Here is a 57,114-nt window from a genome sequence, read left to right as displayed (position 1 = left end):
CACAGGCCGCCGACATGGAACCGACATGCAAAGGCCGCCCGGAATGGGGCGGCCTTTTTCGATGGGCTGGGTGGTGCGCGTTTACAGGCCGGCGGCCTTGAACGTGTCACATTGGCCGACCTCGCCCGATTTGAAGCCGCGCATGAACCATTCCTGACGCTGGGCCGCGCTGCCATGGGTAAAGCTGTCGACGTTGACGCTGCGCCCGGCTGCCTTTTGCAGCGTGTCGTCGCCGACCGCGGCGGCGGCGTTCACCGCGTCGCGCACATCCTGTTCGGTCAGCGACTGGAAATTCTGCTGCTCGTGATTGCCCCAGACCCCGGCATAGCAATCCGCCTGAAGCTCGATCAGGACCGAAATGGCGTTCGAATCCTGTTCGGAGGCGCGTTGACGAACGGCGTTCCACTTGTTCAGCGTGCCCATCAGGTCCTGAACGTGGTGGCCGACCTCGTGGGCGACGACATAGGCGGCGGCGAAATCGCCACCGGCGCCCATCTTGTCGCGCATGGTCTTGAAGAAATCGGTGTCCAGATAAAGTTTCTTGTCCACCGGGCAATAGAACGGCCCCATCATCGCCGAGGCGCCGCCGCAACCGGACTGGGTCATGCCCGAATACAGGACCAGCACCGGCGGCGTATAGGTCTCGTTCAATTGGGTCTTGAAAATCTGGTCCCAGACCTGCTCGGTCGAGCCCAGCACGACCGACATGAATTCGCCCTCTTGCTTCTGTTCGGGCGTCAACTCGACCGGGCCTTCGGTTTGCTGGCTTTGCTGTTCCATGCCCGCGACGATGGGGGAAATGTCGATCCCGAAAAAATAGCCGACCGCCAGAATGGCCAGAGTACCGACCAACCCGATGCCGCCAACCGCGCCGCCGCTCATCCCGCGCCGGTCATCAATATTGCCGCTGCCGCGGCGCCCACGCCATTCCATGCCGGTAACGTCCTCCTGACCGAACTGTCTTTTGTCGTGATCTGGACGAACCACAACGCAGTCGAACGCAAACCCGGCCTTGACGGTTCCGGCGCGTCTTGCCAAATCATGGCGCGAAAACAGAGGGCTGACAATGCTGAGACGGCTATACGACTGGACGATGCGCCTTTCTCAGCACCCGAAGGCTGATCTGGCGCTGGCGGGGGTGGCTTTCGTCGAAAGCTCGTTCTTCCCGATTCCCCCCGATGTCCTGATGATCCCGATGGTTCTGGCGCAGCGATCACGGGCTTTTGTCATCGCGTTGATCGCCACGGTCGGCTCGGTCCTCGGTGCGCTGCTGGGCTATTGGATCGGGGCGGCGCTGATGGATTCGGTCGGGCAATGGCTGCTGACGGTTTACGGCAAGGAAGCCGCGTTCCAGCAGCTTAGCGTGCGGTTCGCCGAATATGGCGGCTGGGCCGTGCTTTTTGCCGCATTGACGCCGTTTCCGTTCAAGGTGATCACGATCTTTTCCGGCGCGGTCGGCCTGCCGCTGCCTGTGTTCATCCTGACCTCCATCGTCGGACGGGCGGGGCGCTTTTTCATCGTGGCGGGGCTTTTGTGGCGTTTCGGCCCGCCGATCCGCGACTTTATCGAGCGGCGGCTGGGGCTTGTCTTCACCGTCTTCATGATCGGCCTCATCGGAGGCTTCGTTTTGCTGAGGTACCTATGATTGCTGAAAGTTTCTCGTCCCGCCGGCTGATGGTGGGCGCCGGGGCGGGTTCGGCGGCGATGCTTCTGTTCGCCATCGCGTCGCAGATCATGGGCTATGCGCCGTGCGAATTGTGCATCCTGCAACGCTGGCCGCATCTGGTGGCGGTGATCATCGGGGCGCTGGCGCTGTTCGTCAGGCCGCGCCGCATCTGGGCGGCGGTCGGCGCGCTGGCCATCGCGCTGGGGACCGCCATCGCCTTCTATCACGCCGGCGTCGAACAGCAGTGGTGGGCCGGTCCGACGCAATGCTCGGGGATGGTCGATTTCACCACGATGTCCACCGGCGACCTTCTGGCCCAGATCGAGGCGGCGCCGCTGGTGCGTTGCGACCAGATCTCGTGGTCGCTTTTCGGGCTGTCGATGGCCGCATGGAACGGGATTCTTTCGGTCGGCCTGCTGGGAATGTGGATATTGGCCCTGCTGCGCGCGCCTCGGTGATTGCGTACAAGGGCCGGGACGGATATACCCTTTGCCAACAAGATATTGAGGCGAAGCATTGTCCGATACCCCCTCTGACCTGCCCCCGGAAACGCCGGAAGACGATGAAAACGGCGGTCTCCGCCACCCGGTCATGATCCACGACGGACCCCAGATCGACATCGCGGACGAGATGAAGACGGCATATCTGGATTATGCCATGTCGGTCATCGTCAGCCGCGCGATCCCGGACCTGCGCGACGGGCTGAAACCGGTGCACCGCCGCATCCTCTACGCGATGGAGGAAAGCGGCAACACCTTCGACAAGCCCTATCGCAAATCGGCGCGTCCGGTCGGCGACGTGATGGGGAAATACCACCCCCATGGCGATGCCGCGATCTATGACGCGCTGGTGCGTCTGGCGCAGGATTTCTCGATGTCGCTGCCGCTTCTGGACGGGCAGGGCAACTTCGGCAGCATGGACGGCGACAGCGCCGCCGCCATGCGCTACACCGAGGTGCGGATGGCCAAGGTGGCCAATTACCTGCTGATGGACATCGACAAGGACACCGTCGAGTTTCAGGACAATTATGACGGCAAGGACCGCGAGCCGACGGTGCTGCCGGCGCGCTTTCCGAACATGCTGGTCAACGGCGCGGGCGGCATCGCCGTCGGGATGGCGACGAACATCCCGCCCCATAACCTCGGCGAGGTGATCGACGGGACGCTGGCGCTGATCGAAAACCCCGATCTGCCGACCGAACGGCTGATGGAGATCATCCCCGGCCCGGATTTCCCGACCGGCGCGATCATCCTTGGCCGCTCGGGCATCCGCAAAGCCTATCTGGAGGGGCGCGGCTCGATCACGCTGCGCGCCCGCACCCGGATCGAGGAAATCCGCCGCGACCGCTATGCCATCGTCATCGACGAAGTGCCGTATCAGGTCAACAAGTCGAACCTGATCGAGAAGATCGCCGAGCTTGCCCGCGACAAGCGGATCGAGGGCATCGCCCATGTGCAGGACGAATCCGACCGCTCGGGCGTGCGCGTGGTGATCGAGCTGAAGCGCGACGCGACCCCGGACGTGGTGCTGAACCAGCTTTTCCGGTTCACGCCGATGCAGACCACCTTCGGCGCCAACATGCTGGCGTTGAACGGCGGCCGGCCCGAACAGCTTACCCTGCGCGACTTCCTGACCTATTTCATCACCTTCCGCGAAGAGGTCGTGGCCCGGCGCACCGCCTTTGAACTGCGCAAGGCGCGCGAGCGCAGCCATATCCTTTGCGGTCTGGCGGTCGCGGTCAGCAACGTCGATGAGGTCGTGGCGACGATCCGCGGCTCGGCCGATCCGGCGGAAGCGCGCGAGCGGTTGATGACCCGGCGCTGGCCCGCCCGCGAGATCGAGGAATATCTGCGGCTGATCGACGATCCGCTGCATCCGATGAACGACGATGGCACCTATAACCTGTCGGAAACCCAGGCCCGCGCCATTCTTGACCTGCGTCTGCAGCGCCTGACGGCGATGGGGGTGCGCGAAGTCACCGATGAATTGCAGCAGCTTGCCGATGCGATCCGCGACTATCTGGCCATTCTTGCCTCGCGTGAGCGGATCATGGCGATCATCTCGGACGAGCTGCGCGAGGTGAAGGAGCTGTTCGCGGTGCCGCGCCGGACCGAGATCACCGATTGGGCCGGTGATCTGGAGGACGAGGACCTGATCGAGCGCGAGGATATGGTCGTCACCATCACCTCGGGCGGCTATATTAAGCGGACCGCGCTTGCCGAGTTCCGCGCCCAGCGGCGCGGCGGCAAGGGTCTGGCCGGGATGGCGACCAAGGAAGACGACGTGGTGACCACGCTCTTCGTCGCCAATACCCATACCGAGCTTTTGTTCTTCACCACCGACGGCATGGTCTATCGGCTCAAGACCTGGCGGCTGCCGCTGGCCGGGCGGAATGCGCGCGGCAAGGCGATCGTCAACATCCTGCCGATCCCGCCCGGGGTCTCGATCGCGGCGCTGATGCCGGTCGACGCGCCGGAAGCCGATTGGGACGATTATCAGGTCGTGTTCGCGACCTCGGACGGCGATGTGCGCCGCAACGCGCTGTCGGATTTCGCGCAGGTCAAGCGGAACGGCAAGATCGCGATGAAGCTGCCCGAGGGGGTCGAACTGGTGAACGTGCGCATGGCGACGGCCGATGACGACGTCATGCTGGTCACCGCGCAGGGCCGCGCGATCCGCTTCCGCGCCACCGACGTGCGGGTGTTCAAGGGCCGCGATTCCACCGGCGTGCGCGGCATCCGTCTGGCCAAGGGCGACCGTGTCGTCAGCATGTCGGTGATCCGCCATTTCGAGGCCGACCCCGCCGAACGCGCCGCCTATCTGAAGATGCGCCGCGCGGTCGCCGGGGCGCTGGACGACGGCGCCGAGGCCGACGAGGACGAGGAGGCCGTCGAGGCCGGCCAGATCACTCAGGAACGCTATGCCGAGATGTCGGCGGCCGAGGATCTGATCCTGACCATCGCGTCGCGCGGCGCCGGCAAGATCAGCTCCAGCCACGATTATCCGGTGCGCGGGCGCGGCGGTCAGGGCGTGACGGCGATGGACAAGGCGATGCGCGGCGGCCCGCTGGTCGCGAGCTTCCCGGTCGAAAGCGACGACCAGATCATGCTGGCGACCTCGACCGGACAGTCGATCCGGGTGCCGGTCGACGGCATCAGCTTCCGGTCGCGCTCGGCCGGCGGGGTCAGGGTGTTCAATACCGGACCCGGCGAAGAGGTGGTTTCGGTCGCGCGTGTCGCCGAACAGGGCGACGAGAACGGATCCGACGAGCAGGGCTGAGATACGGCCGATCGCACCGGCGCCCATTGACGGCGCGCCGGTGCTTGGGGACATTCAGGCAAGGCGGGTGTCCAGCAAAGTGGGCGTCCAGACAGGGCTGCCCGGGGTACCGTCGCACCGCCACGAGGCGCGAAAACGGCGCGGAAACGACACGGGGAACGGCGCGGGCGGCAGGGGCGCGAGGACAGGCGGGGACGCGGGAATGGACAGCGGCGATTCAGCCTTGCGACAGCGCCTTCAGACCGGGTTTCTGGGTATAATCGCCTTTGCGCTGATCCTGTTTCTGCTGGTGCAGGCAAGTTTCATCCTGATCGCGCTGGTCATCGCCATCATCATCTTCTCGCTGACCTCGGATGCCATCGCCGCGGTAGGGCGGCTGCATATCGGGCGGCTGCGGGTGCCGAACTGGCTGGCCACGCTGGCGGCGCTGGCCATGATCGCGCTGGGGTTGCTGTGGCTCTCGGCGGCGATCGTCGCGCAGGTGAACGAGCTGTTGTCCACGGCGATCAGCTATGCGACCGAGGCCGAGGGCGCGGTGGCCGGCATCTCGTCCCGCCTCGGCCCCGATTTTCAGGAGGCGATCACCACCGCGGTGCGCGGTTTCAACATCACATACTGGCTGCGTTCCATCGCCGGGCAGGCGTCGAGCATGGTCTCCATGTCGATGCTAATCATCCTGTTCGTCGGCTTCATGTTCGCCGAACGCGCATGGTTTCCGGTCAAGGTGCTGCATCTGGCCGGCGGCAAGGCGGGGGCAGAGCGTTTCCGCGACACGGTTCGCGTCATCATGCACCGGGTGAACCGCTATCTGGTGGTAAAGGCGGTGGTCAGCGCCATGACCGCCATGGCGGTCTGGTGGATCTTCACCATCGCGGGGTTGGAGCTTGCCGGGCCGATCGCGATGATCACCTTCGGGCTGAATTTCCTGCCCTCCATCGGCTCGATCATCGCCACGATTCTGGCCGTTCTGGTCACCTGGGTGCAGTCCGGCAACGATCAGCTTACCATCGGCGTCGGCATCGCCTGCACCACGGTCCAGTTCATCATCGGCAATGTGCTGGACCCTTATCTGCTGGGCCGGACGCTGCGGCTTTCGCCCTTCGGCATCATCCTGTCGCTGGCTTTCTGGGGCGCGATCTGGGGCTTTCCGGGCATGTTTCTGGCGGTGCCGATCTCGGTCGCGCTGATGATCGTCTGCTCGCGGATCGAATGGCTGCGCCCGGTCGCGATCCTGCTGTCACGGGAAGGTCTGCCGGACAGCGAAACCGAACCTGCCGGATGAGCCTGCCCGCTGAGGCTGGCCGCCGCATCCGGGGCTGAGGGGGCAGGCGAGGGTTTCCGGGCACCGCGCCGCACGGCAGACCCGGGGCATCCGTCCTCCGGGCTATCGGGCGCGATCAGCGATCGTTGTCACCATCGTCGGCTTCGAACCCGCTGCTGAGCGGAGGGGGGCGCTTTGTCATCACCGGCCCCGCTCGGCTGTTGCTCGGTGACGGGCGCGGGTAAGATGGCCTCGGCCTCGTCGGGGCGCGCTTTCGGGCGCCGCGCGGGCGGGCGAGGTTTTCCCGGCACCGCGCTGCACGGCAGCCCGGAGCCGTCCACCCCCGGGCTATCGGGCGCGATCAGCGATCGTTGTCACCATCGTCGGCTTCGAACCCGCTGCTGAGCGGAGGGGGCGCTTTGTCATCACCGGCCGCGCGCGGCTGTTGCTCGGTTGCGGGCGCGGCTGAGGTGGCCTCGGCCTCGTCGGGACGCGCTTTCGGGCGCCGCGCGGGCGGCTTTGGCTGACCGATTTCGCGGGCGTTGCGGATATAGATGTCGCGCTGCGTGAACGGAATGTCGATCCCGGCCGCCTCGAACCGCTTCAGGATCTCGTGGTTCATCCTGCTGTGGATCGAGATGCCCTGATTGATGTCGGACAGGATCATGCGGATCTCGAAATTCAGCGAATCCGGCCCGAAGGCGCGGAACAGCACGCTGGGGGGCGGGTTTATCAGGGCGGTGGGCTCGGCCTCGGCGATGTCGCGCAGGATCGCTTCCACCTCCTTCGTGTCGCTGCCATAGGCCACGCCCACCGGCACGATCAGCCGGCCCTGCTTGTTCTGGCGGGTGTAGTTCACCACCTGGCCGGAAACCAGATCGGCGTTCGGCACGATCACCTCGGTCCGGTCGAAGGTCTCGATCCGGGTCGAGCGGACCGAGATACGGCGCACGATCCCCTGCCGGGCCCCGACCTCGATCCAGTCACCGACGGTGATCGGCCGTTCGACCAGAAGGATGATCCCGGACACAAAGTTCGACACGATGTTCTGAAGGCCGAAACCGATACCGACCGACAGCGCACCGGCAACGATCGCCAGTGACGACAGGTCGATCCCGGCCGAGGTGATGCCCATCAGCGTGGCCAGAAAGATCCCCAGATAACCCAGACCCGAGACGATGGCGGTCTGGCCGCCCTCGTCGATCTTGGTCTTGGGCAGGATCGAGGTCCGGAACGCGCCCTGAAGGACCCGGGTCAGCAGATAGCCGACGGTAAAGACGAAGATGAAGGTCAGAAGTGCGGTCGGAGACAACCGGAAGTCGCCCAGGGCAATCCCGCGCCGGGCCGAGGTCCACAGCTCGTTCAGGTCCTCGACCCGTGCCCCCCAGATCAGCGCGAACAGCGGCAGGGCGGCAAGGACCAGCACGAAGCCGATCAGCACCGGAACCAGCGCATCGCGCGCGCCGGTGCTGTCGCGTCGGATCAGACCCCAAAGATCGCCGACGAAATCCTGCAGCACCATCAGGATAAAGACGAGCCCGATCGAGACGATCGACGGCCACAGCAGCGCATTGGCCGCGTTGATATAGCCGATGGCCGCCGCGATCGGCGCAACGATCGAAACCACCACCCCGGCGGCGCCGACATAGGTGACGATGCGCAGCCGGTAAACCTGATCCTGATTTTTGACATCGCGTGAGGCGCGGCGCAGGATCTGGCACAGCCGGAACAGCACCAGCGCGCCCAGAACGATCAGCGGGAAATGCAGCACCGCCGCCGCCGCCTCGGAAAACTCCATCGGCACGGCATCGGCGCTTGTCTCGGGGCGGACGAAGCCGCCAAGCGGAAGGATCGCGGTCGAGACGATGCCGTGAATCGCGGCCAGCGCCGCAAGCACCGTGGTGTGCAGCCGCGCCTCGGTCCGCCGGGCCGGCGGCAGATCAAGCGTCAGATCGCCCAGCTTGTCCGATGGGAACATCCGCACCGCCAGCCAGCGGCCGATGAAAAAGCCAAGACCGGCACCGGGCAGCAGTTGCAGGATCGGTTGCCACCATGTGCCGAGGATGCCCGAAATCTCCAGCGCGACGGCCAGCAGGATGACGCCGAGCGTCGGGATGATGATCTGGGTCAGCGATACCAGAAATTCCAGCGCCGACCGCGCGTATTCCGAGGCCCGCGATGACAGCCGTTGCGGCAGGCGGTCGACCCAGCGCCGCCCGTAGCCGAGCAGCAGCATCCCAATCAGGACAAGAACCGCGATGACCAGAAAATTCCGCCGCAACTCGGCGCGGGTGCCGGCGTTGTCTATCCGTTTCTGGACTTCGCCGCCCAGACCCGCGAGCAGCTTTTTCCCGTCCGTATAGGCGTCGTTCCAGTTGGCCGGGTTCAGCGGGGTGGGCGAAATCCGCAGCAGCTCGCTCGCCTGCCTTTCGCGCAGGGTCTTGTCGATTAGCGAAACGATCGCATCGGCGCGGCTATAGGCCTCGACCGCGTTCAGGGCAGGGGCCTGAAGCTCTGCCAATTGTTCGGTCAGTGCGGTGCGGCGGGCGGCGACGTCTTCGGCCTCGGTCGCACCCTCTGCCGGCGCCGGACCCAGCGCCGCGATCTGATCCCGCAGCGTGGCGATGCGGGTGCTGTTGGTGCCCTGCGCCTTCTGGAACTTAGTGCGCCAATCGACCACGCTGGCCCGCAGCGCCTCCAACCGGGCATTCGACGCGCCGGCGGACTGTATGATCCCTTCGGCCTGCGTGGCAAGCTGTTCCCATGCGGCGTAATTCGGCGCCGCCGGTTCCTGCGCCTGGGCAAAGCTGGCCGTGATCAGGAAAAGGACCGCCGTAAGCGTGGCGAGAAATTGGCGCAGCACAGGCTTTATCCTTGGAAGACTTCGGGCATCGGCGCGGGCTTGCGGGCAAGCCATTCCGGGACCGGCAGGCCCTTGGCGCGCAGGAAATCGGGATTATACAGCTTGGTCTGATAGCGCGTGCCATAGTCGCACAGCACCGTCACGATGGTGTGGCCTGGGCCCATGTCGCGCGCCATGCGCACCGCGCCGGCGATGTTGATGCCGGACGAGCCGCCAAGGCAAAGCCCCTCATGCTCCAGCACGTCAAAGCAGTATCCCAATGCCTCGGCATCGGGGATGCGCCACGCCATGTCGGGGGTTATGCCGTCGAGGTTGGCGGTGATGCGGCCCTGACCGATGCCTTCGGTGATCGAACTGCCGGGGCTTTCGAACCTGCCGGTCGTGTAATAGGAAAACAGCGCCGCGCCCTCGGGGTCGGCAAGGCCGATCTTGACACCCTTGGGTTGCAGCGCCATGGCCACGCCCGCCAGCGTCCCCCCCGAACCGACCGAGCAGACGAACCCGTCGACCTTGCCGCCGGTCTGTTCCCAGATCTCGGGGCCGGTGCCCTCGAAATGCGCCTGCCGGTTGGCCACGTTGTCGAACTGGTTGGCCCAGATCGCGCCGTTCGGCTCGGTCGCCGCCAGCGCCTCGGCCAGACGGCCGGAATAGCGGACATAATTGTTCGGGTTGCTGTAGGGGGCGGCCGGCACCTCGACCAGATGCGCGCCGGCCAGCCGCAGCATGTCCTTTTTCTCCTGGCTCTGGGTCTCGGGGATGACGATCACCGATTTATAGCCAAGCGAGTTGCCGACCAGCGCCAGCCCGATGCCGGTATTGCCGGCGGTGCCTTCGACGATGGTCCCACCCGGGCGCAGCAGACCGCGCGCTTCGGCATCGCGGATGATATACAGCGCGGCGCGGTCCTTGATCGACTGCCCGGGGTTCATGAACTCGGCCTTGCCCCAGATTTCGCAGCCCGTCGCGTCCGAGGCGCGGCGCAGACGGATCATCGGCGTGTTGCCGATGGCAGAGGCGAGATCGGGGCAGTTGCGCATCGTCTTTTTCCTTTGTTCTGGGCCGCCCTTGGCCTTCGGCCAGGGATCCCGTCCATAGGCAAACGCTTACGCGGGCGGGCAGGCGGCTTCAACCCTTTGGCCGGGCGGCGCCGGGCGGTGCGCCCCTGCTTCAACCGGCAAGTGCCGCCCGCACGCGGGTTTGTGAACACTCCAGCCACAGCGCCAGCATGACCAGCGGGCCGTTGCGGATCACGCCGTCCAGCGCCATCCGGGTCAGTTCGGCCCGGGGCAGGATGTGGGTGCGGATATCCTCGGCCTCGGATTCCAGCCCACCCAATCCGGCCGCGTCGTCGGGCAGATCGGCCGCGCCGATGAAGGTGTAAAGATATTCGCCGACCGCGCCCGGGCTGGGGTAACAATTCGGCCCGGCGACCAGACGGCCAAGGGTCAGCCCGGCCTCTTCCAAGGCCTCGCGCCGCGCGGTGTCCTCGGGGTTGTCGACGCCGTCGATGCGCCCGGCGATGGTCTCGACCAGCCAGGGCTGATGGTCCCCCCGCGCGGCCGGGGCGGCGCGGAACTGGTCGATCACCATGACCCGGTCACGGGCGACGTCCCAAGGCAGCACCACGACCGCATCGCCGCTGAGGAACACGCTTCGGTCGATCGGCGGGGTGGGGGCGCCGTCATGGCGCAGATGGGTCAGGCGATGCTCTTCGACGGTGAAAAAACCGGCATAGGGCTGGCGGCGCCGGATCAGCGTGACATTTCCCGGATCCGGCGGCGGCAAAAGACCGCCGTCGGGCGGCAGCGGATCGGTTTGCGCACGCATCCGCGCCGCCGCCGCCGCGATCAGCGCCTCCAGCCGCTGACCCGCCACCGCCGGGTTGACCCGGATCTCTGCCGCGAGCGCCGCGGCAAGATCCGGGTTTTCCGCCCCGATCAGCCGGCTGCCGTCGGGCAGGGTGGTTTCACCCAAGGCAGCGGCCAGCGCCGGTCCCGGGGCGCCGGTGAACGCCCATGCATCGGGGCCGGCGGCCTGTTCGTTCACGCCCAATGCGGCGCGCACATCCGCCGCGGCCAAGGCGCCGCTGATCCGCCAGTTCGGCATGTCGTCCCCTCAGATATCGGTGCCGGCGATCCGCCCGGCCGCGGCCATGCCCATATCGCGCGAGGTCGTGACGAACAGCACGTCGAAGGCCTGAAACATCAGCCCGGTCAGGGTCTTTGCGTCGGATGTCTGCGAAAACGCGATATATCGGTCAAGCTCGGCGTCGCTGATTGGGCCGTAAGCCAGCATCAGATAGCTTTGCGCCCAGGTCTGGGTTTCGGCGCGGATATCGGGTTCCTGCTGCCAGACATCGGCCAGCAATTGCTCCTCGCTGACCGGCTCGGGATAACCGCCGGCGGCCGAGAAACCGCGCGTGAAGGCCATGGCCGCGTTGAGCCCGCCGGCGACATTCGGCTCGACCAGATCGGCCGCGGTGATCAGGCGCAGGATCTGTTGGCAGCGCGGATCGCCACGGTCGGCGGCGCGGTCCCATGCCGCCTGTGCGGCGGTTTCGGCATCGGGGGACAAAAGCGCCTGCCGCGCCGAGGTTTCAACCGACAGCAGCCGCTGGCCCAGCGGCGCCCGGAAAAAGCGCATCGCCCGCCCCAGCGCGGCGCGGTCAGCCGTCGTCATCCGCGCCAGCCCCTCTTCCAGCCCGCTGCGGAAAATCGCGCTCAGCCGCTCGGTCTGGGCGATTTGCTGCACCCGACCGTGCCAGCCGTTGTCGGATGGCGCGCCGAACAGCGACTGGGCAAGCTCATCCCCCTGGGCGACCGTCTCTTGCGAGATGATGGGCATGACCTTGTCGATCTGAAGCGTGTCGAAGATCTCGCCGGCCTGCGACTTGATCTGGCCCGCCGCCTGACCCGCGGCATGGCCGGGCAACTGCCCCGGCATCTCGGCCAAGGCGGGAACGCCGGTAAACACCAGGGCCGCGGCCGTGGCGCAGGCCGCAGCGGTCCGCCGGGCTCTGCCGCTGTTACGTCGCACCGGATCCAGCATCGCCATTTGGTCTTCCTTTCCCGCCCGCCGGATGACCCGAGAGCTGTGACATTATGGCACGCGGCAAGCCTTGCACCCGACTGGCCCCGATTTTTCACCGAAAGCCCCTTGCGCTTCAACCCCCACCACTCTAAATCCCCGCCTCACCACCCAAAAGCGCGGAGAGGTGCCGGAGTGGTCGAACGGGGCGGTCTCGAAAACCGTTGAGCCTGCAAGGGTTCCGTGGGTTCGAATCCCACCCTCTCCGCCACTTCAGTATAAAACCGGGAACGCCGATTCCTGACGTGTTCCCGCCGATAGCCGCCCTTTCCAAGCCGGATTCGGGTGCATGTTTCGCTCGCCAGTTCCCGCACGGCTGCCCCGGTGAGGCGCTGGTGTGTGGAGTTTGCGAGCATGGCTTCGATCCGCGTCGCATCGGCCCGCGCCCGATCCTGAAGCGCCGTGAGGCCGGCGATGTGCACGCCAAGCGAGGACTCGGCCGGATCGAGTGAACCGGCTTCAATAGCGTCGTAGAGGCGCTTGAAGATTGACAGGACGGAAAGCGCGGCGATAGCTCTTTCGACAACGGTACCAATGCGCGGAGGGATAGGTTTGAGCATCAGGGTCAGATCACCAAAGCATATGGACGAAGCACTATTGCGAGAGATTTCCGAAAAATACCTTCTACCGTTCTTCTCCGGCGCGACGATCAACTCTACCACACAGTCTTCTTCTAGTTCCGACAAATTGGTCGCCTTTCTGGACCCGCAGGTGATTGGCTACAAGGTTCATCGTGCCGACGCCTACAGACTGCAATTCCGCCGAGATCAGCCTTTTGCAAAGACACGCGATCCCGCACGCGAAACCAGGGTGATCGAAGCTTTCGTCGAGATCCTTGGAGGGATGTCTCAAGCGTTGAAAGGCGATCTTAAAGACGATTTGCTTTCTACTTTCCAGCGTCGTGTCGTCGCGCACGCGCTAGCGGAACGAGGGGAAGCAAAGAATTTACTTGCAGTCATCGACCAGATGGCTTTGTGGGGGACGCGCCTTTACGAGGGAGCACCAATAGCCAGTGCCATTGGTCTTGACCCAGAGAACCACGGCTCATCGACAATCTCACTCGCCTCAGTGACGAGGAACGACTTCGGTGCCGTGCTTTCGAACGGGTTCGATACGCTCTTGGTCTTCGACGGTGAACTGCGGTTTGCTCGGCATGAAGTTTTGGAGCCAAGCGTATCGGGAAACGGAACCTGCCCGTGGCGACACGCAGCTATCGCAGAATGGACCCGGAAGAGAGATGGACGCGTTGCCGTGGTGCTTAATCGCTTGGGAGAGATACTTGCCTTCCGGGACGGCCAGCTTCTCTTTGCGAGGCGAGGTGGCGTCTGGCACTTCCTTACACATGATCCCGTCATTCGTCAAATGGGCGTGCCGAAGAACGAAACTATCCGGCGCGCAATTTATGAAACCGCCCTTGATGCTTCGTTCGCCAGAACGGGAGCATGCCTGGGGGTCATAGGCGCCGGTGCGGGACGGTCGTGGGAAGGAATGGTCTCGGAACATGATCGACTAACGCTTAGTCTGTCTGACAAAGCCAGAACGATATCGAAAATTATCCGAGGGCGAGAATTCCACAATCTTGAAAGGACGCTCCGACAGGAACTTGTAGCGATCGACGGCGCGACAGTCATAAACCATCAAGGCGAGGTGCTTGCGGTGGGGGCCATCCTCAAGATCGACGGAGGAAGCACCGGCGGAGGTCGTACGGCGGCAGCCAAAACGATCGCCAGATTAGGGTTAGGAATTAAGGTTTCGCAGGACGGTGGGATAACCGCGTACCGACCAATGCGAGGGAAAACAAAGAACTTGGGCACTGCATTCAGCGTGATGTAGGCTTGGATGATGGCAGTCACTGCCTCGGGCCTCAATCTTGGCGGGCTATAGCGTAGATGAAGTTCTCTGTGTCGTCGGCTTCGGTCCGCCAGATCTCCATATAACATATCGCTTTTGCTGTGGAATTTATTCTGAAACTGGCTTTCTCTACTTCCTTGACTACAACGATGAACACGGTCAGGGCAGGATAGTGGAAATCTGGCGCGGTCAGGCAAGGCGCCGGCGGCGGATCATGGGCGAGTTGCTGACTCGCGGCATGGCTGCAGCGCACGGGCTCGGCCATTTTTTCATCATGATACGCCTGCGCGCCGGGCCGAACCGGGAAAGCTTGAAAACCGACACCTTCCTCGATCGGTATAAAAACGCCATCCCGCCACAACGCCCTAGGCACGGTCCAGCGGGACTTTAGCCCTGCGAACTGCCCTCGCATCGTCAGACTGGACGCGAGTGTCTCGTCGACGTCAGTTCAGGCTGGCGATGTGCCGGCGATACCCCGGGAAGGCGTCCAGCCGCGCGGCGTAGGTATCAAGGTTCGGCAGCGCCGGACGATCGCCGGCCAACAACGACCAGCGATGGACCGAGGGCGCGGCCGTGATATCGGCCAGCGACAGGGCCGACCCGGCGATGAAGGCCCCCGTCCGCCCGATTTGGCCGTCAAGCAGCGCAAAGGCCGCGATCACGGCGGGCAGATCCGCATCCTCGACCTTTCCGGCCGCGCGCGCCTTGCGCAACCGGGTCAGCGGCGGTGCCAGCGAGATCGAGGCCCAGTCCATCCAGCCGTCGACCCGCGCCCGCAGCGCCAGATCGTCGGGCCACAGTCCGGCGGCCCGGAACCGCGAGGCCAGATAGCGCAGTACCGTGTTCGATTCCCACACGACCGCATCACCGTCCTGCAGGACCGGCACCTTGCCGTGCGGGTTCATCGCCAGGAACTTGGGCGTGTCGGTGGGCGCAAAGCCTCGCCCGGTCGGCACAAGCTCGTAATCCTGGCCGATTTCGTCCAGCAGCCAGAACACCTTGGCCGCGTTCGACGAATTGCGGCGCCCAAAGACCCGGATCATGCCGTATCCCCCTTGCCCGAGATCATCGCCATGATGCCGTCGAACCGGTCGTCATCGCCCAGCGACAGAATCGCGTCATAGGCGGCGCCAGCGCCGGCCTCGCCCAGAAGCGGGGTGGCGCAGTCGGTGAATTTGTCGCGCAGCTCTGTGTCCGACATCGGATTCGTCGGTCCGCGCCCGAAGCGGGTCGAGGCGCTGCCCTCAAACACGCGGCCGTCCTTCATCACCACCCGCACCCGGCCCAGATAGGCGTCGCGTTCCTGATGCCCGGAGGCGGCGACGCGCGGCAGCAGATCGGCCAGCTCGGGCGTCAGGAAGCTCGCGTCATCGAAATCGGCCAGCCGGATGCGCCCCGTCGTCAGCGCCTTGGCGGTCAGGAACTGCACGCTGAACTTGGCGTCGAGCCCGGTCCGCGGGTCGGGGCGGTTGGTATGGGCCAGACGGCGGTCGTGGGTGCTGGTCTCGATCCGTTCGATGGCATCGGCCGGCAGCAGCCCCTCGCGCGCGACGATGTCAAGCCCGGCGTCAATCGCCGAATGGGCCGAGCCGCAACAGGGATGCTGCTTGATCGCGATGCCGGGGTCCAGAACCTCCATCGGCCCGTCCCAATCCCGCAGGATCGCCTCGGCGTCATAGGTGCCGGCGCCGTTGAACAGGTTGAAGAAGCCGTAGTTATGCTCGAACGCCTCGGGGTTGGCGGTCATGCCGCGCCGCGTGACCAGCGCCGCCATGACAGCGTTATGGGCCGCCTGGCCGACGTGCAGGGGTTTGACCGGGGTGCCGAAATTCGACTTCAGCCCCGAGGCCATCGAGACCGCCACGGCCAGCGCGGTGGCCATCCGTTCCTCGTCAAAGTCGAACATCCGCGCGGCGGCGGCGGTGGCGCCGAATACGCCAAGGGTCGCGGTCGGGTGCCAGCCCTTTTCGTAATGATGGGGCAACAGCCCGCGCGCCAGACGGGTCTCGACCTCGACCCCGGTCATCCAGGCCTCGATCGCCTTGCCGGCTGTCGCGCCTGTCCATTCGGCCAGCGCCAGAACCACGGGCACGACCGGCGCCGAGGGATGCCCGCCCATGGTGGTCGAGCAGTCGTCAAAGTCAAGCGCATGGGCGGCGGTGCCGTTCACCAGCGGTGCATGCAAGACCGAAGCGCGGCGGCCGCGACCCCACAGCGTCGCCTGACCGGGTGCGGAGGCGGTGTCCAGCACCGCCTCGAGCCCATCGAGATAGGGGGCATCGGCGCCGGCCAGCGCCACGCCGATGGTGTCCGCGAAAGCGCGGCGGGCGATATGGGCGGCCTCGGCGGGTGCGGTTTCGGATCGTATCGACAACGCCCGGCGGGCGAGTTCGCGTGCAAAACTCATGTCGTTCATTCCTTCCGGATTCAGCGCGTGGCGGCTTCGACGGCGTCGGTCAGATCACTGGCGCGGGGCAGCCGGTCCAGCCGCATCAGCAGATCGAATACCTCGGCCGCGCCTGCGTCGGTCAGGCTGCGGCTGGCGCAGTCGGTAAATTTTGCCTCCAGCATCTCTTGCGGCAACGGGGCTTCGGGACCACGACCCAGCGGCGCGGCGATCGACTGGCTCAACGTGGTTCCGTCCCGAAGCGTCACCACCACCTCGGCGCCGTAATCATTGCTGTCGTCGTCATGCGGTTCCATGCGGATCAGGCCCATGACGCGGGTGACCTCGGGGTCGCCCAGAGCCGCATCCTCGAAATGCTCCAGCAGCACCGCGCCGTTGACCAGCCCGCGCGATACCGCATAGGGCAGCGAGAACTTGGCGTTCAGCGCGCTGGTCGCCGGATTTCGCACATGCGGCAGCAGGCGGCGGGGATGCATGCGGACCAGCACATCGGTGACCGCCGCGCTGTCCGGAACCTGTCCGTCATGAAGCGCGATCGCCGCGTCGATGGCGCCGTGGACGCTGTAGACGCAGGGGTATTTCTTGATCGAGATGCCCGGCGCCAGCAGATCCAGCGGTTCGGCCCAGTTGGTCAGCATACGGTCGGCATCATAGTTGCCCGCGCCGTTGAAGACCTCAAGGAAGCCTTGCGGATGTTCCAGCGCGACCGGCGAGCCGTTCACGCCCTTCGACGCCATCAGCGCCGCGAAAAGCCCGTTCCGCGCCGCGATTCCGGCATGCAGCGGCTTGGTCGACGTGCCGAAATTGGCCTTGATCCCCGACGCCAGCGAGGCCGCGATGGAAATCGCGCTGGCGATCTGCGCCTCGCTTGACCTCAGCATGACCGACGCCGCGACGGTTGCGCCGAAGATCCCCAGAGTTGCCGTGGGGTGCCAGCCCTTTTCGTAGTGCTGGAAGTTGACGCCGCGCGCAAAGCGCGTCGCGGCCTCGACCCCGATGATATAGGCGTCTGTCAGCTCCTTGCCCGACGCGCCCTGTGCCTCGGCAAGCGCCAGAAGGCCGGGGATGATGATGACGGTAGGATGGCCGGACAGCGATTTCGAGGTATCGTCGTAATCGAGCGCGTGACCGGCGGTGCCGTTGACGAAGGCCGCGTCCAGCATGCCCAGCCGTTCCTTGCGGCCGAGCAGAAGGCAGGGACCGGGACCGTAGATGTCGGGCATCAGCGCCGCTTCGGTGGTCTCGCTCCGCGCCCCAAGCAGGGTGCAGCCGATCATGTCGGCGATGGCGTTGCGCGCCCATTTCACCGCCTCGGGATCGAAGCCGGCCGGGTCCAAAGCGACGACGCGCTTGGCAAGTTCGCGTGAGAGGGACATCATTTCACCTTTTCTTCGTGGCCGCTGCGCAGTCCGGCATCGTGATTTTCAGGGGGCAGGTTGACCGCCTCTGGCTGCATCAACGCGCTTAGCCGCCGGATTGAACCTTGTCCGGACAGGTCCATCAGCGCGGCGAAAAGCCGCTCGGCGGTCTTCGTGCCCAGGATGCCCAGGGTGCAGTCGTCGAACTTTGCCCGGAACTGGGCCGGCGTCATCGGGTTGGCCGGACCGCGCCCCATGGCGACGCTGGCGCTGGCCGACAGGCGCCGGCCGTCGGTCAGGGCGACCTCGACGCGCCCCAGCGACACGTCATTCTCGTCATGCGCCGCCAGCCGGACCTTGGCTGACAGCGCCCGGGTCGCGGGATCGAAGACGCTGTTGCCCTCGAAATCGGCGAAGCCGACGGTGCCAGTCAGCAAGGCCCGCGCGGTCAGGTACTGGGTCGAGAATTTCGCATCGAGCCCGTCCTTCGGTTCAGGCCGGTCGATGTTCTTCAGGCGCTTGCGGTGCAGCGTGACGTCGACCGCCTCGATGGCCGCGTCCTCGATCTCTGGCCGCAGTTCGGCCGCGGCGTCGATGGCGCAATGGATGAAGGCGCAGCAGGGGTATTGCTTGATCGCGATGCCGGGCGAGAGAAGGGCGAAATCCTCTGTCCATCCCGCCAGTGCCTTATCGGTGTTTTCGGGAACGATCCCGTTGAACGCGGCCATGAAGCCGAACTTGTGTTCCAGCACGGCCGGGTTGGCGCTGAAGCCGGCATTGGCCAGCAGCGCCGCCTGCAGGCCGTTGCGGTTAGCTTGCCCGGCGTGCAGCGGCTTTGTCATCGTGCCGGAATTCGCGCGCAGTCCCGACGCGCAGGAAGCGGCGATGCCGATGGCCACGGCCATGCGCTCGGGCGTGAGACCCAGAAGGCGTCCGCAGGCGACGGCCGAGCCGATCACGCCGAAGGTCACCGTCGGATGCCAGCCACGGTCGGCATGGGCCGGGTTCGAGACGCGGGCGAGGCGAATTTCGGTCTCGATCCCAGCGACATAGGCCGTCAGCAGATCGGCCCCGTTCGCGTCCAGCCGGTCGCCGAGCGCCAGAAGGGCCGGCACGATCGAAACCGAGGGATGGCCGTCCATTTCCAGATTGCAGTCGTCGAAATCGAGCGCATGCGCCGAAATGCCGTTGATCTGCGCGGCATCGAGTTCGTGCAGCCGTCCGGCGCGGCCGAGCAGCGCCGAGGGGCCCGGGCTTGCCGTCAGGACCGAGGCCGCTAGCCGAACGACCTCTTCGGTCGCGCCAGCGATGCCACAGGCGACGGTATCGGCAAAGGCCCGGGTCGCCCAGTCGCGGGCCGGATCGCTGAGATCGGCAAAGGTCAGCCCTGCGGCACGGGCCGCAAGTTGATGCGTCAGGGACGTCACGGAAATCTCCTGTCTGTGGATACGGTCCGCGGATGGCGCGGGCCGGGCTTTGGTCAATGCTTCAGGATCTGGTCCAGGAAGGCGCGGGTGCGCGGCTCGCGCGGGGCACCGAAGAAATCCTCGGGCGTGCCGCTTTCGACGATGCTGCCGTCGGCCATGAAGATCACCTTGTCGGCCACGGTGCGGGCAAAGCCCATCTCGTGGGTGACGACGATCATCGTCATGCCGCTTTCCGCAAGCTCGATCATCGTGTCCAGAACCTCCTTGATCATCTCGGGGTCAAGGGCGCTGGTCGGTTCGTCGAACAGCATGATCTCGGGCTCCATGCACAGCGACCGGGCGATCGCAACCCGCTGCTGCTGGCCGCCCGACAGTTGCAGCGGGTATTTGCGCGCCTGATCGGGAATGCGCACCTTGCGCAGGAAATGCATCGCCAGATCCTCGGCGTCAGCCTTTTTCATCTGCCGGGTCAGCATCGGGCCGAGCGTGAGGTTCTCCAGCACCGTCAGGTGCGGAAACAGGTTGAAGCTTTGGAAAACCATGCCGATATTGCGGCGGATCTTGTCGATGTTCTTCACGTTGTCGGTCAGTTCCAGACCCTTGACGAAGATCTGGCCTTCCTGATGCACCTCAAGCCGGTTGATGCAGCGGATCAGCGTGGACTTGCCCGACCCCGAGGGACCGCAGACCACGACGCGCTCTCCCTTCTTCACGTCAAGGCTGACGTCCTGCAAAACCTTGAACTGGCCGAACCATTTCGAGACGTTGCGCATCGAGATGATGTTGTCCCCCGGCGAGGAGGTCGTGGTGGCCGAGGCCGCGGCAGCGGGCGCGGTGGCGGGCGGGGCCAGGGTGGAGGCGGTGGTGTCGGTCATGTGTTTCCTTCCCATATGCCGCTTCAGATGCGTCCTTCGGCGATCCAGTGTTCGACCTGCCGCGCATAACGGGACAGCGCGTAGCCGAAGAACAGGTAGATGGCGGCGACGAACAGATAGGCCTCGACATAGAACTGACGCCAAAGCGGATCCTGCATGACGGCGGTGGTGGCCGTCAGAATGTCGAAAAGCCCGATGATAATGACGAATGACGTGTTCTTCATCGCCGCGATGATGTGGTTGGTGATCGCCGGCAGGCTGATCCGCAGCGCCTGCGGCAGGATGATCCGCCGCGTCATCTGCCAATAGCTCAGGCTTAGCGATTGCGCGGCCTCGTACTGGCCGCGCGGGATGGCCTGAAGGCCGCCGCGGATCACCTCGGCCTGATAGCAGGCAAAGAAGATCGCGATGCCGATGGTGATGCGCAGAAGCTTGTTCACCTCGACATTCGCGGGCAGGAACAGCGGAAACACGTTCACCGCGACGAACAGGATGGTGATCAGCGGCACGCCCCGCAGCGCCTCGATGAAGACTACCGACACACCCCGCGCGACGGGCAGCGGCGCGCGCCGGCCAAGCGCCAGAAGGACCGCGATGGGCATGCCGATCAGCACCGTGCCGGTGAACAGCAGCATGGTCAGCGGCAGCCCGCCCCATTCCGAAGTCGGCACATAGGGCAGCCCGAATACGCCGCCGAACATCAGCACGCCGATCGACAGGACCGCAAAGATCCACAGCGGCACCAGCACGCGCAGGTTCCAGAACCGCGGCCAGAGTGAGATCACCACAGTGGCCAGATAGATCACCATCATGATGACCAGCCGCCATTGCTGGTCGTAGGGATAGAGACCGAACAGCATCGGCCGGTGTTTCTCGGCGATCACCGCCCAGCAGGCGCCGGTCGCGGCGCGGCAGTCTTCGGGGTCCGAGGTGTACCAGACCGCGTTGATGATGCCCCAGTCCAGCACGAACCAGGCGAAGCGCAACACCACGGCGGCGATCACCAGGGTCAGGATGGTCTGCCAGACGGAACTGAACAGGTTGCGGCGCAGCCATGCGCCGAAGTTCATCCGGGCGGCAGGATCGTAGGCCCCGGGCGCAGGGGCGGTGGTTTGGGAAAGCTCGACCATGGACTAGCGCTCCTTGATCGCGACGAGGCGGTTGTAGGCGTTCATCAGCGTCGAGGTGATCAGGCTGATGATCAGATAGACCACCATCATGATGGCGATGGCTTCGACGGCCTGTCCGGTCTGGTTCATGACGGTGTTGCCGATGTTGACCAGATCGGGATAGCCGACCACGACGGCGATAGAGCTGTTCTTGATCAGGCTGACATACTGGCTGGTCAGCGGCGGCACGATCACCCGCAATGCCTGCGGCAGCACCACATGGCGCAGGATGAACCGCGGCCGCAGCGAGATCGACCGCGCGGCCTCGATCTGGCCCTTCGGGGTGGCCTGGATGCCGGCCCGCACGATCTCGGCGATGAAGCCCGAGGAATAAAGCGAGATGCCGAGCATGAGACCGACGAATTCGGGGCTGACCGTCGCGCCGCCGGCGAAGTTGAAGCCCTTGCGCTCGGGAATGCTGAGCGCAAAGGGGGCGCCGAAGGCGAGCCATACCAACAGCGGCAGGCCCAGGATCAGCGCCAGCCCGGGCCACAGCATGTCGATGTATTTGCCGGTCTTTTCGCGATGACGGCGCGCCATCCTGGCAGCGATGACGGTCAGGACGATGCCGGCCAGCAGCGCCAGACCCATCCACGGATAGGCGGCGTTGGCGGTGGGAACCGCGATCGCAAGCCCCCGGTTGCTGATAAAGCCGAAGCCGAAAAGGTCGATCGCCTGCCGGGGCGCGGGCAGGTTCCGGATCACGGCGGCCCAGAAGATCACCTGAAGGATGACCGGGATGTTGCGGACGATCTCGACATAGGTAAGCGCGATCCGCTGCAGCAGCCAGTTGCTGGACACGCGCGCGATGCCGACCGAAAAGCCGATGATCGTGGCGACCACGATGCCGACCGCCGAGACGGTCAGCGTGTTCAGCAACCCGACCAGCAAGGCCCGGCCATAGGTGTCGCGGGGCGAATAGGGGATCAGCTTTTCGCCGATTTCGAACTGCGACACCTGGCCGAGAAAGCCGAAACCGGTGGCGATGTTCTGGTGGTGCAGGTTCTCGACCACGTTATGGTAAAGATAATATCCCAGAAGGACGACGGCTGCGGCCAGCGCGACCTGATAGATCGTGGCGCGAAAACCTTCGCTGTTGAGTAAATCCTTCAGGCTTCGGGCAGGAGGTTTCCCGCCTCTGGCCGGCGTGACATCGGTCATGCGTTGTCCCCGAGGGTCGTCGAAAGGAAGTGGACCGCCCGCGCCGGTTGCCGGGTGCGGGCGGCGTCGATGACGCTTGCAGCGATTACTGCATCGGCAGGCCGTAAAGGATGCCGCCGTCGTTCCACAGCCTGTTCAGATCGCGGTCCAGCGCGACCGGGCTGTCGGGCCCGAAATGACGCATGTAGATGTCTTTGTAGTTCCCGACCTGCTTGATCACGTTATAGGCCCAGGCGTTGTCGACGCCGAGCTTGGTGCCGTTGTCGCCGATCACGCCCAGCAGGGTCTGGATGTCGGGGTCGTCGGAGGTTTTCATCTCGTCGACATTGGCCTGGCTGACACCCAGTTCTTCGGCGTTGAAGGTCGCATAGGTGACCCATTTGACCAGATCGTACCACTGGTCGTCGCCCTGACGGACGGCCATTGCGAGCGGCTCTTTGGAATAGATGCCGGGCAGCAGGACGTGGGCGGCAGGATCCTGGGTGTCGAAGGCCCGCACGCCCGGAAGCGCGGCCTTGTCCTTTGTCAGCGCGTCGCAGCGGCCGGTGACATAGGCGTCGACCAACTGCTTGTTGTTCTCGATCACGACCGGCGTATAGGTCAGGCCGCGCGCGGCGAAGATCTGCGCCACGTTGCGTTCGGTGGTCGAGCCGGGGGCCATGCAGATCACCGCGCCATCAAGATCCTCGACCTTTTCGATTCCGTCCTCGACGCGGACCAGAAAGCCGGTTCCGGTGTAAAAGATCGGCGGGGCGAAGTTCAGGCCAAGCGCCGTGTCGCGGCCCAGCGTCGCCGTCACGTTGCGGGCCAGCACGTCGACCTCGCCAGACTGGATCGCCGGGAAACGCTGCTGCGAGGACAGGGCGACAAAGCGGACCTTCTCCGGGTCGCCGAAGATCGCCGAGGACAGCGCGCGGCAGAAGTCGACCTCGAAGCCGCTCCACTTGCCCTGGCTGTCGGGCGCGGCAAAGCCGTGGCGCGCCGGGTGGACGCCGCACAGCAACTCGCCCCGCGCCTTTACGGCGGCGAGAGTGTCGCCCGATTCGGCCATGGCGGCCGAGGCACCTGCGCCGGCAAGCACAAGTCCCACGATCGCGGATAGACCGGCAGTTTTCACGCTATTCAATTGTTTCCTCCTCGCTCTGTTGTTCGGACGCCGGGTTGGCGACCCGCCGTATCAACATTTATACACCATTGTATACAACTGAACTTCAGAGTATGCAACACGCAACAAAGCTGCAGGAAAGCCATGCCATGAACGATGAAAAACTTGGTCTCGATACCCGTGTGACCCATAGCGGGCGCAGCCCCCGGCAGCATTTCGGCATGGTCAACACGCCGGTTTACCGGGCCTCGACGATTCTGTTTCCGAATCTCGCGGCGCTGGACGCCAAGGAAGGGGCAAAGCTGCGCTATGGCCGCCGCGGCACGCCCACCACGCATGCGCTGGAGGATGCGATCTGCGCGCTGGAAGGGGGCGATCGCGCGTTGCTCGCGCCTTCGGGCGTCAGTGCGCTCAGCACCGTCCTGATGAGCTATGCCGAGCCGGGCGCACATTTCCTGGTCTCGGACAGTTCCTATGGTCCGACCCGCAAGTTCTGTGAATTCACCCTGCGCAAGTTCGGCATCGACACCACCTATTACGATCCCGCCATCGGCGCCGGGATCGCGGAGCTGATTCGCCCCGAGACGCGGCTTATCTGGATGGAATCCCCCGGCTCACAGACCTTCGAGGTTCAGGATATCGCGGCGATCGCCGGCGCCGCCCGCGCGCGCGGCGTCACCACCGCGATCGACAACACCTGGAGCGGTGGATATTTCAGCCAGCCGATCGCGCATGGCGTGGACATTTCCGTTCAGGCGGGCACGAAATACATATCGGGCCATTCCGACCTGATGCTGGGCACCATCGCCTGCAGCGCAGCGCAATACGACCGGCTGCGGGAAACCTATCTGCGCTTCGGCATCTGCATCAGCTCGGACGACGCATATCTTGCCCTGCGGGGTCTGCGCACCCTTGGCGTGCGGATGCGACAGCATCACACCAGCGGTATCGAGGTCGCGAACTGGCTTCTGCAGCAGCCGGAGGTTCTGCGCGTCATGCACCCGGCGCTGCCGCAGGACCCCGGCCATGACCTGTGGAAAACCTATTTCACCGGGGCCTCGGGCCTGTTCGGCTTCGTGATGAAATCGGTTGATCGTGACGCGCTGGCGCGCATGTTCGACGGCTTCTCGCTGTTCGGCATGGGGTCGAGCTGGGGCGGGTTTGAAAGCCTGATCGTGCCCAGCAACCCCGCGGTCTATCGCACCGCGACGGAATGGAACCCGGGCGGCCAGACCGTCCGTATCCATGTCGGGCTGGAGGATCCGGCCGACCTGATGGACGAGCTTCGCCGCGGCTTCGAAAGGCTGACCGCATGAGCGCGGAGGCAGACGACCCCAGGTCGGCTCTGGCGCGTCCCAGCCCCTTCGATCAGTTGCTGGCGCTGATCGAAAATGGCGAATTGCACCCCGGGCGCAGGTTGCGCGAAACCGAACTGGCCGAGCGCCTCGGCATCAGCCGCACCCCGGTCCGCGAGGCGCTGCACCGGCTGCACGCGATGGGTCTGGCCCAGCAGGGTCCGCGCCGCGGGCTGATCATCACCCAGATCAGCTATGACCGGCTGCGCCAGCTTTTCGAGGTGCGCGAAGGGCTGGAGGGTATGGCGACCCGGCTGGCCGCATCGCATGCCTCGGGCGCCGAGATCGCGCTTTTGCACGACATGGTGGCCGAGGATCGACGCACGACCGACGGCACCCGGCTCGCGCAGCGCAACAAGCTGCTGCACCGCCAGATCGTGCAGGCATCACACAACAGCTATATGATCGAGGCATTGCGCAATCTGAGCGTTCACCTTGGCCTCTTGTCAGGTTCGACCTACGACGAACCCGGGCGCCTGTCGGCCGCCCAGACCGAGCATGAGGAGATCGTCGAAGCCATCGCCGCCCGCGATGGCGCGCGGGCCGAGCGCGCCGCGCGCCGGCACATCGTCGAAGGGCTTGCGATCCGGCTTAGGATGCTGGCCCGGACAGCCTGACGCGGTAACCGGCCGCGCGGCCGTTATTGTCTTAATTGCCGCGCTCTGCCTATAACGGGGTGAGTAATCAGTATGTTCACACCGAGGAACCGGCATCACATGGCCCAGAACAAAGTCGAACCCATCTCGCGCGCCCGGGCGCGTGTCGCTTTGGCCTCGGGTGATCTGGTTTCGCATATCTATGATCTGGTGCGGAAGGAAATCACCGCCGGCACCATTCGCGTAGGCGACCGGGTGACCGAGGCGGATCTGGCCGAACGTTTCGGCGTCTCGCGCACGCCGGTCCGTGAGGCGGTGGCCCGGCTCGAGGCGGACGGCCTTCTGACGAACGAGTCGCGGCGTGGGCTGGTGGTCACCGAGCTCAATCATCAGCAGGTGGTCGAGCTGTATTTCATGCGCGAGATCCTTGAGGGCGCCTCGGCCCGGCTTGCGGCGCAAAGCGCAAGCGACATCGAGTTGTCGATGCTCGAAGAGCTCATCAACAAGGAAACCGTGTCGCTGAACGATCCGTCCACGCTGCTGGAGATCAACCAACGCTTTCACCGGCTGATGATGCTTGCGGCGCACAACCGCTATTTGCTGCGCAGCCTGTCGCAACTGACCCTGACGATGTCGCTGCTGCCCAGCCTTCTGGACCGGGGCGGCCGGGCCGAGGCTGCGGCCGAGGAGCATCGCGCCATCGTGCGGGCGCTTGTCGCCCGCGACCGCGAGGGTGCTGAAGAAGCCGCGCGCCAGCACATCCGCGCCTCGCAACAACATCGGATGCTGTTCAGCCTGCAGGCCGGGTCCGAGGACTGATCCGGCACCGGACCGCGAAGCGGCGGCCCTTACGCCTTCATCGCCGCCTTCATTGTTCCCGCCAGCCGCAGGGCATGGCGGCGATGGTCAGTGCGGGATTCGCCGTGGCCGAAGTCGGGAAGATCGAGGAACCGGCGATGGACAGGTTTTCGTGGTCGTGGCTACGCAGGTCGGCGTCGACTAAAATGGTCGCGACATCGGTTCCCGCCCGCAGCGCGCCGATGACATGGCCTCGCGCCCTTATCTTTGCATAGCCGGACGCGCCTCGCTCACGTTGCGCTTTGAGCGCCGATGGGGCGGTCAGAAGGGGAGAAGTTTCGACGTCAGCCCCATCCCCTGCGCAATTTATTCACATTCAACCGCATGACGACCGTGTCGCTGGCGTGCGCCACCATCGCCGCGCAGTGACCCGCCATGAAACCATCAGGTTATCTTGGCCCGACCCCGCGCTGACAACATGCGGATCTTGGATGCGGCAAGATCGGCGGGTCAGTTTGCCGCGCTGCCACCGCGCGCCGTCCGCCCGACCGCGCAGGCTGGTCGTTTACCCGCATTGACAAATCCCGGCTTTCGCGTTCGGGTTGCCCTATAGGGCGGTGACGATCCCGGACCGTTTCGGATTACACCGCTTTGGCGGGGTGACGCGGCCGCAGGGCCGTCAGGAATTCTGCCCGACTGTCTTGAATCGCCAGGCTTCAAAATGGAGGACCGAGATGAGCGACGGAATTTGCGATATTTGCGGGATACGTCCGGCGACGGTGCGCGTCGCGGCAAGCGTGAACGGGCGCCGCCAGACGCTGGAGCTGTGTCAGGAGGATTATGATCGCTTGCGGGCAAGGCAGGCTGGTAGTCGCTCGCCGTTCGAATCGCTGTTTTCCGATCATCCGCTGTTTTCCTCGATGATGCAGGAGATGCAGGGCGACGACGATGATTTCAGCATGGGCCCGCGCCGCCCGCGCGAGACCGTGGACATCACCGATGTGCTGTCCGAACGCGCGACCGAGATGCTGCAACAGGCGGCGCGCCACGCGCAGGACCGCGGCCGCAGCGATGTCGATACCGAAAACCTGCTGTATGCGCTGGCCGATGCGGATGTGGTCAACGCGATCCTTGAGCAGGTCAAGGTCAATCCGGCCGATCTGAAGCGTTTCATCGACGAAAACGCCCCGCGCGGCGACGGCTCGGACAAATCCAAGGATCGCGGGGTCACTCCGCGGCTGAAGGACGCGCTCAGCCGCGCGCTCGCCGCGGCCCGCGACATGGGCCATTCCTATGTCGGCCCCGAACATCTGCTGGTCGGTCTGGCCGAAGAGGGCGAGGGCATGGCGGCCGACATCCTCAGGAAATACGGGCTGACCCCGCAGGCCCTGCGCCAGCAGATCGCCAAGGTGGTCGGCAAGGGCGCGGAATCGGGCGAGGTCGATCGCCCTTCGGACACGCCCGAACTGGACAAGATGGGCCGCGACCTGACCAAGCTCGCCCGCGACGGCAAGCTTGACCCGGTGATCGGGCGGGCGCGCGAGATCGAGACCACGATCGAGGTTCTGGCCCGGCGCAAGAAGAACAACCCGGTGCTGATCGGTGAACCCGGCGTCGGCAAGACGGCGATCATCGAAGGGCTTGCCCAGCGGATCGTCGCTGGCGAGGTGCCGGAAACCCTGCGCAACAAGCGGCTGGTCGAACTGAACGTGAACGCCATGGTCGCCGGCGCCAAATATCGCGGTGAATTCGAGGAGCGCGTCCAGAAGGTGCTGGAAGAGGTCAAGGCGGCCTCGGACAACATGATCCTGTTCATTGACGAGGTGCACACCATCGTCGGCGCCGGCTCGCAAGAGGGCGGTCTGGACATCGCCAACACCTTCAAGCCGGCCATGGCGCGGGGCGAGCTGAACCTGATCGGCGCGACGACGCTGAACGAATACCAGAAATACATCGAGAAGGACGCGGCGCTTGAACGGCGCTTCCAGCCGGTCATGGTGCCCGAGCCGACCGTCGACCAGACCGTCATCATCCTACGCGGGTTGCGCGACACCTTCGAGGCGCACCATAAGGTGGTAATCACCGACGGCGCGATCAACGCCGCCGCCGATCTGTCCGACCGCTATATCACTGGCCGTTTCCTGCCCGACAAAGCCATCGACCTGTTGGATCAGGCGGCGGCGCGGGTGCGCATGGGCACGACCTCGCGCCCGCCCGAGGTGCAGGAGGCCGAGGCCGAGGTGCGGCAGTTGGGGCGCGAGCTCGACTATGCCAAGTCCCGCAATGACGAGGCGCGCGAAAAGGACATCACCGCGCGGCGCGACGCGGCGCAGAAGCGGCTGGACGCGGCCGAAGAAAGCTGGCGCAGTCAGCGGCGGTCCCGCTCGGACGAGGTGACGGTCGAGGATATCGCCCAGATCGTCGCCAAGCTGACCGGTATCCCGGTGTCGGAACTGACCACCGAGGAACGCGCCAAGCTGCTGAAGATGGAAGAAACCCTGCATATGCGGGTCATCGGTCAGGACGATGCGGTGCGCGCCGTGTCCGACGCCGTCCGGCTGGCGCGCGCGGGGCTGCGCGAAGGCTCGCGGCCGATCGCGTCCTTCCTGTTCCTCGGCCCGACCGGCGTCGGCAAGACCGAGCTTGCCAAGGCGCTGGCGGCCTCGGTCTTTGGCGACGAGGATGCGATCATCCGCATCGACATGTCCGAATACATGGAAAAGCATACCGTCGCCCGCCTGATCGGCGCGCCGCCCGGCTATGTCGGATATGACGAGGGCGGCCAGCTGACCGAGCGGGTGCGGCGCAAGCCCTATGCCGTCGTGCTGCTGGACGAGATCGAAAAGGCCCATGGCGACGTCGCGAACGTGTTGCTTCAGGTCTTTGACGATGGCCGGCTGACCGATGGCAAGGGCCGGGTGATCGACTTTACCAACACGATCATCATCGCGACCTCGAACCTTGGCGCCAACCTGATTCAGGAAGAGATGAAGCGTCGCGGCACGACCGAGGCGGACGAAAAGCGGCTGAAGGGCGAGTTGATGGAGGTGTTGCGCCACCATTTCCGCCCCGAGTTCATCAACCGGATCGACGAGATCATCGTCTTCCACGCGCTCGACCGCCAGCAGATCCGCACCATCGTCGAGTTGCAGCTCGAGCGGGTCAAGCGGCTGGCGCTGGGGCAGGGGATCACGCTGAAATTCGACGACCGCGCCCTGCAACGGCTGGCGAACGAAGGCTACAAGCCCGAATTCGGCGCCCGGGAGTTGCGCCGCCTGATCCGGCAGGACATCGAAACACCTTTGTCGCGGATGCTTTTGGGCGGCGAGGTCAGCGAGGGCGGCACCGTCGATGTCACGGTTGCGGACGGCGATTACAAGTTGACCGTGGGCAAGCCCGCCAAGGCCGAGAAACCCGCGGCCAAAGCGAATGGCTCGGCCGCGAAGGCGTCGAAAGCCAAATCCGACAAGGGCGACGATGACGCCGCCCCCGACGCGCCGGACGCCTCACCCGAGGCCTGATCGCAGGGGCAAAACAAATAGGGCCGCGATCCGTCGCGGCCCTTATGACATCGGGCGCGGCCGTTGTGGCAAGGACCGAAAAATTGCGGGGGGCCGGATGATCACCAGCGGCAAGGGCCATGCCACGAATGCCATGGTAATCTCGGTTTTCATGGCCTGGGCTCTGGCCGCTCCGGCGGCAGGGCAGGATGGCGGCTTGCCCGAACCCGGCGCCGAGCAGCCGGATTATGCCGCGATGATGGCGGAAGCGGCTTGGGACTGGCGGCCAGGTGACCTTATTTTCCGCAATGACGTCAATAAGATCGACGATGCCCTGAAACGCAGCTTTGGCCTGCGTTGGGCCTCGGTGGGGATTTTGCGACCAAGCAGCGGCGGCCCGCGGGTGGTCTTTGTCGATCCTGAAAAAGGCGTGACAGAGGATATGCTTTACGCCTACACCGAAGGGCTTTCGCCTGACGACTACGCGGTTTACCGGCCGCGTGATCTGAACCCCGGCTATGATCCGAATGCCGATCTGATGGTCGCCGGGCCGATGGCGAAATTCGCGCTGTCGATTGCCTACGGCGCGCCGCAGGACAAGCAATTCCTGTTCGCGAACGGGGCCTTTTACAGCGCGGAACTGGCTTATGAAAGCGCGCTGAATGCGGGTATCGTTCTGGGTGCGCCCACCCGTCTGGGGGCGCTTCTGAAAGACCCGAAAACCCTTGATCCACGGCTGGGCGATCTGCTCGAGGCACACAGATATTGCCAATATGAACAATCTCTTGACGATTGTCGCGCCGTCCAGTTGCAGGAATTGTCGCTGGTGACCACCGACAGCCTGATCGCATCGGGCGCGCTGGACCGGGTTTATCCCTGACGACCTCGCCGGTTATCTGAGACGAAACGGGATGGTCAGGTTGCGGGGGCGCCCGTCGGGGGGCGCCGGCAGGCGGCGGGGCATGCTTTGGGCGCGCCGGGAAAGCTCTTGGTCGGTCCGGGCATTGCCGGTTCCGCGCCCAAGCGCGGCCGAAATGACCGAACCGTCACCCGACATCCGGATCGTGATCGTGCCGGTCAGGTTGCGCCCGCGCACCGAGGCGCCGGTCATATGGGCGTTGACACGCTGCCGCACCCGCGCCTGCCAGTCATTGATCGCCCGCGCCGAAACCTTGGCGACGCCCCCCGGGGCTGATCCCGCCGCTTTCACGGCGGGTTGCCCGGCGGCCGGTTGCGTTTGCGGGCGGCGCGGTTCGACCCTGTCGGGCGATTTTTGCGTCTGCTGCCTGCTCGGCTTGGGTTGCTGTTGTTCGACCTTGGGCCGGGGCCGATCCGGGCGGCGTTTGGGGGGCGACAGGTTGGCCAAGGCGCGCAGGTCCGGCACTTCGATATCAGGTGGTCCGGTCAACGCCTCCATCAGCGGATCCGGCACCCGGATGTCGGAAGGAGGGGCGGGGACCTCGAAATCCGGCGGCCCGGCCAAAGCCTCCATCACCGGGTCCGGCACCTTTATATCGGGCGTCGGCACCGCCACGTCGGGCACCGGGTCCGGGGTGATCTGCGGCGGCGTGGTCAGCGCGAAGGCGGGTTCGGGCACGGTGATGGGTTCGGGCGGCAAAAGGTCGATCATCATCGGGGTTGCCGGCGCGGAGGCGCTGGAATCCGCCACCCGCAGGATCAATGCACCCACGGCAGCATGACCGGCAAGCGCCACGCAGGCGCAGAGGATCCATGCCGTTTGCCGCCAGCTGCTCACCCCGGCACCTCGACCCCGACAAGGCCGATACGGGTAAAGCCCGCGTTCCGCATCGCGTTCATCACCGCCATCAGATCACCATAGGTCACCGACTGATCGGCGCGCAGATAAAGCCGCGTTTCGGTGTCGCCTCCGGTCGCGGTCTGCAACGCCTGCGCCAGCCCGTCCTTTGGCACGACCTGATTACCCAATGCGACACTCAGGTCCGGGCGCACGGTGACATAGACCGGCGTCTCCGGGCGCGGCGCCGGCGTGGCGTTGGAGTTGGGCAGATCGACGTTGATATCGACCGTCGCCAAAGGCGCCGCAACCATGAAGATGATCAACAGCACCAGCATCACGTCGATGAAAGGGGTGACGTTGATCTCGGCCAGTTCATCAAAATCATCGCCGCGCTGCTCGCGGATGCGGGCGCCCATCTCAGCGTGCCCCGCCGGTCGCCGCATCCAGCGCGCGGCTGGTCAGGCGTTCGATCAGCGCGGCCGCGTCACGCAGACCGCTGCGATGGGCGGCAAGCCCGCGGGCGCAGAAATTATAGATGACCACGGCCGGGATCGCCGCGACCAGACCCAATGCGGTCGCCAGCAACGCCTCGGCGATGCCCGGTGCCACGACGGCAAGGTTGGTTGTCTGCGCCTTCGATATGCCGACAAAGGCGTTCATGATCCCCCAGACCGTACCGAACAGCCCGACGAAGGGCGCGGTCGCGCCGATCGTGGCCAGAAGGCCGGTGCCCGCGCCCAGACGACGCAGCGCGCCGGCCTCGATCCGCTCCAGCGACGAGGCGGCGCGTTCCTTGATGCCTTCGGGTCCGGCCAGCGGCAGATCGTGCATGCCCGCCGCAACCTCGTCCGACGCGGCGCGCAGCATCCGCGCCACCGGGTCGTCGGTCCCGTCCAGAACCGGCAGCGCCGCCCTAAGACTGCCGGCGCGGGCGATCTGTTGCCGGATGCGCGCCGATGTGCGGATGGCCCGAAGGATCTCGGCGAATTTCATCAGCGCGATGGTCCATGTCAGGACCGAGGCAAGCGCAAGCCCGATCATCACCGCCTTGACCACCACATCGGCCGCCATGAACATGCCCCATGGCGACAGATCATGCGGCAGGGTGCCCGGCGTGGCGCCCGCCGTTACGTCCGCCGTTGCGCCCGTCGTGGCGATCTGCGCCGCTGCCGGCAATGCGCAAAGCACCCCGGTTGCTATCAGGACTGCCACGCTTCGTCGGATCATTCGCCGTTCCTTTCACAATTCTCGTCAGCCGCAATCCGGACCGATGCAGCCTGATGCATGCACTGTCGGGGGATGCCGGGAATGTCAAATCATGACGGGATGTCAGGCAGGTGTCAGAAACCGCGCATGCGGCGTATCACCGCAGCCGCAGGGCATCGCGGCACCGAAAAAGCGCCTAGCAGGATCCGATGATCCGGTTGACGATCAGCCGTGCGTCCTGCCCATCGGTGGCCGGCGTATACGTGCCGCCAATATCCACGCAGGTGAAATCGGCATAGGCCTTGCGGACGGCTGCGACATCCTCGGCCGAACCCTCAAGCGCGGGCAATTCGGTGATATAGTTTTTTTCGGTCCCGATACTCAGGGCATAGGTGGGGCAGGGCGCCTTTACGCATTGAATAAGCGAGGGTTGCAACCGGATCTGCTGATCGGTCCGGGTTTCCGCGACGCCGCAGCCGGGTATCGCGGTGAGCAGCGCCAGCATGGCGGCGGTTCTTGGGACGAATGCGGGAACACGGGTCATGACAACTACCTTTCGTCACCGGAATGATGCCGGGGCAACCGATCAGGCCATCAGTCTGATCGCCCCGGCGATCACATGCAAATCACTCTTGCCGGCAAATCACTCTTGCTGGGTGGCCAGCCATTCGGCGACGGCGGGGCGCAGGTTGGTCGCGCCCGCGCTTCGCGCCTCGTCGATGACCTGCCGCAACTGGCCCAGATCCGTGCGGCGGATCAGGTGCTTGACCGGTCCGATCGAGGCCGGGCGCATCGACAGCCGGCGCAGACCGAGTGCTGCCAGCGTCAGCGCCTCGATCGGCCGGCCGGCATCCTCGCCGCAGAAGGAAAGCGGCGTGTCGGCCTCGGCGCAGCGGTTGACGATCTGCTCGATCAGCGAAAGAAAGCTGGTGTCAAGCGTGTCATAGCGGCGGCGCACCCGCTCATTCTCGCGGTCGGCGGCAAAGAAAAACTGTTTCAGGTCATTCCCGCCGATCGAGATGAAATCGCACATTTCAAAGAACTTGCGCGGCGCGAAGGCCAGCGAGGGCGTTTCCAGCATCGCGCCCACGCGGATGTCGCTGGGCATCTCGTGGCCCAGCCGCTGCTCGCGCGCCATTTCCAGCAGAAGCGCCCGCCGGGCCTCTTCGAACTCGCTCATCTCGGCGATGAAGGGGAACATGACGTGCAGCGGACGACCCGCCGCCGCCCGGATGAAGGCCTGCAACTGCATCCGCAGCACGCCGCGCTTGTCCAGACCGACGCGGATCGCCCGCCAGCCCATGGCCGGGTTCGGTTCGTCCTGCGGCTTCATATAGGGCAGCACCTTGTCCGATCCGATGTCGAGCGTGCGGAAGATCACCGGCAGACCGTTGGCGCTGTCCAGCACCCGCGCATAGATCGACGCGAGCTCGCCGCGCCGGGGCACATGGCTGCGGATCAGGAACTGAAGCTCGGTGCGGAACAGGCCCACACCCTCGGCGCCCGATCCGACAAGCGAGGGCAGATCGGCCATCAGCCCCGCGTTCATCATCAGGTTGATGCGCGTGCCGCAGCGCGCCGTCGCCGGAAGCTCGCGCAGGTCGGCATAGCGTTTCAGCGCCTCGGCCTGCATCGCGATCTTGTCGCGGAACGCCGCCGCCACCGGCTCCTCGGGGCGCAGATGCACAAGACCCATGTCGCCATCGACAAGGATCGGGTCGCCGTTCAGCGCCTCGGTGGTGATGCGGGTGGCGTGGATGACCAGCGGAATCGCCAGCGAGCGCGCGACGATGGCCGCGTGGCTGCCGACCGAGCCTTCCTCAAGCACCACGCCGCGCAGCTTGCGGCCGTATTCCAGCAGTTCGGCCGGCCCGATGTTGCGCGCGATCAGGATCGGGTTTTCGGGCAGTTCGGCCCCGGTGTCGCTGCCCTGACCGGTCAGGATCCGCAACAGCCGGTTCGACAGGTCGTCCAGATCGTGCAGCCGGTCGCGCAAATAGGGGTCAGAGGCGTTTTCCAGCCGCGCGCGGGCGACGGATTGTTCCTTTTCGACCGCGGCCTCGGCGGACAGGCCAAGGTCGATGTCCTCCTCCATCCGCCGCAGCCAGCCGCGGGAATGGGCGAACATCCGGTAGGATTCGAACACCTGCGCATGATCGCCCTCGCCGCCCATATCGGCGTCGGCCAAAAGCGCGTCGACGGTCTGGCGCAGGGTATTGACGCCCTCGATCAGGCGCTTTTTTTCGCGCTTGGGATCGTCGCCGACCGGGTTCGAGATGACGACGCGCGGGTCATGCAGCCAGACCCGCCCCTCGGCCGCGCCTTCCTGTCCGGTGGCGCCGCGAAACATGGTCGGGAAACGGTGTGCGGGGGGCAGGGAATCCTCGCTGCCGCCCAGAAACGCGCCCAGTTCCGCCATTTCGGCCAAAACCATCGCCACCACTTCCAGCCCGTAAACCTCGTCCTCGGTGAACAGCCGCGAATCCCGCGACTGGACCACCAGAACGCCCAGCTTTTCCCCGACGCGCTGAATCGGCACGCCCAGAAAGCTGGGGAACACCTCTTCGCCGGTCTCGGGCATGAAGCGGAAACCCGGCTCTGAGGGCGCATCGGCGGTGTTCACGTGCCGGCCGGTGCGGGCGACGCGGCCGACCAGACCCTCGCCCAGACGCAGGCGGGTCTTGTGGACGGATTCGGCGCGCAGACCTTCGGTCGCGCAAAGCTCCAGCGTGGCGGGATCGCGGAACAGGTAGATCGAGCAGACCTGCGTGCCCATCGAATCCGCGATCTGATGGGTGATGCTGTCCAGCCGGTCCTGACCGCCGCCGGGGGCGGCCAGCGTGTCACGCAACCGCCGAAGCAGCTTGCGGCTTTCGCTGTCCTTCCGATCCGCCATCAACGCCCCCATAAACTGCTGGTTGCCGGGGCGCGGCCCCCCTTACCCGGCTTTCTCAAGCTCAAATGCATCATGTAGCGCCTGAACCGCCAGTTCCATATATTTGCGGTCGATCAGCACGGAAATCTTGATCTCGGAGGTGGCGATGACCTTGATGTTGATATTCTCGGCAGCAAGCGCCTTGAACATACGCGCGGCGACACCGGCGTGGCTGCGCATCCCGATGCCGACCACGCTGACCTTGGCCACGTCCTTGTCGACCACCAGCTCGTCATAGGCGATCTGGCCGCTGGCGCGGGCATCCTCCATCGCTTTGCGGGCGCGCTCGACCTGGTTCACCGGGATCGAGAAGGTCATGTCGGTGACCGCGCCCGGATGATCCTCGTAATCCTTTTCCGAGATGTTCTGAACGATCATGTCCACATTGACCCCGGCATCGGCCAGCGGCGCGAAGATCGCGGCGGAAATGCCCGGCCGGTCCTCGACCGTGACCAGCGTGATCTTGGCTTCGTCGCGGGAATAGGCGACGCCAGAAACTACTTTCGATTCCATGATCTCATCCTCGTCGCAGACCAGAGTGCCCGAATTGTCGTCCGTATCCTCGAACGAGGACAGGACCCGCAGCCTTACCTTGTAGCGCATCGCCAGTTCGACCGATCGGGTCTGAAGCACCTTGGCGCCAAGACTGGCAAGCTCCAGCATCTCCTCGAAGGCGATCTTGTCCAGTTTGCGGGCATTGCCGCTGATCCGGGGGTCGGTGGTATAGATGCCGTCGACATCGGTATAGATGTCGCAGCGTTCGGCCCCGAAAGCGGCGGCGAATGCCACGGCGGTGGTGTCCGAGCCGCCCCGGCCCAGCGTAGTGATGCGGCCTTCGTTCGAGACGCCCTGAAAGCCCGCGACCACGGCGACCTTCATGCCTTCGGCGAATTTCGCATCGATGTTCTGGCGCGGGATTTCGACGAAGCGGGCGGCGGAATGCTGGGCGGTGGTGCGGATCGGCACCTGCCAGCCCTGCCAGCTTCGCGCCGGCACGTCCATTTCCTGAAGCGTCAGCGCCATCAGCCCCGCCGTCACGTTCTCGCCCGAGGCCACAACGGCGTCATATTCCCGCGCGTCGAACATGGGCGAGGTGCCTTCGACCCAGCCGACCAGTTCATTGGTCTTGCCCGACATGGCGCTGACGATGACGATGACGTCATAGCCCCGCGCGACCTCGCGCTGCACCTTTTTGGCGGCATTTTGGATGCGGTCCAGATCCGCGACCGAGGTGCCACCGAATTTCATTACCAGAAGCGGCATCAAAGGCTCCCGTCCCGCGAAAACATCGGGCGCGTTCTTAGGCGCGCTGCGGTGAAAGGGCAAGAGCATGCGGCGCGGGCGAAATCATCGCGCCGCCGCGCCGCGCCCTAGTTGGTCCTGGAGCGCGGGCGAAACGGAAGCGGGGCCACCGGAATGCCGTCCTCGATCAGCTTGCGGGCATCCTCGGGGCGTGCCTCGCCATGGATCGGACGCTCGGGGATGTCGCCGTCATGCATGGCGCGCGCCTCGGCCGAGAAGGACATGCCGACATAATCCGAGTTCGTCTCGACATGATGGCGCAACTGTTCAAGGGCGGCCTCGGCGGGGTTGCGCGGCTGGCTCAGCGCGCGGGGACCGGCCTCGGGCGCCGCCGCGACTGTGCCGGCCGGCACCGCCGGCGCCATCAGCGCCTTTTCGACCGTGGTCGAGCGGCAAATCGCGCATTCCACCTGCCCGGCGGCGCGCAAGCCGTCGTAATCGGCCGAGGATCGGAACCAAGCATCAAAGCGATGCCCTTTGTCGCAGTTCAGATCATAGCGGATCATCGGTGTCGGACCTCACGTCGAATATTGACCTAATTGATATCGGTATCGGCGCGCGCCGGTGCAAGTTCCACGATGCGGGACACCAGACCGGACGGGTCGCCGGCGTTGCCGAGAAGCACCAGTCTTGCGTCCGCCCCCATCTGCGCCTGCCGGGCCGGCTGGCTGGCGAGGTGCACCAGGTTCCGGGCCAGATCGGCAGGCCCCGTCACCTTTACGATCGCATCGGCCCGGGCAAGGGCCGCGAACCCCTCGGCATGGTTGCGGGTGTCGGGACCGGCCAGCAGCGCGCAGGCATAGGCCGCGGGTTCCCACGGGGTATGACCGCCCCGGTCGGTCAGCGTGCCGCCGATCAGGCAGATGCCGGCGGCCTGATACCAGCGCGGCATCTGACCCAGCGTGTCGGCCAGATGGACCGCGCCGGGCGGCTGGCCAAGAGATTCGCGGCTGGGCGTAAAACCGGCCGCCGCGACAAGGGCGGCCACGGCATCGGCCCGGTCGGGGTGGCGCGGCGCCAGGATCAGCCGCAGATCGGGAACGCTGCGCAGGGCCTGCGCATGGGCGTCAAGCACGACCCGCTCCTCGCCCTCATGGGTCGAGGCGGCAAGCCAGGTGCGGGCACGCGCCGGATGGGTCACCGGGGGCAGGCGGCGGGCCACCTCGGCCGGGGCGAGCAGCTTCAGGTTCAGGCGCGGCAGCACCGCGTTCGGCGACAGGCCAAGACGCAGAAGCCGCGCCTCGCTGTCCTGATCCTGCGCCGACAGGGCCGAAAGGCCCGACAGCGCCGGTCCGATCACCCCCGGCAGCCGGCCCCAGCGCGCGGCGGATTTTGCCGACATCCGCGCCCCGACCACGACCTGCGGAATGCCGCGCGCCCGGGCGGCGGCGGCGCGGTTCGGCCAGATCTCGTTCTCGATGGTCAGCATCAGCGCCGGGCGAAAGCTGTCCAGAAACCGCCCGACCGCCCCCGGCACGTCAAGGGGCGCCAGCCGCACCACCGCTGTGGGCAGGTCCCACGCCTTGGCGGCGGCGACCCCGGTCGAGGTGTTGGCGGTGATCACCAGCGGCAGCTCGGGCAGTGCGTCCCGCAGCGCCCCGACCAGCGCCCGCGCCGAGACCAGTTCACCGACCGAGGCCCCATGCACCCAGATCCCGCCGACCGGAAACGGCGCCCCGGCGTCGTCGTCGACCGCCAGCCGCCGCGCCAGCACGCTGTCGGGCCGCAAGCAGGCGGCGCCGCGCAGCAGGGTGCCGGCAAGCCGGCTCAGGGTCGCATAGATCGTCAGGCTTACGCTCATGCCGCCCGTCTTAGCCGCCCCGCCGCCGTGCGCAAAGGGGCCGGATGCGGCACGCCGCCCCTTCACGCATAAAACACTGCCGTCGCGGTTCATGTTTGTTATGCTGAGCGCAAAGCGTGCCCATGTCGCTGGGGGAGGAATCACGATGGCGAAATCGCATGCCGATATCGTGGCCGAACAATCGCTGTCGAACCGTGCCGGTTCGGCGGTGGTCTCGTCCTGGCGACGCTCGCTGATGAAATACGGGCTCGACCCCGCCGAGACCCGGCCGCCCGAGCGGCTGTCCGAGGCCGAACTGACCGCCCGCCGTCAGGCTCATGCGCTGCTTCTGGACATCGCCGCCCCGCCGCTCGACCAGCTTTTTGAACTGGTCGGGCTGACCGGCTGCAACGTGCTTTTGACCGATGCCGAGGGCATGGTGATCGCGCAAAGGGTGCGGGACGGCGATGCCGGCCAGTTCCGTGACTGGGGGCTGAGCGAGGGGTTCGACTGGGCCGAATCCGCCCAAGGCACCAACGGTATCGGCACCTGCCTTGCCGAGGGGCGCGCCGTGACCATCGACCGCGACCAGCATTTCCACACCCGCAACACCGCCATGTCCTGCATGGATGCGCCGATCTGGGGACCCAACGGGCAGTTGATCGCGGCGCTGGATGTCAGCTCGGTCCGGGTCGGCAAGACCGATCACTATGGCCGGCTGATCGAGGCGCAGGTCGTCCAGACCGCCGCGACGATCGAGGCGATGCTGTTCCGCGCCAGCTTTCCCGACGCCCGGATCGTGGTCGCCCATGCCGAAGCCTTTGGTTCTCCGGCGCTGATCGCGGTGGACAAGGACGATCTGACCATCGGCGCCACCCGCAGCGCCCGCAAGGCGCTTGGCCTGACCCGCGAGGGTGAATTGCGGCCCCGGCCGGCGGTCGACCTGCTCTTGCGGGAAGATGACATGGGCGGCTTCGACAAGGGTGAACGCACCGCCATCGCCCGGGCGCTGGCGCGCAGCGACGGCAATGTCACCGCCGCCGCCCGGGCGCTTGGCATTGGCCGGGCGACGCTGTACCGGCGCATGGCGCGGCTGGGTGTCGCGCAGAAATAGACCCCGGACCGGTTAAAAATCCGCGTCACTGTCTCACTGTTGAGACAGTCGCGCCCCATGACCCCCTTGACCCGATTGAACGGCTGCCGCGCTGGTCGCAGATTTTCCTCAACACCGGCGCAACCCGGCTGTTCAACCGTTTCTGGAGGAGGAAAAGACCATGCCGAACGACCAGTCCATCGAATTCAAGGGCGTCAGCACGCTGCCTTTCGCCGCCCGCTACGACAATTTCATCGGCGGCAAATGGGTCGCGCCGCGCTCGGGCAAGTATTTCAAGAACGTCACCCCGATCACCGGCGGCGAGGTGGGCGAGATCGCCCGCTCGAACGCCGAGGATATCGAACTGGCGCTGGATGCCGCCCATGCCGCCAAGGAGAAATGGGGCCAGACCTCGCCCACCGAGCGCTCGAACATGCTGCTGCGTATCGCCGACCGGATGGAGGCCAATCTGGAGCTGCTGGCCACGGCGGAAACATGGGACAACGGCAAGCCGATCCGCGAGACGATGGCCGCCGACCTGCCGCTGGCCATCGACCATTTCCGTTATTTTGCCGGGGTGCTGCGGGCACAGGAAGGCGGGATTTCGGAAATCGACAACGACACCATCGCCTATCACTTCCACGAACCCCTTGGCGTCGTCGGCCAGATCATCCCGTGGAACTTTCCGCTGCTGATGGCCTGCTGGAAACTGGCGCCCGCGCTGGCGGCAGGCAATTGCGTGGTGATCAAGCCGGCCGAGCAGACCCCCGCCAGCATCATGGTCTGGGCCGACCTGATCGGTGACATCCTGCCGCCGGGTGTCCTGAACATCGTGAACGGCTTCGGGCTGGAAGCGGGCAAGCCGCTGGCCTCGAACCCGCGCATCGCGAAAATCGCCTTTACCGGCGAGACCACGACCGGCCGGCTGATCATGCAATACGCGGCCGAGAACCTGATCCCGGTGACGCTGGAACTGGGCGGCAAGTCGCCGAACATCTTCTTTGCCGACGTCGCGCGCGAGGATGACGATTTCTTCGACAAGGCGCTGGAAGGCTTCACCATGTTCGCGCTGAACCAGGGTGAGGTCTGCACCTGCCCGTCGCGGGCACTGGTCCAGGAATCGATCTATGACCGGTTCATGGAGCGCGCGATCAAGCGGGTCGAGGCGATCCGGCAGGGTGATCCGCGCGCCGCCGACACCATGATCGGCGCGCAGGCATCCAGCGAGCAGAAGGAAAAGATCCTGTCCTATCTGGATATCGGCCGGAAGGAGGGCGCCGAGGTTCTGACCGGCGGCGAGGCCGCGGATCTGGGGGGCGAGCTGTCCAGCGGCTATTACATCAAGCCGACGGTGTTCAAAGGCTCCAACAAGATGCGGATATTCCAAGAGGAAATCTTTGGTCCCGTGGTCTCGGTCACGACCTTCAAGACGCCCGAGGAGGCGCTCGAGATCGCCAATGACACGCTTTACGGTCTTGGCGCGGGCATCTGGTCGCGCGACGTCAACACGACCTATCGTTTCGGCCGGGCGATCAAGGCCGGGCGGGTCTGGACCAACTGTTATCATGCCTATCCGGCGCATGCGGCCTTTGGCGGCTACAAGCAGTCGGGTGTCGGGCGCGAAAACCACAAGATGATGCTGGATCACTATCAGCAGACCAAGAACATGCTGGTCAGCTATAGCCCGAAGAAACTCGGTTTCTTCTGATCGGGCATCACATGTCAAAGGGGGCGGGCCGCAAGGCCCGTTCCCGCCGTGTTTCCGGGGTGTTGTTGTTCCGGGATGTGCACAAGGGGCGCTGTATGGGTTGGCTACAGCCCGCGCAACCCGCCCGTGTCCGTCCCGTGCCCTGTGTCAGGGCCGCCGGGCTAGCGTCCGGCGGCCAACCTTCCCGCCAGATCGACCAGATCGGCGGCGACGAAATCCCAGTCGCTTTCCGCCCGCAGATCGGTGGTTTGCCCGGGACCATGCTCGGTCGGGCGGGGCAGAAAAGCGGTCCGGAAACCGCAGGCTCGGGCCGCGGCAAGGTCGGAGTTATGTGCCGCGACCATGACGATATCCGCCGGCGGCAGGTCCAGTATCTCGGCGGTCCGCAGATAGGCCTCGGGCTGGGGCTTGTAAGCGCGGGCGATCTCGGCGCCAAGGATCGCGTCCCACGGCAGCCCGGCGCGCTTCGCCATGTTCAAAAGCAGGCTGACGTTGCCGTTCGACAAGGGTGCGATGATCATTTGCGATTTCATCGCTGTCAGCCCGGCGACGGAATCGGGCCACGGATCAAGGCGATGCCAGGCGTGGTTCAGGTCCTGAAGCGTCGCCGCGTCGAAATCCGCCGGGTTCAGCCCGAACTCGGCCAAAGTCTCGATCAGGTTTTCGTAATGAAGCACGTCAAGCCGCACGAAACCCCTTTTCCCCGACCGGACCTGTTCCATCGCGGGGGAATAGCGGCGCCGCCACGCATCGGCAAAGGCGCCCGCGTCGATCCCGTCGATCCCGTGCCGGTCCGCGAAATCCGCGACCGCGCGCATGATCCCGCCGCGCCAGTCGACCACCGTGCCGAAAACATCGAAAACCGCCGCTTGCATCTTTACCCCCCGCGTCACCCCGGCATTGCCGCCGCCGAGCTTAACCGGCAGGGGCGATATATCAACCATGCGGCCCGGGACGGTTGCCGGAAAGGGAAGCCGGGCGCAGAATGACCCAAAAGATCCCGCAGCCGGATCAAGGATGAAAGGAGAATGCCATGGGTACGGTCACCGCCACCCCCGCAGCCCTGCAACTGATCAGCGAAATCGTCGCCGATCACGGCCCGGTTCTGTTCCACCAGTCCGGCGGCTGCTGCGACGGATCCTCGCCGATGTGCTATCCGCAGAACGATTTCCGGATCAGCGAGCGCGATGTGAAGCTGGGCGAAATCGGGGGCGCGCCGTTCTACATCTCGGCCAGCCAGTACGAGACATGGAAACACACCGATCTGATCATCGACGTGGTGGCCGGGCGGGGCGGCATGTTCAGCCTGGATAACGGGCGCGAAAAACGGTTCCTGACCCGCTCCGAAATCTGCCGGATCTGAGCCGGCGCGGCCGCTGAACCGCCGCGCGGGGCAGCGCCGGGAATTGCCGTCCGAAGCCGGAAGGTTTGTGGAGGCGGGTACCGGAATCGAACCGGTCTTCACGGATTTGCAATCCGCTGCGTAACCTCTCCGCCAACCCGCCGCTTCGAGGTGCCGCAGGGTTATCGGATCGCCGTTGCTGGTGCAAGCGGCAATCGCTTGGCGCGCGCGGCGGATCGGGGGCGGCGGATAGGGGCGGCGGATCGGCGCAGCGGATTGCGCCGGGGACCGTTGCCCAACCCCGACCTTTGTGGCAAAACCCGTTCACGACACAAGCATCAGCAGGATTGCCCTTATGACCGATTTCGCGCGCGCGCGCACCGTGATGGTCGACACGCAGGTCCGCCCCAGCGACGTCACGAAATTCCCTGTGATCGCGGCGATGCTGGCGATCCCGCGCGAGGTGTTCGTTCCGGCCGCGCGCCGCGATGTCGCCTATACCGGCGAAAATCTGGATATCGGCGGCAACCGGTTTCTGCTGGACCCGCGCACGCTGGCCAAGATGATCGACGAATTGTCGATCCAGCCCGGCGATCTGGTTCTGGATCTGGGCTGCGGGCTTGGCTACTCCACCGCCGTTCTGGCGCGAATCGCCGAGGCCGTCGTCGGGGTCGAGGAGAATGCCGACATGGCCAGGCAGGCGCAGGAAAACCTGACGGCCGAGGCGGTCGACAACGCGGCGGTCATCGCCGGGCCGCTGGTCGAAGGCGCCGCGAAGCAGGGGCCGTTCGATGCCATCCTGATCGAAGGCGGCGTCAACATCATCCCCGAGCGGCTGATCGCGCAACTGCGCCCCGGTGGCCGAATTGCCGCAATCTTCCGTGAAGGCTCGCTGGGTGTGGTGCGTATCGGCTATTTCATCGACGGGCGCATGAATTGGCGCTATGCTTTCAACGCGACCGCCCCGGTTTTGCCCGGTTTTTCCGAGCCAGCCGGCTTTTCGCTGTGACGATGCGGATGGCTGAACTGGCAAAAGCATAATAAGAAACGACGAAAGGCATGGCATGACCAAGCGTGGAATACTCAGGGCCCTGAGGCGACCCGTCCTTGCCGCTTTGCTGGTCGGCGCGACCGTGATGCCTTCCTGGGCCGAGTCACTCGCCGATGCGATGGTGTCGTCCTATCGCACCTCGTCGCTGCTGGATCAGAACCGCGCCCTGTTGCGCGCCGCCGATGAGGATGTCGCCGCCGCCGTCGCGGCGGTTCGTCCCATCGTGACCTGGGCGCTTGAAAGCCAGTATATGAAAAGCTCGCTGGCCGAGGGCAAGCTGACCACGGCGATGGGGTTGACCGCGTCAATCACGCTGTTCGATTTCGGCCGGTCGGAACTGGGCGCCGATATCGCCAAGGAAACGGTTCTGGCCACGCGCGAGCTTTTGATCAATATCGAGCAATCGGTGCTTTTGAACGCGGTTCAGGCCTATCTGGACGTGCGCAGCGCCTCGCAACAGGTTGAACTGCAACGGAACTCGGTCCGCGTGATCGGCGAAGAGGAACGCGCCGCACGCGACCGTTTCGAGGTCGGCGAGATCACCCGCACCGACGTGTCGCAGGCCGAGGCCGCGCTGGCACAGGCCCGCGCCAGCAGCGCCGCCGCCGTCGGTCAGCTTGAGGTCGCCTCGGAAGCCTATAAGGCGATCACCGGCCACTATCCGAAAAACCTCTCGGCCCCGCCGCCCTTGCCCAAAATGCCGGCGACGCTTGAGGCCGCGCAGACCATCGCCCAGAAAACCCACCCCGCGATTCGGCAGGCCCAGCGTCAGGCGGCGGTCAGCGAATTGCAGGTCGAACTCGCGGCGGCGCAAGGTCGCCCGACGCTGAGCGGCTCGGCCACGGCGCAGTTGGACCAGCACGGCAACCGTCAGCACAGCGCCGGCCTGTCGCTGTCGCAGACGCTTTATTCCGGCGGCCGCGTGCCGGCCGCGCACCGCAAGGCCATGGCGCAGCGGGATGCGGCGCGGGCTCAGTTGTTGTCCACGGCGAAAAGCGTGACCCAGCAGGTCGGCACCGCCTGGGCCAATATCAGCGTCGCGCGCGCGCAAATTCAGGCGATCAACGAGCAGATCGCGGCCGCGCAGCTTGCCTATGACGGGGTGCGCGAAGAGGCGACGCTGGGCGCGCGCACCACGCTTGACGTTCTTGACGCCGAACAATCGCTGCTGGAGGCGCGGGCCAACAAGATCACCGCGGATGCCGATCTCCAGTTAGCACATTATCAACTTTTGTCGGCTATGGGTCTGTTGACGGTAGAAAACCTGAAACTGGGAATTCCGACATATGACCCATCGGCATATTACAATTCGGTCAAGAACGCCCCGCATACCAGCACGCAAGGCCAAAGCCTCGACCGGGTGCTGCGCGCCATCGGCAAGCAATAACGCGGGCCTTCTGCCTCCGGCCGGGGGGCAGAGGAAATGAGCGTGCATCCCGACTTCGGCGCTGGGGACGACAATTCCGGCGATGTGCTGGGGGCCATTCGGCGGCTTGTCGCTGCGCGCACCCCATCGGCCGGTTCCCATTCAGCCGAGGCGATGCGCGCGCCCGAGCCGCTGCGGCTGGTGCTCAATTCCGACACGCTGGTGGCGCCCGAGCTGCCAGCCCCCGATCTGATGGGGGACGATCTGGCGGGGGACGTTGAGGCCGCGCAATCCGAAACGTCGCCCGGGGTTCCGCCGATGACGGGTGTCGGACCGCTGTCGATCCCGCAGGCGCTGGCGGATTTCGCCGCGTTCGTCTCGGATGATTCCGACCGGGAACCGGGCGGTGCGCCGCCGCGCGGGCGTCTATCCGGCGGGCTTTCCATGTTCGACGGCGACGTGGTGACGGCTTTTCCGATGACCGCGCGCCACCGGGTCGCACATCGACACTCGCAGGATTTGCCGGCCGGAATCGCGGCGGCCGGGGATGTTTCGGAAATCGTCGGCGAACCGCCCTGTGGTGACGGTATCGGCGCCGAATGCGCCCCGGCGGACGGGTGGCCCGCTTCCGGGAACGGGCTGGCCGCGCCGGCATTGCCGATAACCGGCGCCGAGGCTGAATCCGAGGCGGATCGCGAATACCGGATGATCCGGGCGGTCGCTGCGGCGGATCTGCCGATGCGGGCGGATTATTGCGCAATGTCCGAAACCGAAGGATCGGATTGCCGGGCCGTGCTGCCCGGGGCCGCCGATCCGTCGGCTGATCCCGCTGCGGACCCGGCATATCCCGATGATCTGCACCTGCGGCTGTTCTCGCCCGATGATGCCGATCTGCCGGCCGGGTCGGCGTTGCGCACCCTGATCCGCGACGTGATCCGGGCAGAGTTGCAGGGCGAAACCGGCGGACGGTTCGGCCGCAATCTTCGCCATCTGATCCGGCTCGAGGTGGCCAATGCCGTCGTGACCCAGTCCCGTCAGGTTGAGGTTCTGCGGGCCGATCTGCGCGCATTGCCGCTTACGCCGGGAACCGGGGCGGTCGCGGCCTCGCTGCCGGGGCCGGCTGTGTCCCGCAACGTGGTGCCCGCCGGGCTGAGCTGAGCGTCTTTGCAGCCCCCGGGGTCAAAAGCCGGCGAGATGTCGGCGTCGCATGTCGTGGTGACGCATGGGCGGAAACCGCGTTTCAGCCGTCGCTCGCAAGGGGGCGCTCGCAAGGGGGCGCTGGCAAGGGGGCGCGCCCGCACGCACTGGGCCCGCACGCATCGGAAGCGAGTGCCTTTAAACCCACGAAAAAACGAAAGGCCCGGCTGAGTGCCGGGCCGGATCAATACTGCCGCGCAATCTGCCGCCGATGAATTGATCGCGGCGCGCGGGGGGGCGACCGATCAGGCACTCATCGCCCAACTGCCCCGAGGCACCGCCCGCCACGCCTGAAAACATCGACCCGAGAACACTGACCCGAAAGGACTGGCCCAAAACCACAGGCCCGAAAACATCGATCCTAAAGCACAGGCCCAAAAAACACTGACCGCAAACTACTGGCCCGAAGCCATTGGCCCAAAACCAACGGCCCGAAATCACCGGGCAGGGGCGGCGGGGTCGATCAGGCGGCCTCGGCTTCTTCCGCGGCCAGCCGGCGCTCGCTTTCCTCGCGCGACAGGGCGACCGAGGTCCGCACGCCTTTCGACACGAATTCCATCAGGCCTTTCACGACCCGTTCATTCGGATCAATCCCGGCGCAGGACAGAACCTCGCGCCCGTCGCGGGACCGGGCCCAGCGGGCGATCTGATCGGGGCCGTTGCCGTATTTCTTGTCATCGGCGATCGCGTCATCCAGCGCGGCCAGAACCACGGCGGCAAACAGTTTGCGGGCGCGCTGACCCTGTTCGTAGTTAAAAGCTGACCCATCTACATAATCGCGCATTTTTATCGTCCTGATTCCCAAACTGTTTTGCCTTATCGAACGCGCTGTCACCGACGCCGTCGTCGGGCTTTCGCGGCCGATGCCCTGTTGTGGCGCATCTACGCCTGGTAATTGGCGGCAGGCTGCTACAAATAGGGCATTTGTGACCTGATTCGGTATTGGCTTTGCCGCATGACAGGCATGCGAATATAGCAATACTTGGCGAAGCTATGCGAAATTCTTGTTACAATCACCTCTATTGTTACAAATTATTCGCCTGACATTTGTCAAGAACGCCAATTTTCATCCCCCAATCGACATCTTGACATCGCCGAAAACGTTGTTTGGCGATGCGGAAGCTTTCCGGTTAACGTCGCCGACCCTGCCAGAGTTGCCTGTTTTGGCACAAATAGGCACCGGATAGGAAAGTTTAAGCATCGGACCCGAAAAAAACCCTGCGTCATATCGGCGCCGGCCGGTCAGGTCCGGTCGAACAGGTCCAGTTGGGTGGTTTCGGGTGCGTTGTCCGACGGGCCCGACAATCCCGAAAGCGTGATCCCCAAAAGCCGGATGCCGCGCTGGTCGGGCAGGGCCGGCGCCGCAAGGTCGCGGCCGACCGCCAGCAACTCGGCCAGATCGCGCACCGGATGATCCAGCGTGCGGGCGCGGGTGATCTGGTGAAAATCACCATAGCGGATCTTGACCGTCACCGTCCGCCCGACCGTGCCATCCGCCAGATGCCGCCAGACCTTGTCGGCGAGGGGCTCCAGCGCCTCATGCAGAGCCTGACCCGAGGTCAGGTTCTCGAAATAGGTCGTCTCGGCGCCGATCGACTTGCGTATGCGGTCCGGGCGCACCTGCCGGTGGTCGATACCCCGGGCGACGTTCCAGTAATATTGCCCGGATTTGCCGAACCGCGCGATCAGGAACTCCAGCGGCCGGGCGCGCAGATCGGCGCCGGTCATGATCCCCAGCGCCTGCATGCGCTGCGCCGTGGCGGGCCCGACGCCGTGGAACCGCTCGATCGGCAGGTCCAGCACGAAACCGGGGCCGGCCTCGGGCGGGATGACAAACAGTCCGTCGGGTTTGCGCTGGTCCGAGGCGAGCTTGGCCAGAAACTTGTTATAGCTGACCCCGGCCGAAGCGGTCAGCCCGGTTTCGGCCCGGATCAGCGCCCGGATCTGCTTGGCGACAGCGGTTGCGGTCTGGCCGGGCGCCAGATGATCGGTCAGGTCCAGATAGGCCTCATCCAGCGAAAGCGGCTCGATCTGCGGGGTGAACAGGGCGAAAATCGCCCGGATCTGCTGCGAGATGGCGCGATAGACGTCAAAGCGCGGCTTGACGAAAATCAGGTCCGGGCACAGCCGGCGCGCCCGCATCGAGGGCATGGCCGAGCGCACGCCGAAGGTCCGCGCCTCATAGCTGGCGGCGGCGACCACCCCGCGTTCCCGCACCCCGCCGACGGCCACCGGGCGGCCGCGCAAGGCCGGGTCGTCGCGCTGTTCGACACTGGCATAGAACGCGTCCATGTCGACATGGACGATGCGGCGGACGGGCGGCTGCCCTTCCTCCGCCGGGCCGGTCATGCCGCCCGGACCTGCGCGTCCCCGGCGAACAGCGGACCGCCCAGCCGGTCAAAGCGCATATGGGCGATGGCCTTGCCGCCCGATTGGGTGAACAAGACGCCCGCCTCGCGCCCGTCGGGCAGGGTGATCGGCGTGCCGACCGGGGCCGCGCCGTCGATGGCGACACGGATCAGGCCCTTTTTCAGCTCGGTCTTGTGCCGCATGCGGGCGGTCACCTCTTGGCCGACGTAACAGCCCTTGCGGAAATCGACGCCATGCAGCCGGTCGAACCCGGCCTCGAGGATATAGCTGTCGTTGGGGATCAGCTCGATGCCGGTTTCCGGGATCAGATGTTCGACGCGCAGCGCATCCCAGTCGGTCCCGTCGCCGGGCGCGCCGCCGTAATGGCGCCAACCCATCGCCGGGTGGCGCGGATCGGCCAGCGCATCGGCGGGCGCCGGGCCGGTGCCGCGCGTGACCGGCACATCCGCGGTCCCGATCTCGACTTTCGAGCGCAGCCGGTACATCGACAGCCGGCGAAGAAGGTCATCGGCCAGCGTGGCCGAGACGTCGATCCACAGCCCGTCGGGGCGCCCGATCACGAAGAAATCGGCCAGATATTTGCCTTGCGGCGTCAGCAGCGCGGCATAGGTGATGCTGCCGGGGCGGGCGTCCTTCAGATCGTTCGTCACCAGCCCCTGCAACAGCTCAACTGCGTCGGGACCAGTCAGGGTGATGATGCGGCGATCCACGGGCAATTACTCCGAGAACTGAAGACGGGACAGGCGCGCATAAGCGCCGCCCTGTCCAATCAACTGGGCATGGGTGCCCTGTTCGACAACCCTGCCACGGTCCATGACGATGATCTTGTCGGCCTGACGCACCGTCGCCAGCCGGTGCGCGATGACCAGCGTGGTACGGCCGACCGACAGATCCTCGATCGCGGTCTGCACCATGCGCTCGGATGCGGCGTCAAGCGCGCTTGTCGCCTCGTCCAGCAAAAGGATCGGGGCGTCGCGCAGGATGGCGCGGGCGATGCCGACGCGCTGACGCTGGCCGCCGGACAGGCCCGAGCCGCGCGGCCCGGCCGGGGTCAGCAGCCCCTTGGGCAGATGGTCGGCGAATTCGTTCACATGGGCGGCGGTGACGGCGCGGCGCAGCGTCTGTTCGGGCACATCCGTCCGGCCAAGCAGGATGTTTTCCTGAATGGTTTCGTCGAACAGCGCCGATTCCTGGCTGACCGTCGAAAACAGGTCGCGCAGGACCGGCAGCGCGAAGTCGCGCGTCGGAACCCCGCCGATCGTCACCGCGCCGCGATCGGGGTCGACCATCCGTGTCAGCAGGTTGAACACCGTGCTTTTGCCCGCGCCGGACGCCCCGACCAGCGCCGTGGTCCGCCCCGCCTCGGCGACGAAGCTGAGCCCCTGCAGCACCGGATGGGCGCCATAGGACAGCCACACATCGTCAAAGCGGATCGTGGTATCGGGCGGCGGGGTGGTCCGCGCTTGCGCCGGCGAGGTGATGGTGGGACGGGTGTCGAACAGCCGATAGATGCGCTCCAGACTGGCGGCGGCGGTCTGCCACGACCCGGCAAGGCCGCCAAGCCGGCGCAGCGGCTGAAAGGCCAGCGACATGGCGGTGAAGAAGGACATGAAATCGCCGACCGTCCGTTCGCCCCGCAGAATCTCGGATCCGCCAAGGGCCAGAACGCCGACAAAGCCCAGCCCGGTCACGAGGTCGATCAGCGCCGGGATCAGCGCGGTGGTGGCGGCGGTCTTGATCTGGGCGTTGCGGATGCGGTCGACGATGACGTCGAAACGGCGGCTTTGATAGGCCTCCATCCGGTTCAGCCGCACCGCGCTGATGCCGTGCAGAACCTCGTCCAGCCGGGTGGCGCGATGGCTGGCCTCGGCCCGGGTCTGGCGGGTCTTGCGGCGCACGTATCGCTGCACCAGAACGGTGGGGACGATCAGGATCGGGGCGCCGATCATCGCCGCCAGGGTCCACCACGGGTCGATCGAGATCGCCACCGCGAACAGCGACACCAGCGAAACCACGTCGCGGCCGGTGCCGGTGATGAAGGTCGACCAGATGCCCTGAACCGCCTGCGTGTCGCCCTGTATCCGCTCGATCAGCGCGCCGGGCGGGTTTTTCTGAAAGAACGTGCCGTCCAGCGTCAGGATATGGGCCAGCAGATCCTTTTGCATCTCGGCCGCGACGCTTAGCGAGACGCTGGTCAGAAGCGCGCGGTTGATGACAAGCGTGATGGCGCGGATCAGGAACAATCCGAATATCGCGCCGCCGACCCACCAGATCAGACCGGCCTGACCGCCGACGAAAACCTTGTCGAACAGGGGCTTCAGCATCCACGCCAATATCGCAAGCGTTGAGCCTTCGATGACCATGAAGACGAAGGCCGCGGCCATGCGTGCCCAGTGCCGCGCAAGGTAATCACGCCAGATGCGCCCGAAAAGGACGCTGGAGTTCATGGTGTTATCATCTACCTGCATCGGGACCGGAAATATCCGAAAGGCGTGACGGGGGAAAGACACCGCGAAACTTTCCGCCCTGCGGTCCGCCATGTGGTTGGGGGCCGTTGACCTTGGGCCGGTGCGGCCATACCGATAGCTGAACCATCGCCGGAGCCGTCATGAGTTTTGCCGCAGGCCGTCCCTTTCTTGCCATTCCGGGGCCGTCGCCCCTGCCGGACCGGGTGGCGCGCGCCATGCACCGCCCCGCGCCCGACATCTACGGCGACCAGATGCTGGAACTGGGGCAGGGGCTGTTTCCCGACCTGAAGCGTCTGGCCGGGACCAGCGCCAATCTTGCCGCCTATATCGGCAATGGACATGCCGGGTGGGAGGCCGCGAATGTGAACATGCTGCGGGCCGGGGACCGGGCGCTGGTGCTGTCCTCGGGCCATTTCGGCAACAGCTGGGCCGCTAGCGCCCGCGCTTTGGGCGTCGACGTCGAGGTGATGGAGTTCACCGGCGGCAAACCCGCCGATCCGGCCCGGCTAAGCGCGCGGTTGCAACAGCCCGACGCCGGCGGCATCCGCGCCATCCTGACCACGCAGGTCGATACCGCGACCTCGGTCAGAAACGACATCCCGGCGCTGCGCGCGGCGATCGACGCCGCCGGGCATCAGGCGCTTTTCGCGGTCGACGCCATCGCCTCGCTGGGGTGCGAGCCGCTGTTGATGGACGAATGGGGCATAGATGTGCTGGTCGGTGCCAGCCAGAAGGGGCTGATGATGGCGCCCGGGCTGGCCTTCGTGTGGTTTTCGGACCGGGCCCGCGCGGCCGCCCGCTTGGCGCCGCCCTATTGGGCATGGCAGCCGCGCGCCGACGCGGTCGAGGGCTGGCAGTTCTGGGGCGGCACCGCCCCTGTCCAGCACATGTTCGGCCTGCGCGAGGCGCTCGACATGCTTTTGGAAGATGAGGGTCTGCCCGCGGCATACGCCCGTCACGAAGGTCTGGCGCAGGCGCTTTGGGCGGCGGTCGATGCCTGGGGCAGCGGCGGGGATATCGCGGCGCTGGTGGACGATCCGAACGCCCGGGCCCGTTCGGTCACCGCGATCCGCATCGGCGGCGGCCGCGCGACGCCGTTGCGCGAATGGCTGGACAGCCGCTGCGCTCTGGTTCTGGGCATCGGTCTTGGCGCCGCCGATCCCGCCAGCGCGCTGCGCGTCGCCCATATGGGCCATGTCAGCGCGCATCAGATGCTGGGCACGATCGCCTGCATGGACGCCGGGATGACCGCCCTTCAAATTCCGCACGGCTCCGGCGCGACCGAGGCGGCGGCAAAGGTCATCGCCCGGCTGGCCTGATCCGAAAACGCCGATTGCGGCGGCATGGTCCGGAGCGTTTTGACGATCCGGGGCGCCGCGCAATCAGGACGTAGAATCCCGCAATGGGGGCAGCCGGTGTCTATTCCACGGCCATGTGTTGGCGGCGATCCGCGCCTTCGGTGTCGTATCATTCTCTGGCCGGTGCTGTATCCGCCGGGTGGATTGGAAGCGAGTTGCGATTATCAGGCAGGTCGGACCGCTTTTGCGCCGCTTTTCACGGCGAATCTGGTCCGGTCGCAACGCCGTGGGGCTGACCCAAGGCGCAGCCACGCCGCACCAGAGTTTCATCGCCTCGGCGTCTGTCCCGCCTGGCGCAGGGCGTCGGGCAGGGCTTTGGCGAACAGGTCAAGCTGATCGTCCGGCCCGCAACTGACCCGGATGCAGCGATCCATCGGCGCGACGCCCGGCATGCGCGCGAATATGCCCGCATCCGACAGCGCGACAAGCACGCGCCGCGCGAAATCGCCGTCATGGCCGCAGTCGATGGCCACGAAATTGGTGGCCGAGGGAAGCGCCGTCAGGCCGTTATCCGCCGCGATGGCGCCGAGGCGATTACGCGCGCGGGCGACGTTGGCGCGGGTCTGCGCCAGCCAGCCGCTATCGGCCAGCGCGGCCAGCGCGCCCGCCTGTGCGATCCGGTTGACGCCGAAATGGTTGCGGATCCGGTCAAAGCCGCGAATAAGCGCCGGCGCCCCGAAAGCATAGCCGATCCGGGCCCCGGCCATGCCGTAGGCCTTGGAAAAGGTGCGCATGCGGATCACCCGCGGATCGTCGACGCTGATCCGGGGCACAGCCTCGGGCGGAGCAAATTCGACATAGGCCTCGTCGAGGATCAGCAGGCAGCCGGGCGGCAGGGCGTTCAGCGCCACCTGTATCTCGGCATCCGTGACCCAGCTTCCCATCGGATTGTCCGGGTTGGCCAGATAGACCAGCCGCGCGCCGACCCTTGCGGCCTCGGCCATCAGCGCGGCCGGATCCTCGTGATCGTCGCGATAGGGCACGCGGTAAAGATCGCCGCCAAAGCCGTTCACGTGATAGTTGAAGGTCGGATAGGCGCCGTTCGAGGTCACAACAGCATCGCCGGGCGCGATCATCAGCCGCACCAGATTGCCCAGCAGCGCGTCGATGCCTTCGCCGACCGTGACATGATCGGGCGTAACGCCAAGATGGGCCGCAAGCGCGAATTTCAGGTCGTGGTTGTCGGGATCGCCGTATTTCCATGCCTCGGCCGCGGCCTCTGCCATCGCCGCGATCGCCCGGGGCGAGGGACCAAAGCCGTTTTCATTGGCCCCGAGCCGGGCCGCAAAAGCGCCGCCACGCCGCCGCTCGATCGCTTCGGGGCCGGTGAACGGCACCGTCTCGGGCAGGCTGTCGGGCAAAGGGGCAAAACGCGGAGTCTCCATAATGTCGCCCATAACCCGCCGGCAAACGCCGGTCCAGTGAGTCGCGCATTTCCGTGCTGAAATAGACGGCGGGGCGATCATCCATCGGGTTCGTGCGTGCCGGGTTAATTGTGTAAAATATAATATCTAACAGTCACATATTTCAAATTATTAATCTATTATCGCAATCACGACCCGAATGTTTCATAGCGCCAACCCCTTGCGCCCGGCGGCTGATCGCACCAGCCTGCCCGGAAAGGGTTTTGGGGGGCAGGCATGGCATTACCCGGCGCGCAGATTGGATTGGACACTCCGGTGCGGTTCGCGGATCCGCCGCCCGATGCGGTCGACGTGGCCGTGATCGGCGGCGGCGTGGCGGGCATATGCACGGCGCTTTATCTGGCGCGGGCCGGGCAGCGGGTTGTCGTGCTGGAAAAAGGCCGCGTCGCCGGCGAACAGTCGGGCCGGAACTGGGGCTGGGTGCGCCAGCAGGGGCGCGACTTCGCCGAATTGCCGATCATGATGGAGGCGATGCGGCTGTGGCAGGGGCTGGCGCAGGAAATCGGCCATGGGCTTGGCTTTCGGCAGACCGGGGTTCTGTACCTTGCCGACAATGCCGCGGATATGGCGCGTTATGAGGACTGGATGGCGACGGCGCGCACCCACGGCCTTGATACCCGGGTGATGGGCCGGGCCGAACTGGACGAAAAACTGCCGAATGCCGCCGGCTGGATCGGCGGGCTGTGGACGGGTTCGGACGCGCGGGCCGAGCCTTTCGTGGCGGTCCCGCTGATCGCCCAACTGGCGCAGGCCGCTGGCGCGCGGGTGATCGAGGCATGCGCGGTCCGCGCGCTCGACATCTCGGCCGGGCGTGTGACCGGCGTGGTGACCGAAAACGGCCGCATTGCCGCCGAGCGGGTGGTGCTGGCGGGTGGGGCGTGGTCGGCACTTTTCGCCCGCGCCCATGGCGTCAGGCTGCCACAGCTTTCGGTGCGGGCGACGGTCTGCGCGACGGAACCGCTGCCGGAATTCTGGGCGGGTGCGGCGGCGGACGCCCGTTTCGCCTTTCGGCGGCGCGCGGATGGCGGCTATACGCTCGCGCCCGGCACGTTCCATGAACATTTCATCGGCCCCGACAGCTTTCGCAACCTGCGCCTGTTCCTGCCGCAGATCCGCCGCGATCTGTCCGGCACCCGGCTGCTGCCGCGTGCGCCGGCGGGCTATCCGGATGGCTGGGGCACGCCGCGCCGCTGGGCGGCCGATCAGCCCTCGCCGTTCGAGAAAATGCGGGTTCTGAACCCGGCCCCGAACATGAAGGTGATCGAGAAACTGCGCGACGCATTCGCCCGGACCTTTCCCGATCTGGGCCGCCCGGCCATCGCCCGGGCATGGGCCGGGATGATCGAGACCACGCCCGATCAGGTGCCGGTGCTTGACCACACGCCCTTGCCCGGGCTGACGATCCTGACCGGCCTGTCGGGCCACGGCTTCGGGATCGGTCCCGGCGTCGGCCGCGTCACCGCCGATCTGGTCATGGGGCGCGACCCCGGTCACGATCTTCACCGGTTCCGCTTTGGCCGGTTCAGCGACGGCTCGGCGATCGAGCTGGGGCCAAGCCTTTAGGGTCTGTCTCTGGACTTGGCCTGTCGTTTGGATAAGGCTTGCGACGCCCTTTGAAGCGGAGACGACCCGATGCCCGTCAAGAACCGATTCGCCGAACTGCTGCCCGAGATCACCGGCTGGCGACGCGATTTCCATCAACACCCGGAACTGAACTATGACGTTCAGCGCACCGCCGGCCGCGTCGCCGAACTGCTGCGCGGCTTTGGTGTGGACGAGGTGGTCGAGGGGATCGGACGCACGGGCGTGGTCGGGATCATCAAGGGCAAAAGCGACCGCTCGGGCCGGGTGATCGGATTGCGCGCCGATATGGACGCCCTGCCGATCAATGAGATCACCGGCGTCGAATATGCCTCGACCACGGCGAATGTCATGCATGCCTGCGGCCATGACGGTCATACCGCGATGCTGCTGGGCGCCGCGAAATATCTGGCCGAGACGCGGAATTTCGATGGCACCGCCGTGGTGATCTTTCAGCCGGCGGAAGAAGGGGGCGGCGGTGGCCTTGCGATGCTGGAGGACGGGCTGGCCGAGCGGTTCGGCATCGACGAATTCTATGGCATGCACAACATGCCCGGCATCCCGGTCGGGCAGTTCGCCATCCGTCCGGGCGCGATCATGGCCGCGACCGATCAGTTCGACATCAAGGTGATCGGCAGGGGCGGCCATGCGGGCAAGCCGAATGACGTGATCGACACGCTTCTGGTCGCGGCCCATATCGTCGTGGCGCTGCAATCCATCGTCGCGCGCAATGTCGATCCGGTGAAAAGCGGCGTGGTGTCGACCTCGGTCCTGACCACGGATTCGACGGCGCATAACGTCGTTCCGGGTGTGGTGATGATGCATGGCACCGCGCGCAGCCTTGACCCCGGGGTACGCGACCAGCTTCAGGAAGGCATCATCCGCATCGCCACGAATGTCGCCGCCGCTTTCAGCGCCCGGGCCGAGGTGGTGTATGAACGCGGCTATCCGGTGACGGTGAACGACGCCGAAATGACCGGTCACGCCGCCGACGCGGCGCGCGCCGTGGCGGGCGACGTCGATACCGGCGTGCAGCCGATGATGGCCGGCGAGGATTTCAGCTATATGCTCGAGGCCCGGCCCGGCGCCTATATCTTTGTCGGCAACGGCGACACGCCGATGCTGCATCAGGCGGCCTATAATTTCGACGACAACGCCATCCCCTTCGGGTGTAGCTGGTATGTGCAGATGGTCGAAAACCGGATGCCTGCGGTCTGACCGGCGGCCGCGTCGGATTTCCTGGGCCGGATTTCCTGGGGAGGAGGTAGGACAGATGCCAAGCGCAATCTATGATCAGGGGCTGGATGCCGGCCCCGCCAATCACGTGGCGCTTTCGCCCCTTAGGGCGCCTCTAAAAATTGCAGCAATGCGGCGGTCGGGGTATGACGCGGGAGGCGTTCGACGGTAGGGGCATGG

The 57,114-nt window shown here is 65.6% G+C and carries 48 protein-coding genes and 2 tRNA genes; 20 read left to right on the top strand and 30 right to left on the bottom strand.

Annotation, left to right across the window (positions count from 1 at the left end; genetic code table 11):
* Positions 1 to 81 precede the first annotated feature (81 nt).
* Positions 82 to 933 (bottom strand): KPN_02809 family neutral zinc metallopeptidase, encoded by an 852-nt coding sequence (gene ypfJ, locus ACFSCT_RS16345; RefSeq protein ID WP_379144532.1) that lies wholly within the window; start codon positions 931 to 933, stop codon positions 82 to 84.
* Positions 934 to 1,066: 133 nt separating this feature from the next.
* Between ypfJ and ACFSCT_RS16340 the strand changes: the two genes are divergently transcribed.
* The 4 genes from ACFSCT_RS16340 (at position 1,067) to ACFSCT_RS16325 (ending at position 6,227) form a co-directional block, all read left to right on the top strand.
* Positions 1,067 to 1,645 (top strand): YqaA family protein, encoded by a 579-nt coding sequence (locus tag ACFSCT_RS16340; RefSeq protein ID WP_379144529.1) that lies wholly within the window; start codon positions 1,067 to 1,069, stop codon positions 1,643 to 1,645.
* Positions 1,642 to 2,124, top strand: coding sequence for a disulfide bond formation protein B (locus ACFSCT_RS16335; protein ID WP_379144526.1), 483 nt, complete (start codon positions 1,642 to 1,644; stop codon positions 2,122 to 2,124). Before ACFSCT_RS16340 ends, ACFSCT_RS16335 begins: the two co-directional genes overlap by 4 nt.
* A gap of 133 nt (positions 2,125 to 2,257) precedes the next feature.
* On the top strand, positions 2,258 to 4,945 hold the full coding sequence (gyrA, locus tag ACFSCT_RS16330) for a DNA gyrase subunit A (RefSeq protein ID WP_379144728.1): 2,688 nt from the start codon (positions 2,258 to 2,260) through the stop codon (positions 4,943 to 4,945).
* Positions 4,946 to 5,147: 202 nt separating this feature from the next.
* A complete protein-coding gene (locus ACFSCT_RS16325) occupies positions 5,148 to 6,227 on the top strand; it encodes an AI-2E family transporter (protein WP_379144524.1) in 1,080 nt (359 codons plus the stop codon).
* Between the two features lie 340 nt (positions 6,228 to 6,567).
* On the opposite strand, the gene ACFSCT_RS16320 is transcribed toward ACFSCT_RS16325, so the two are convergent.
* The 4 genes from ACFSCT_RS16320 to ACFSCT_RS16305 all read right to left on the bottom strand — a co-directional run bounded on the left by ACFSCT_RS16320 (position 6,568) and on the right by ACFSCT_RS16305 (position 12,123).
* Entirely contained in the window at positions 6,568 to 9,069 is a 2,502-nt protein-coding gene (locus ACFSCT_RS16320; protein WP_379144521.1) for a DUF3772 domain-containing protein, read from the bottom strand.
* A gap of 5 nt (positions 9,070 to 9,074) precedes the next feature.
* A complete protein-coding gene (locus tag ACFSCT_RS16315; protein ID WP_379144519.1) occupies positions 9,075 to 10,106 on the bottom strand; it encodes a cysteine synthase A in 1,032 nt (343 codons plus the stop codon).
* 130 nt (positions 10,107 to 10,236) lie between these two features.
* On the bottom strand, positions 10,237 to 11,175 hold the full coding sequence (locus ACFSCT_RS16310; protein WP_379144518.1) for an NUDIX domain-containing protein: 939 nt from the start codon (positions 11,173 to 11,175) through the stop codon (positions 10,237 to 10,239).
* A 9-nt stretch (positions 11,176 to 11,184) separates the two neighbouring features.
* Complete coding sequence (locus ACFSCT_RS16305) at positions 11,185 to 12,123, bottom strand: hypothetical protein (protein WP_379144516.1); 939 nt, start codon at positions 12,121 to 12,123, stop codon at positions 11,185 to 11,187.
* Positions 12,124 to 12,277: 154 nt separating this feature from the next.
* Here ACFSCT_RS16305 and ACFSCT_RS16300 point away from each other — a divergent pair.
* Both ACFSCT_RS16300 and ACFSCT_RS16295 read left to right on the top strand, forming a co-directional pair.
* Positions 12,278 to 12,367, top strand: a tRNA-Ser gene (locus ACFSCT_RS16300).
* 371 nt (positions 12,368 to 12,738) lie between these two features.
* Complete coding sequence (locus tag ACFSCT_RS16295) at positions 12,739 to 13,989, top strand: hypothetical protein (protein ID WP_379144513.1); 1,251 nt, start codon at positions 12,739 to 12,741, stop codon at positions 13,987 to 13,989.
* A gap of 31 nt (positions 13,990 to 14,020) precedes the next feature.
* Here the strand turns inward: ACFSCT_RS16295 and ACFSCT_RS16290 are convergent, their stop codons facing one another.
* From ACFSCT_RS16290 to ACFSCT_RS16250, 9 genes are all read right to left on the bottom strand, one after another.
* Positions 14,021 to 14,272, bottom strand: coding sequence for a hypothetical protein (locus tag ACFSCT_RS16290; RefSeq protein ID WP_379144510.1), 252 nt, complete (start codon positions 14,270 to 14,272; stop codon positions 14,021 to 14,023).
* 178 nt (positions 14,273 to 14,450) lie between these two features.
* Complete coding sequence (locus tag ACFSCT_RS16285) at positions 14,451 to 15,050, bottom strand: glutathione S-transferase family protein (RefSeq protein ID WP_379144509.1); 600 nt, start codon at positions 15,048 to 15,050, stop codon at positions 14,451 to 14,453.
* Positions 15,047 to 16,414 carry an MmgE/PrpD family protein gene (locus ACFSCT_RS16280; RefSeq protein WP_379144507.1) on the bottom strand — a complete coding sequence of 456 codons (1,368 nt, stop codon included), beginning with the start codon at positions 16,412 to 16,414 and terminating at the stop codon, positions 15,047 to 15,049. Before ACFSCT_RS16280 ends, ACFSCT_RS16285 begins: the two co-directional genes overlap by 4 nt.
* Positions 16,415 to 16,434: 20 nt before the next feature.
* Positions 16,435 to 17,790, bottom strand: a complete 1,356-nt coding sequence (locus tag ACFSCT_RS16275) for an MmgE/PrpD family protein (RefSeq protein WP_379144505.1) — start codon at positions 17,788 to 17,790, stop codon at positions 16,435 to 16,437.
* Positions 17,790 to 19,199 (bottom strand): MmgE/PrpD family protein, encoded by a 1,410-nt coding sequence (locus ACFSCT_RS16270; protein WP_379144504.1) that lies wholly within the window; start codon positions 19,197 to 19,199, stop codon positions 17,790 to 17,792. The genes ACFSCT_RS16275 and ACFSCT_RS16270 overlap by 1 nt, the downstream gene beginning before the upstream one ends.
* Before the next feature lie 53 nt (positions 19,200 to 19,252).
* Positions 19,253 to 19,972 carry an amino acid ABC transporter ATP-binding protein gene (locus ACFSCT_RS16265; RefSeq protein WP_379144726.1) on the bottom strand — a complete coding sequence of 240 codons (720 nt, stop codon included), beginning with the start codon at positions 19,970 to 19,972 and terminating at the stop codon, positions 19,253 to 19,255.
* 125 nt (positions 19,973 to 20,097) lie between these two features.
* On the bottom strand, positions 20,098 to 21,204 hold the full coding sequence (locus ACFSCT_RS16260; protein ID WP_379144502.1) for an amino acid ABC transporter permease: 1,107 nt from the start codon (positions 21,202 to 21,204) through the stop codon (positions 20,098 to 20,100).
* 3 nt (positions 21,205 to 21,207) lie between these two features.
* Complete coding sequence (locus ACFSCT_RS16255) at positions 21,208 to 22,404, bottom strand: amino acid ABC transporter permease (RefSeq protein WP_379144500.1); 1,197 nt, start codon at positions 22,402 to 22,404, stop codon at positions 21,208 to 21,210.
* Positions 22,405 to 22,489: 85 nt separating this feature from the next.
* On the bottom strand, positions 22,490 to 23,521 hold the full coding sequence (locus ACFSCT_RS16250) for an amino acid ABC transporter substrate-binding protein (RefSeq protein WP_379144725.1): 1,032 nt from the start codon (positions 23,519 to 23,521) through the stop codon (positions 22,490 to 22,492).
* Between the two features lie 137 nt (positions 23,522 to 23,658).
* On the opposite strand from ACFSCT_RS16250, the gene metC reads away from it, so the two are divergent.
* From metC to ACFSCT_RS16235, 3 genes are all read left to right on the top strand, one after another.
* On the top strand, positions 23,659 to 24,825 hold the full coding sequence (gene metC / locus ACFSCT_RS16245; RefSeq protein ID WP_379144498.1) for a cystathionine beta-lyase: 1,167 nt from the start codon (positions 23,659 to 23,661) through the stop codon (positions 24,823 to 24,825).
* Positions 24,822 to 25,481: a GntR family transcriptional regulator gene (locus tag ACFSCT_RS16240; protein WP_379144495.1), complete on the top strand. Its 660-nt coding sequence runs from the start codon at positions 24,822 to 24,824 to the stop codon at positions 25,479 to 25,481. The genes metC and ACFSCT_RS16240 overlap by 4 nt, the downstream gene beginning before the upstream one ends.
* A 99-nt stretch (positions 25,482 to 25,580) precedes the next feature.
* Positions 25,581 to 26,279, top strand: coding sequence for a GntR family transcriptional regulator (locus ACFSCT_RS16235; protein WP_379144493.1), 699 nt, complete (start codon positions 25,581 to 25,583; stop codon positions 26,277 to 26,279).
* A 49-nt stretch (positions 26,280 to 26,328) separates the two neighbouring features.
* Here the strand turns inward: ACFSCT_RS16235 and ACFSCT_RS16230 are convergent, their stop codons facing one another.
* Positions 26,329 to 26,523: a GMC oxidoreductase gene (locus ACFSCT_RS16230; RefSeq protein WP_379144724.1), complete on the bottom strand. Its 195-nt coding sequence runs from the start codon at positions 26,521 to 26,523 to the stop codon at positions 26,329 to 26,331.
* A gap of 469 nt (positions 26,524 to 26,992) precedes the next feature.
* On the opposite strand from ACFSCT_RS16230, the gene ACFSCT_RS16225 reads away from it, so the two are divergent.
* Together ACFSCT_RS16225 and ACFSCT_RS16220 are read left to right on the top strand one after the other, a co-directional pair.
* Entirely contained in the window at positions 26,993 to 29,779 is a 2,787-nt protein-coding gene (locus ACFSCT_RS16225) for an ATP-dependent Clp protease ATP-binding subunit (RefSeq protein WP_379144491.1), read from the top strand.
* Positions 29,780 to 29,876: 97 nt separating this feature from the next.
* The gene (locus ACFSCT_RS16220) at positions 29,877 to 30,638 is read left to right on the top strand and encodes a peptidoglycan peptidase (protein ID WP_379144489.1); all 762 of its coding nucleotides are present in this window, start codon (positions 29,877 to 29,879) and stop codon (positions 30,636 to 30,638) included.
* A gap of 12 nt (positions 30,639 to 30,650) precedes the next feature.
* On the opposite strand, the gene ACFSCT_RS16215 is transcribed toward ACFSCT_RS16220, so the two are convergent.
* The 8 genes from ACFSCT_RS16215 to ACFSCT_RS16180 form a co-directional block, all read right to left on the bottom strand.
* A complete protein-coding gene (locus ACFSCT_RS16215; RefSeq protein ID WP_379144488.1) occupies positions 30,651 to 31,514 on the bottom strand; it encodes a TonB C-terminal domain-containing protein in 864 nt (287 codons plus the stop codon).
* A complete protein-coding gene (gene exbD, locus ACFSCT_RS16210) occupies positions 31,511 to 31,933 on the bottom strand; it encodes a TonB system transport protein ExbD (protein ID WP_379144486.1) in 423 nt (140 codons plus the stop codon). Before exbD ends, ACFSCT_RS16215 begins: the two co-directional genes overlap by 4 nt.
* Position 31,934: 1 nt before the next feature.
* Positions 31,935 to 32,744, bottom strand: a complete 810-nt coding sequence (exbB, locus tag ACFSCT_RS16205) for a tonB-system energizer ExbB (protein WP_379144484.1) — start codon at positions 32,742 to 32,744, stop codon at positions 31,935 to 31,937.
* Between the two features lie 175 nt (positions 32,745 to 32,919).
* Entirely contained in the window at positions 32,920 to 33,267 is a 348-nt protein-coding gene (locus ACFSCT_RS16200; protein WP_379144483.1) for a hypothetical protein, read from the bottom strand.
* Positions 33,268 to 33,366: 99 nt separating this feature from the next.
* Positions 33,367 to 35,619 (bottom strand): phosphoenolpyruvate--protein phosphotransferase, encoded by a 2,253-nt coding sequence (gene ptsP, locus ACFSCT_RS16195; protein WP_379144481.1) that lies wholly within the window; start codon positions 35,617 to 35,619, stop codon positions 33,367 to 33,369.
* A gap of 42 nt (positions 35,620 to 35,661) precedes the next feature.
* Positions 35,662 to 36,921, bottom strand: coding sequence for an aspartate kinase (locus ACFSCT_RS16190; RefSeq protein ID WP_379144480.1), 1,260 nt, complete (start codon positions 36,919 to 36,921; stop codon positions 35,662 to 35,664).
* 107 nt (positions 36,922 to 37,028) lie between these two features.
* Positions 37,029 to 37,466, bottom strand: a complete 438-nt coding sequence (locus ACFSCT_RS16185) for a DUF1178 family protein (protein ID WP_379144478.1) — start codon at positions 37,464 to 37,466, stop codon at positions 37,029 to 37,031.
* Between the two features lie 29 nt (positions 37,467 to 37,495).
* On the bottom strand, positions 37,496 to 38,761 hold the full coding sequence (locus ACFSCT_RS16180; protein WP_379144476.1) for a 3-deoxy-D-manno-octulosonic acid transferase: 1,266 nt from the start codon (positions 38,759 to 38,761) through the stop codon (positions 37,496 to 37,498).
* A 145-nt stretch (positions 38,762 to 38,906) separates the two neighbouring features.
* Here ACFSCT_RS16180 and ACFSCT_RS16175 point away from each other — a divergent pair, with 145 nt between their 5' ends.
* A complete protein-coding gene (locus ACFSCT_RS16175; RefSeq protein WP_379144475.1) occupies positions 38,907 to 39,854 on the top strand; it encodes a GAF domain-containing protein in 948 nt (315 codons plus the stop codon).
* Between the two features lie 160 nt (positions 39,855 to 40,014).
* Positions 40,015 to 41,541 (top strand): aldehyde dehydrogenase, encoded by a 1,527-nt coding sequence (gene adh, locus ACFSCT_RS16170; RefSeq protein ID WP_379144473.1) that lies wholly within the window; start codon positions 40,015 to 40,017, stop codon positions 41,539 to 41,541.
* 161 nt (positions 41,542 to 41,702) lie between these two features.
* On the opposite strand, the gene ACFSCT_RS16165 is transcribed toward adh, so the two are convergent.
* On the bottom strand, positions 41,703 to 42,485 hold the full coding sequence (locus tag ACFSCT_RS16165; RefSeq protein WP_379144470.1) for a haloacid dehalogenase type II: 783 nt from the start codon (positions 42,483 to 42,485) through the stop codon (positions 41,703 to 41,705).
* An 89-nt stretch (positions 42,486 to 42,574) separates the two neighbouring features.
* Between ACFSCT_RS16165 and ACFSCT_RS16160 the strand changes: the two genes are divergently transcribed.
* Complete coding sequence (locus tag ACFSCT_RS16160) at positions 42,575 to 42,904, top strand: DUF779 domain-containing protein (protein ID WP_379144469.1); 330 nt, start codon at positions 42,575 to 42,577, stop codon at positions 42,902 to 42,904.
* Positions 42,905 to 42,972: 68 nt separating this feature from the next.
* Here the strand turns inward: ACFSCT_RS16160 and ACFSCT_RS16155 are convergent.
* Positions 42,973 to 43,046 (bottom strand) — tRNA-Cys (locus ACFSCT_RS16155).
* A 192-nt stretch (positions 43,047 to 43,238) separates the two neighbouring features.
* Here ACFSCT_RS16155 and ACFSCT_RS16150 point away from each other — a divergent pair.
* Genes ACFSCT_RS16150 through ACFSCT_RS16140 form a run of 3 tightly spaced genes read left to right on the top strand, consistent with a single transcriptional unit; the run spans position 43,239 to position 46,458 of the window.
* Positions 43,239 to 43,892 (top strand): protein-L-isoaspartate O-methyltransferase family protein, encoded by a 654-nt coding sequence (locus ACFSCT_RS16150; protein ID WP_379144467.1) that lies wholly within the window; start codon positions 43,239 to 43,241, stop codon positions 43,890 to 43,892.
* A 55-nt stretch (positions 43,893 to 43,947) separates the two neighbouring features.
* Positions 43,948 to 45,321, top strand: a complete 1,374-nt coding sequence (locus ACFSCT_RS16145) for a TolC family outer membrane protein (RefSeq protein ID WP_379144465.1) — start codon at positions 43,948 to 43,950, stop codon at positions 45,319 to 45,321.
* Between the two features lie 36 nt (positions 45,322 to 45,357).
* Positions 45,358 to 46,458 carry a hypothetical protein gene (locus tag ACFSCT_RS16140; protein ID WP_379144463.1) on the top strand — a complete coding sequence of 367 codons (1,101 nt, stop codon included), beginning with the start codon at positions 45,358 to 45,360 and terminating at the stop codon, positions 46,456 to 46,458.
* Positions 46,459 to 46,960: 502 nt separating this feature from the next.
* On the opposite strand, the gene ACFSCT_RS16135 is transcribed toward ACFSCT_RS16140, so the two are convergent.
* From ACFSCT_RS16135 to ACFSCT_RS16120, 4 genes are all read right to left on the bottom strand, one after another.
* Complete coding sequence (locus ACFSCT_RS16135; protein WP_379144460.1) at positions 46,961 to 47,281, bottom strand: DUF6280 family protein; 321 nt, start codon at positions 47,279 to 47,281, stop codon at positions 46,961 to 46,963.
* Between the two features lie 458 nt (positions 47,282 to 47,739).
* Positions 47,740 to 48,846 carry a DNA polymerase IV gene (dinB, locus tag ACFSCT_RS16130; protein ID WP_379144457.1) on the bottom strand — a complete coding sequence of 369 codons (1,107 nt, stop codon included), beginning with the start codon at positions 48,844 to 48,846 and terminating at the stop codon, positions 47,740 to 47,742.
* Entirely contained in the window at positions 48,843 to 49,577 is a 735-nt protein-coding gene (gene ygfZ / locus ACFSCT_RS16125; RefSeq protein WP_379144456.1) for a CAF17-like 4Fe-4S cluster assembly/insertion protein YgfZ, read from the bottom strand. The genes dinB and ygfZ overlap by 4 nt, the downstream gene beginning before the upstream one ends.
* 6 nt (positions 49,578 to 49,583) lie before the next feature.
* Positions 49,584 to 51,314, bottom strand: a complete 1,731-nt coding sequence (locus tag ACFSCT_RS16120; RefSeq protein ID WP_379144453.1) for an ABC transporter ATP-binding protein — start codon at positions 51,312 to 51,314, stop codon at positions 49,584 to 49,586.
* Between the two features lie 161 nt (positions 51,315 to 51,475).
* Here ACFSCT_RS16120 and ACFSCT_RS16115 point away from each other — a divergent pair, with 161 nt between their 5' ends.
* Complete coding sequence (locus ACFSCT_RS16115; RefSeq protein WP_379144451.1) at positions 51,476 to 52,654, top strand: pyridoxal-phosphate-dependent aminotransferase family protein; 1,179 nt, start codon at positions 51,476 to 51,478, stop codon at positions 52,652 to 52,654.
* A gap of 305 nt (positions 52,655 to 52,959) precedes the next feature.
* Here ACFSCT_RS16115 and ACFSCT_RS16110 read toward each other — a convergent pair whose 3' ends face one another.
* Entirely contained in the window at positions 52,960 to 54,078 is a 1,119-nt protein-coding gene (locus ACFSCT_RS16110; protein ID WP_379144449.1) for a pyridoxal phosphate-dependent aminotransferase, read from the bottom strand.
* A 255-nt stretch (positions 54,079 to 54,333) separates the two neighbouring features.
* Here ACFSCT_RS16110 and ACFSCT_RS16105 point away from each other — a divergent pair, with 255 nt between their 5' ends.
* Both ACFSCT_RS16105 and ACFSCT_RS16100 read left to right on the top strand, forming a co-directional pair.
* Positions 54,334 to 55,680: an NAD(P)/FAD-dependent oxidoreductase gene (locus ACFSCT_RS16105; protein ID WP_379144447.1), complete on the top strand. Its 1,347-nt coding sequence runs from the start codon at positions 54,334 to 54,336 to the stop codon at positions 55,678 to 55,680.
* A gap of 69 nt (positions 55,681 to 55,749) precedes the next feature.
* The gene (locus ACFSCT_RS16100; RefSeq protein WP_379144445.1) at positions 55,750 to 56,916 is read left to right on the top strand and encodes a M20 aminoacylase family protein; all 1,167 of its coding nucleotides are present in this window, start codon (positions 55,750 to 55,752) and stop codon (positions 56,914 to 56,916) included.
* The last annotated feature ends 198 nt before the right edge of the window (positions 56,917 to 57,114 follow it).

Source organism: Paracoccus pacificus (assembly GCF_042680785.1).
Classification (GTDB): domain Bacteria; phylum Pseudomonadota; class Alphaproteobacteria; order Rhodobacterales; family Rhodobacteraceae; genus Paracoccus; species Paracoccus pacificus.
This window is presented reverse-complemented; position numbering and strand designations above follow the sequence as displayed.

Bases quoted from the DNA above. Each gene is read 5' to 3' on its own strand.
- ypfJ (WP_379144532.1), bottom strand. From the start codon at position 933: ATGGAATGGCGTGGGCGCCGCGGCAGCGGCAATATTGATGACCGGCGC.
- ACFSCT_RS16340 (WP_379144529.1), top strand. From the start codon at position 1,067: ATGCTGAGACGGCTATACGACTGGACGATGCGCCTTTCTCAGCACCCG.
- ACFSCT_RS16335 (WP_379144526.1), top strand. From the start codon at position 1,642: ATGATTGCTGAAAGTTTCTCGTCCCGCCGGCTGATGGTGGGCGCCGGG.
- gyrA (WP_379144728.1), top strand. From the start codon at position 2,258: ATGATCCACGACGGACCCCAGATCGACATCGCGGACGAGATGAAGACG.
- ACFSCT_RS16325 (WP_379144524.1), top strand. From the start codon at position 5,148: ATGGACAGCGGCGATTCAGCCTTGCGACAGCGCCTTCAGACCGGGTTT.
- ACFSCT_RS16315 (WP_379144519.1), bottom strand. From the start codon at position 10,106: ATGCGCAACTGCCCCGATCTCGCCTCTGCCATCGGCAACACGCCGATG.
- ACFSCT_RS16310 (WP_379144518.1), bottom strand. From the start codon at position 11,175: ATGCCGAACTGGCGGATCAGCGGCGCCTTGGCCGCGGCGGATGTGCGC.
- ACFSCT_RS16305 (WP_379144516.1), bottom strand. From the start codon at position 12,123: ATGGCGATGCTGGATCCGGTGCGACGTAACAGCGGCAGAGCCCGGCGG.
- ACFSCT_RS16295 (WP_379144513.1), top strand. From the start codon at position 12,739: ATGGACGAAGCACTATTGCGAGAGATTTCCGAAAAATACCTTCTACCG.
- ACFSCT_RS16290 (WP_379144510.1), bottom strand. From the start codon at position 14,272: ATGGCCGAGCCCGTGCGCTGCAGCCATGCCGCGAGTCAGCAACTCGCC.
- ACFSCT_RS16285 (WP_379144509.1), bottom strand. From the start codon at position 15,050: ATGATCCGGGTCTTTGGGCGCCGCAATTCGTCGAACGCGGCCAAGGTG.
- ACFSCT_RS16280 (WP_379144507.1), bottom strand. From the start codon at position 16,414: ATGAGTTTTGCACGCGAACTCGCCCGCCGGGCGTTGTCGATACGATCC.
- ACFSCT_RS16275 (WP_379144505.1), bottom strand. From the start codon at position 17,790: ATGTCCCTCTCACGCGAACTTGCCAAGCGCGTCGTCGCTTTGGACCCG.
- ACFSCT_RS16265 (WP_379144726.1), bottom strand. From the start codon at position 19,972: ATGCGCAACGTCTCGAAATGGTTCGGCCAGTTCAAGGTTTTGCAGGAC.
- ACFSCT_RS16260 (WP_379144502.1), bottom strand. From the start codon at position 21,204: ATGGTCGAGCTTTCCCAAACCACCGCCCCTGCGCCCGGGGCCTACGAT.
- ACFSCT_RS16255 (WP_379144500.1), bottom strand. From the start codon at position 22,404: ATGACCGATGTCACGCCGGCCAGAGGCGGGAAACCTCCTGCCCGAAGC.
- metC (WP_379144498.1), top strand. From the start codon at position 23,659: ATGAACGATGAAAAACTTGGTCTCGATACCCGTGTGACCCATAGCGGG.
- ACFSCT_RS16240 (WP_379144495.1), top strand. From the start codon at position 24,822: ATGAGCGCGGAGGCAGACGACCCCAGGTCGGCTCTGGCGCGTCCCAGC.
- ACFSCT_RS16235 (WP_379144493.1), top strand. From the start codon at position 25,581: ATGGCCCAGAACAAAGTCGAACCCATCTCGCGCGCCCGGGCGCGTGTC.
- ACFSCT_RS16225 (WP_379144491.1), top strand. From the start codon at position 26,993: ATGAGCGACGGAATTTGCGATATTTGCGGGATACGTCCGGCGACGGTG.
- ACFSCT_RS16220 (WP_379144489.1), top strand. From the start codon at position 29,877: ATGATCACCAGCGGCAAGGGCCATGCCACGAATGCCATGGTAATCTCG.
- exbD (WP_379144486.1), bottom strand. From the start codon at position 31,933: ATGGGCGCCCGCATCCGCGAGCAGCGCGGCGATGATTTTGATGAACTG.
- exbB (WP_379144484.1), bottom strand. From the start codon at position 32,744: ATGATCCGACGAAGCGTGGCAGTCCTGATAGCAACCGGGGTGCTTTGC.
- ACFSCT_RS16200 (WP_379144483.1), bottom strand. From the start codon at position 33,267: ATGACCCGTGTTCCCGCATTCGTCCCAAGAACCGCCGCCATGCTGGCG.
- ptsP (WP_379144481.1), bottom strand. From the start codon at position 35,619: ATGGCGGATCGGAAGGACAGCGAAAGCCGCAAGCTGCTTCGGCGGTTG.
- ACFSCT_RS16190 (WP_379144480.1), bottom strand. From the start codon at position 36,921: ATGCCGCTTCTGGTAATGAAATTCGGTGGCACCTCGGTCGCGGATCTG.
- ACFSCT_RS16185 (WP_379144478.1), bottom strand. From the start codon at position 37,466: ATGATCCGCTATGATCTGAACTGCGACAAAGGGCATCGCTTTGATGCT.
- ACFSCT_RS16180 (WP_379144476.1), bottom strand. From the start codon at position 38,761: ATGAGCGTAAGCCTGACGATCTATGCGACCCTGAGCCGGCTTGCCGGC.
- ACFSCT_RS16175 (WP_379144475.1), top strand. From the start codon at position 38,907: ATGGCGAAATCGCATGCCGATATCGTGGCCGAACAATCGCTGTCGAAC.
- adh (WP_379144473.1), top strand. From the start codon at position 40,015: ATGCCGAACGACCAGTCCATCGAATTCAAGGGCGTCAGCACGCTGCCT.
- ACFSCT_RS16165 (WP_379144470.1), bottom strand. From the start codon at position 42,485: ATGGTTGATATATCGCCCCTGCCGGTTAAGCTCGGCGGCGGCAATGCC.
- ACFSCT_RS16160 (WP_379144469.1), top strand. From the start codon at position 42,575: ATGGGTACGGTCACCGCCACCCCCGCAGCCCTGCAACTGATCAGCGAA.
- ACFSCT_RS16150 (WP_379144467.1), top strand. From the start codon at position 43,239: ATGACCGATTTCGCGCGCGCGCGCACCGTGATGGTCGACACGCAGGTC.
- ACFSCT_RS16145 (WP_379144465.1), top strand. From the start codon at position 43,948: ATGACCAAGCGTGGAATACTCAGGGCCCTGAGGCGACCCGTCCTTGCC.
- ACFSCT_RS16140 (WP_379144463.1), top strand. From the start codon at position 45,358: ATGAGCGTGCATCCCGACTTCGGCGCTGGGGACGACAATTCCGGCGAT.
- ACFSCT_RS16135 (WP_379144460.1), bottom strand. From the start codon at position 47,281: ATGCGCGATTATGTAGATGGGTCAGCTTTTAACTACGAACAGGGTCAG.
- dinB (WP_379144457.1), bottom strand. From the start codon at position 48,846: ATGACCGGCCCGGCGGAGGAAGGGCAGCCGCCCGTCCGCCGCATCGTC.
- ACFSCT_RS16120 (WP_379144453.1), bottom strand. From the start codon at position 51,314: ATGAACTCCAGCGTCCTTTTCGGGCGCATCTGGCGTGATTACCTTGCG.
- ACFSCT_RS16115 (WP_379144451.1), top strand. From the start codon at position 51,476: ATGAGTTTTGCCGCAGGCCGTCCCTTTCTTGCCATTCCGGGGCCGTCG.
- ACFSCT_RS16110 (WP_379144449.1), bottom strand. From the start codon at position 54,078: ATGGAGACTCCGCGTTTTGCCCCTTTGCCCGACAGCCTGCCCGAGACG.
- ACFSCT_RS16105 (WP_379144447.1), top strand. From the start codon at position 54,334: ATGGCATTACCCGGCGCGCAGATTGGATTGGACACTCCGGTGCGGTTC.
- ACFSCT_RS16100 (WP_379144445.1), top strand. From the start codon at position 55,750: ATGCCCGTCAAGAACCGATTCGCCGAACTGCTGCCCGAGATCACCGGC.